Origin of the sequence: Arthrobacter sp. Y81 (genome assembly GCF_002929335.1) — a bacterium.
Classification (GTDB): domain Bacteria; phylum Actinomycetota; class Actinomycetes; order Actinomycetales; family Micrococcaceae; genus Arthrobacter.
Genome location: NZ_PJIL01000001.1, coordinates 454,639 through 511,083 on the forward strand (window position 1 = coordinate 454,639; position 56,445 = coordinate 511,083).

Genomic DNA, 56,445 nt, shown 5'->3' on the forward strand with positions numbered 1-56,445 from the left:
CGGCGACATGTCCGGCGATGTCTTTGGCAACGGCATGCTGCTTTCCAAGCACATCCGGCTGCTCGCGGCGTTTGACCACCGCCACATCTTCCTGGATCCGAATCCCGACGAGGCCGTGTCCTACGCCGAGCGGCAGCGGCTCTTCAACCTGCCCCGGTCCTCCTGGGACGACTACGACAAGTCCCTTATCAGCGAAGGCGGCGGCGTCTTCGTGCGGCAGGCAAAGTCCATTCCTGTTTCCGACCAGGTCAGGGCGGCCCTGGGACTGCCGGACGGCACCTCGGAGCTGAGTCCGCCGGAGCTCCTTCGCGCGATTCTGCTGGCGCCCGCGGACCTGCTGTACAACGGCGGTATCGGAACCTACGTCAAGGCAAGCACCGAAACGCATGCGGAGGTAGGGGACAAGGCCAACGATGCGATCCGCGTTGACGGCCGCGACCTTCGCGTCAAGGTTGTCGGAGAAGGCGGAAACCTCGGTATGACCCAGCGCGGCCGCATCGAGGCCGCACTCCAGGGAGTCATCCTGAACACGGATGCCATCGACAATTCAGCCGGCGTCGACTGCTCGGACCATGAAGTCAACATCAAGATCTTTGTTGACCGGATGGTCGCAGCCGGCAAGCTCGAGTCCGCCGAGCGGGCGGACTTCCTGGCATCCATGACGGATGAAGTCGGGCGGCTTGTGCTCGAAGACAACATCGACCAGAACATCCTCCTCCTCAACGACCGCATCCGTGTTGCGGAGTGGAGCCCCAGCTACGAGCGGCTCATGGACTGGCTGGAGAAATCCGCAGACCTCAAGCGCAAACTCGAAGCCCTGCCAACAACGGCGACGCTCCGGGAACGCCTGGAACAGGGACAGGGGCTAACTTCGCCGGAGCTCTCCGTGCTGGCGGCCTACGCGAAGATCGAACTTGCGACGGCGCTGCGTGAGAGCGACCTCGCCGACGATCCGTGGTTCAGGCAAACCCTCCGGTCCTACTTCCCCAAACAGCTTCGGGAGAGGTTCGACGCCGAACTGGACACCCATCCGCTGCGGCGCGAGATCATCGCTACCGTCGTGGCGAACGACATGATCAACCTGGGCGGCATCACGTTTGCGTTCCGCACCATTGAAGAGACCTCAGCCAACGAAGCCGCGGTGGCCAAGGCCTTCGTTGCGCTCCGCGAAATCTACGAGCTTGACGTCATGGTGGGCGAGCTCAACGAACTGCCCGCGTCCTTCCCGACGGAGCACTGGAGCACCGTCCACCTGGACATCCGGCGGCTCCTGGACCGTGCTGTCCGGTGGGTGCTCAGCCAAGGCAGCGGTTCCCGGCCGATCTCCGAGATCGTGGGCGAATTCAAGCCGCTGATGGATCCGATGCGTGCCCGCCTCCTCGACTACCTGCGCGGAGAGGACCGTGCCCGCGTGGCTTCGTGGCTCGAAAAGGCCCGTAGCTGGGAACTTCCGGAGGACCTTGCCCACCGCTGGGCCGAACTGTTCGAAAGCTTTGTGCTGCTGGACATCGCCAAGATCGCCCATGTCAGCGCGGAGCCGGTGGAAAACATCGCGCACGTCTACTACTCGGTGTTCGACCGCTTCCACGCGGATTCCCTCCTGGAGCGGATCACGAAGCTCCCGAGGCGGGACCGCTGGCAGGCGCTGGCCCGCGCTGCCCTGCGTGATGACCTCTACTCCACCATTTCGGACATCACGACGTCGGTCCTTGACTCGACGCCGTCCGGGACCCCCGCGGCGGACCGCGTACTGGACTGGGAAGGCCTGAATGCCGAACAGCTCGGCCGTGCCAGGAGCATGTTTGACGAGGTCAACTCGCTCGAAGCGGACGATATGGCGTCACTGTCGGTAGCATTGAGGCTCTTGAGGTCAATCGTCCGACGCTAGGGACCCGTCCCAAGCGTCGAATCTGGAGGTGTAGTGGCAATCTTTACGGACCCCATCAGGGAACACGCTGATTTTGGGCCGGGGGATGCCGAGTGGCTGCACCTCCTGGTTGGCGACTGGCAGATGGTCGCCGACCTTGCCTTCGCTGACCTGGCATTGTGGTTTCCGCATCCTGAGTTCGGGTACGTGGCGCTGGCCCACGTCCGCCCCTCCACCACGCACACGGTGTTCCACGCCGACTTCGTGGGGGAGGGGATCAGGTCGGACCTGCAGCCGCTGGTGGACAAGGCCTGGGGTAGCCGCACGATTGAGCGCTCCAGCGAAACCAACTGGAGCAGCGACATGGCCCTCAGGGTCGAAGCTGTGCCCATGGTCAGGAACGGCCGGACCCTGGCCGTTGTGACCACCCACATGGATCTGTCCAGTTCACGGATGCCTTCCAGGCTCGAACTGACCTACCGCCAGTGTGCCTACGATCTGCTCCGGATGGGAACGCTCGGCCTCTGGCCCGACTTTGCGTCGCCCACCGGATCCCGCCGCGGCGCTCCACGTGTGGGTGACGGCCTCATCCGGCTGGATGCAGACGGCATCGTGCAGTACGCCAGTCCGAACGGCGTCTCCGCATTCCGGCGCCTGGGTGATGGGGAGTCCCTCGAAGGCAGGTCGCTTGCCGAAGTCACAGCGGGACTGCTGCGGGACCGTCGCATGGTGGACGAAACGCTCCCGCTTGTGGTGACAGGCCGGATGCCGTGGCGCAGCGAAATCGAATCCCGTGGGGTCAGCCTTTCCCTTCGGGCCATCCCGCTGCGCGACGAACAGCAGCGGTTCGGGGCCCTGGTGCTCTGCCGTGACGTCTCCGAGCTGCGGCGCCGCGAAATGGAACTGGTGACCAAGGACGCCACCATCCGGGAGATCCATCACCGGGTGAAGAACAACCTCCAGACGGTGGCTGCCCTGCTGAGGATGCAGTCGCGCCGGATGGTCAGCGATGAGGCCAAACAGGGCCTCGAGCAGGCCATGCGGAGAGTCGCCACGATTGCCCTCGTCCACGAGACCCTGTCCCAGGGACTGACGCAAAGCGTTGACTTTGATGAACTGATCGGCCGCCAGTTCCGTCTCTCTGCCGAAGTCGCTTCGCCCTCTCAGCAGGTCAAGACGGCCAGGTCCGGGCTCTTCGGAGAGCTGCCCAGCGATTTCGCCACCCCGCTTGCTCTGGTGATCAACGAACTTGTGACGAACGCCGTCGAGCACGGTCTGGAGGGGAGGACCGGAACTGTCTGGCTTCTGGCCGACCGTTCCGAAGGCGATGACGGGGACGAGCTCCTGACTGTGACTGTGGCAGACGATGGAGTCGGGCTGCCGGAAACGCCCCATGTGGAGGGCCTGGGACTACAGATCGTCCGGACGCTTGTGACCAGTGAACTCGGCGGCAGCATCCAGTGGAAGCCCCGCGAGGGCGGCGGAACCGCCGTGCAGATCGTCCTGAGCCTGCAAAAGCGGTAGCAGGGTCTTAAACAGGAAAGCGGCCGCGGACTGTAAAGTCCGCGGCCGCTTTCCTATTTGCCTAAATTAGGCCAATGCAGTGTCTGTCCGGTCAGGAGGCGCGACGTGCGCGTGCAGCACGGCGCTTGAGTGCGCGGCGCTCGTCTTCGCTCATCCCGCCCCAAACACCGGCGTCCTGTCCCGATTCGAGGGCCCACTGAAGGCAGGTGTCCACCACCGGACAACGGCGGCACACACTTTTGGCTTCCTCGATCTGCAGGAGAGCTGGCCCGGTGTTTCCTACTGGGAAGAACAGCTCCGGGTCCTTGTCGAGGCACGCTGCGCGGTTACGCCAATCCATGCTGATCAGTCACTCCATTCCTGGGAACTCGTTGAAAGCCACTTGTGAAAATATTCACTAGAGGCTACATAAGAAAGGGACCCTGCCGGGTCCCCTTGGTCATCTGAATTAAGCGTGTCATGTTAACGCTGTGTAAACAAGGGGTAATCGTCTAAGAAGTGCCTCTTAAGCGTGAGCGATACGTCACATAGGTCGCCGGCGCCCTCCCCGCTAGTCGACTATGTCCGGTATGGTGCCAGTGTGTCAAGACCCCCAGAGAACCCCTCCGACTTCAGTTCTGAGCCCAGCGGGGCAGGCCCCGCAGACGGTTCGGATGCTTCCCCGCACTCCGTTTCCCGGGGAGTTCCGGCCTCCCGGCCGCGGGAAGTCAGCGCGCTGAGCCTGATTGTCGCCGCTGAAGCGGCGGCCCTCCTTGTGGCCGCGGGCTGGTACGCCGTGCAACTGACCACCGGGGCGCCGGTACTTTCATTTTGGGGTGCCGTGTTTACGTTGGCGCTCCTCCTTTCCTTTTCTGCCTGGCTTTTTGCCGTTGCCTATTTCCTTTTCCGTGGATTCCGCTGGCCGCGGGCGGGGGCGCTGGTGGCCCAGTTGTTTGTGCTGACGATCGGATTTCCGACTCTCACGGGCGGTTACATTGTGGCGGGGCTTGCCATGCTGATTCCGGCCGCCGTCGCGGTGGTGCTGCTGTTCCGCAAGAGCGTGATCAGCTTCGCCTCGCGTGCCGGTGGGGCGCCCCCCGCCCTGTGACGCCGGGGCTGGATCCCGCCGCCAGATGTACGGGGGTGGCCCGACCCTCGGAAATGAGGACCGCCCTCCCGGGCGGCGGGTTGGGGTCCACTTCGAAACGAACACCGAAGAAATCGCCGTCCATGATGTTCCGGGGCGCGATCAGGATTCCGTTGCCGTGCCCGCGGGCGTGTGCAGCCAGCGGTACCCGCTGAACGAGCGTCGGGCTGAACCCGGCGGTGAGCAGTACTGTCCACCCCAGGCTGTGCAGGTCCATCAGATGCCGGGTGGCCTCCGGAGTCAGCATGTCCGCATCATCCACCAGAAGGACCGCGTCCCTGCTCAATGCGCCGGCATCAGCGCTCAGCCTGAGGCTTGCCCAGTAGTTGTCGGCGGCATCGTCAGTACCGGGGAAGAGCCACCCTGGGACGTGCGGGTTTAGCTGGGGGATGGCTGCAAGGAGTGAGCTTTTGCCGGAGGCCGGACCGCCCAGAACGGGCAGGACACATCCGGACGGAAGCCGGACAGTTGCCGGAAGGAGTTCGTCACCGCCGATGCCGATGACAATTGTGCGGTGTTTGGTTGCGCTTCCGGTGGCGGCACCTGCGGACAACGGTGACGCTGCCAGGCGTGCGGTGCGTTCCTGGACATCGGACACGCTCAGGCGCGTGGGCAGGGCTTCAACCCTGAAGGGCCGGGCGGCAGGTTCCTTTACTGTCGCTGTCTTCGCCGCCGTCCCTGCGGCCGGTGCATAAAACTGGGCCACCGACCCCGGGCTCCCCGTGAGCGGGCCGAACACCACCGCCCGTCCGCGGATCCGGGGAACGTCAGGGATCCGTGGCCACGCCAGGCGGCTCTCCTCGGTGGAGCCATTGGGGAAGAAAGCCCGGTTGGGGACGGCGGCGAAGTAGCGGGCGGTCACAACGTCCCGGTCCCCGGAAATGAGGACCGTGACACCTGCCCTGGTGCCGTCCCGGACGATGTCCTGGACCAGGTCTTCAGCCCAGGCCAGGGGGCCGGCCCGGAACGCGGAGACCCACGAACCCCAGCCGGCCAGGACCAGGACGAGCGGTGTCGCCTGTGCTTCTGCCCGCCGGCTGAGCCGCAGGGACATTTCGAGGGCAATACGTTCCAGGATGCGAACAGCCCGGCGCAGTTCATGCAGTCCAGCCACCGCGCCCACCCGGGGCTCTGCCCGTGACGCGCTGAACGAATTGCCGGCGTCGAGTATATAAAGGTGCGATTCCTCGACGTGTTCGATCAGCTGCTGCAGGGCAAGGCCCACTGCGTCGTCCGCCCCGCTGCCCGGTCCGCCGACCAGGGCAAGATGGCCATGGCCTGATGGCTGCCACGTCAGCCGGGAGATGCGCTGCCGCTGCGGCTCGTCCGCCAAGCCGAGCTGGACGGACCAGAGGCAGGGTGACGGGTCGCCTTCCGTACTCACGACCAAGGGTTCGGATGTCGGGTGAACCGCTGTCCGGTCATCTGCAGGCGTTCCGGGGCGGGAGACCGCCCGGGGCAGCGGGCCGGCCACAGGGCGGTGCGGCGGAGTTCCTCCCATGCCGTTCCAAAGCTCTACGAGGGATTCAATCAGGGGGGCTGCGGCCTGCGCCGGCGAAGGCTGCAGGTCGGGGTTCGGTTGCCCGCCAGGTCCTTCCGGGGCTTTCCTCAGTGCCTCGGCGGCGAGGCACACCCTGACGCCGGACGCGGTCGCGTCAGCTGCGGCACCGGCCAGCGACGCCGTCTGGAACTCGACCGGATCCTCGGAGCCGCGGGCGAGATAGGCGCGCCCGGGAGTGGCCACGTCGATTCCTGCGGCGACCCTGGAGTTGATGATGTCGAACGATTCCATCTCAGACTGGACGCGCAGCGCAATGCTGGTGGTGACGTTCGCACGGATGTCCGCCGTGAGGGCGCCCTGGGGCCGCTGCGTGGCCATGATGAGGTGTGTGCCCAGCGATCGTCCGATGGCTGCGATCCGCATTAGTTCCGTCAGCGCTTCGGGGGCGTCTTCGACGAGCATGCGAAACTCGTCGATGATCAGAACCAGGTGGGGGAGCGGACCGGCGGCGGCACCTGCCGCCCGGTAGCCCGCCAGGTCCGGAGCCTGGACGGCGGAAAGCAATTCCTCCCGGCGCCGGATTTCGGCGCGCAGGGAAATCAGCGAACGGTCCAGTTCATCCCGGGTGAGGTCCGTGAGCATACCCACACAATGAGGCAGGCCCGTCAGCGGTCCCAGTCCCGAACCGCCCTTGAAATCAAAAAAGAGAAGGTTGACCACATCCGGCGGGAAGCTCAGAGCCAGCCCGGCCGCCAGGCTCCGGAGGAGTTCGGATTTTCCGGAACCGGTGGTTCCCGCCACCAGCAGATGCGGACCGTCCGACTCAAGGTCGAGCATGCGGGGTCCTTGTGCCGACTTTCCGATGGGCACGGCCAGTCCGGGCGCCCCGCGCCCGCCAAGCCAACGGACCGACGTGTCCGCTGCCGACGCAGGCAGGACATCGGCCAGTGAACAATTCAGCGGCACCACTGATGGCGTAGCCGGGCTGCGCTCAAGGGCCGGTGCCATATCCCGGCAGTACCGGTCGAACACCCGCTCCGGAACAAGGTCAGGTACGAAGTCATGCGTGGAGTCCCCGCCACAGAGCCGGGCCATGTTTCCGCCAAGTTCGATGACTGTGCCCGCCTCCGCGGAGACATCCCGGGTGCAGTCAAGAACGTGCCAGCCGCGGTTGATCGCGGTGGCAGACATGCCGGAAATTCCGGGCGCGCCATCGACGTCATCGATCAGTATCAGCACGCCCCGTTCCCGGCTCCGGTCGATGCCGCGCTCCAGCAGGTCCGATGTCTTCCGGGCGTTCGACGAAAGCGACACCGGCGTGAGATACCGGGAGGTCAAAGGCAGGGACTCGGGCCGACCCTGCAGCAGGATGCGCGTCCGTGCCGCATTCCGGTAGCTTGTGAGCTGCATAACCATGAACCTGATCAGGCCGGCGACGTCCTGCCGGGGCCCACGGACAAAAGTCCGATCTGGAAGGTGCAGGATGACCGGCATGCGGCCGGCTGCCGGTGCGTCGAAATCCGGGTCGGCGGGATCCAGGCTGACGTTGGCCTGCTGATCCGCGAGTCCCAGGCGCAACCCAAGATCGTCCGGTGCCACTGTTCCTCCGGTCCCGACCGCGGGTTCCGCTTGCCCCCTGAGGACTAGCGCAGCGGCGGACGGTGCGGACCGGCGTCGTCGTTCCTTGTCTTCTTCAACGGCGGCAGCCACCGACGCCTTCAGGCGGCATCGCTGGCGGCGGCCCGCCAGTATGGGAACGAGCACGGAAACGGCAGAAACCGCCGTGAAGGCGAGGAACATCCACATTCCGGTGATCACAGCGAGGCCCATGCCGATGAGCAGCGGCAGTGCCGCGGTGAGGAATAGAATGCCCCGGTTGCCGCCTTCGGCCCTGTGCGGGACTCTCAAAGGCTCCATGACGCTGGACCCGGCAGCTTCGCACTCGGCGAGCAGTCCTGCCGGCGTGGGGCCAAAGGTGATGGATAGCGTTGAATTTCCACAGCTGATCAGCGAATTTGCCGAAACCGCGGAGTGGCTGACTCTCTTCCCGTCCACGATGGTTCCATTGGCGCTGCCAAGGTCCGTGATGGTGATGGCGGTGTCCGTCACGTCCAGCCGGGCATGCTCACGGGAGAGGGCGGCATCCGGAAGGGCGATTTCAGTTCCGCTCCGGCCGATCCGGTAGGTGCCGCGCCGCAGGGGCAGTACAGTCCCGGCCGCAGGTCCGCTGTGGACGGCGATCAGCAGGCCAGCATCCGTTGCGTTGCCGGTGTCCGCCGGGTGGCCTCCCGCACCGTCCACTATGACCGCCCCGGTAACAAGCGGAGGAACTCCGACAGCCAGGCCGGCTAAAGGCAGTCCCCGTACGGTCAGTTCCCCTGCGCCGTACTGCTCCGCAAGAGCTTGCTGCACGAGGTGGCCGTCGGCGCCATGCCCGGCCTCAATGGTGAGTTCGAGTGGTGGGCCAGGGCGGCCGGCATCGGGTCCGCGGACCAGCGTGCAGTGGAGCGTCATCGGGGGCTTTCCCTTGGGAAGGAGACGGTTTCTGCCCAAGCTACCGGCGGGCGCTGCCCCCGGTCATCGCCCTCATCCGACTATGTGGACAAGCCCGGCCCGTGCCGGCGATTCACTGGTGGCCGTACAGCCTCGGGTAGGCTAGAGCAGCAGCCAATGCACAACATTGGGCTGCCCGCATTCGAATCAGGAGATTTTGTGACCGCTGACCTCGTCATCGTAGGGTCGGGCTTTTTCGGCCTGACAATCGCAGAACAGGCCGCCACTGAGCTGGGCTTGAAGGTCGTTGTCCTCGACCGCCGCCACCATATCGGCGGCAATGCCTACAGCGAAAAGGAAGAGCAGACCGGCATCGAGGTGCACCGATACGGCGCCCACCTGTTCCACACGTCCAACGAGCGCGTGTGGGAGTATGTCAACCGATTCACGACGTTCACCAACTACGTGCACAAGGTCTACGGCGTCCACAAGGGCGAGGTGTACTCCCTGCCGATCAACCTCGCCACGATCAACCAGTTCTTCCGTGCCAACCTGACTCCGGGGCAGGCCCAGGCCCTCATCCAGGAGCAGGCCGGCGAGCTCGCGGGCACTGATCCCCAGAACCTGAACGACAAGGGCATCCAGCTCATCGGCCGGCCGCTGTACGAGGCGTTCATCAAGCACTACACCGGCAAGCAGTGGCAGACGGATCCCAAGGACCTGCCCGCAGGAATCATTTCCCGGCTGCCGGTGCGCTACAACTACGACAACCGCTACTTCAACGACAAGTACGAGGGGCTGCCGACCAACGGCTACACCGCGTGGATCGAGAAGATGGCGGAGAACCCGAACATCGAAGTCCGGCTCAACACCGACTTCTTCGATGAGTCGCACGAATACAGCAAGAACAAGGTCGTCGGCAACATCCCGGTGATCTACACGGGGCCGGTGGACCGGTACTTCGACTTCTCGGAAGGCGATCTGTCCTGGCGGACCATTGACTTCGAAGAGGAAGTTCTCGACGTCGGCGATTTCCAGGGAACGTCGGTCGTGAACTACAACGACGACGATGTCCCCTTCACGCGCATCATCGAACCGCGCCACTTCCACCCGGAACGCGACTACCAGAGTGAGCAGACCATCATCATGCGGGAGTTCTCGCGGGCGGCGGAGAAGGGCGACGAGCCTTACTACCCGATCAACACCGCGGCCGATCGCGAACGCCTGCTCAAGTACCGCGACCTCGCGGCTGCCGAGAGGGATGTGCTGTTCGGCGGCCGGCTTGGAACGTACAAGTACCTCGATATGCACATGGCAATCGGCTCAGCCCTGACCATGTTTGACAACCAAATCCGTCCGCACTTCGAGAGTGGAACAACCCTTGAAAGCGGAGGGGTAGACGCATGAGCGCTGAGCTACTGGCTGCTCCCGACAAGGGCGGCGGCCTCCTCGACGTGTTCCGGCGCCGCGAACTGCTCCGGCTTATTGTGCGGAAGGAACTCAAGGTCCGCTACCGCGGCTCGGTGCTGGGCCTGCTCTGGAGCTACGTAAAGCCGGGCGTGCAGTTCATCGTTTTCTATTTCGCCCTCGGAGTGTTCCTGGGCCTGAACAAGCAGCCCAACTTCGTCATCTACATGTTCTCGGGCATCATCCTGGTGAACTTCTTTTCGGAAGCCTTCAGCAACGCAACGCGGTCCATTGTCGCGAATGGGGCCCTGGTCAAGAAAATCTTCCTCCCCCGTGAGCTCTTTCCGGTGGCGTCCGTCTGGGTGGCCATGGTCCACTTCCTGCCGCAGTTCCTGATCCTCCTCACGGCATGCTTTTTCTTTGGCTGGACTCCGAGCATCGTGCAGATCCTTGGTGCCGTTGGTGCGTTCATCATTGTGGCCATGCTGTCCCTTGGACTCGGCCTGCTATTTGCTGCCGCAAACGTGATGTTCCGGGACTCCGAAAATATCGTTGACCTGATGCTCATGATGGCCACCTGGCTTTCGCCTGTTCTTTACGCCTGGTACCTGGTCCGGGACGCGCTGGGAGAGACGTTCTACTTCTTCTACCAACTCAACCCGATGACTATTGCCGTCGAACTGTTCCACTTTGCATTCTGGGCACCGACGGGCGCCGTGCGGAATGCCGCCGAAGGCGCCAGAATGCCGGAGAACCTCATTTCGCTGTGGTTGCCGGTCGGGTTGCTGATTTCCTTGGCGCTCCTCGCAATTGGCCAGACCGTATTCCGACGCCTTGAGGGCAGATTTGCGCAGGAGTTGTGATGGCTGCAGAAGCAATCATTGTTGAAAAGGTATCGAAACGCTTTAACCTTCGGCACACACGGTCCCTCAAGGAGACGGTTGTGTGGCTGTTCAAGGGACGACGCGGGGATCTTTCCTCGACGTTTATGGCGCTGGATGGTGTGGACGTTTCTGTTGGCGTCGGGGAGTCGGTTGCGCTGCTCGGCTTCAACGGGTCGGGAAAATCGACCCTGCTCAAACTCATTTCCGGTGTTATGAGTACGGACAGCGGAAGCATCAGGACCCGTGGCAAGGTCGCCGGCCTCATTGAGGTGGGCGCCGGTTTCCACCCCGACCTGACAGGCCGCGAGAACGTGTTCCTTAACGGCGTGCTTCTTGGAATGACCGAGAAGGAAACAGAAGCGCGTTTTGACGAAATCGTCGAGTTCTCCGAAATCGGAAAGTTCATCGACACCGAGGTCAAGTTCTACTCATCCGGTATGTTCCTGCGCCTGGCCTTTTCGGTCGCTGTGCACACGAACCCGGATGTCTTCCTGATCGACGAAATCCTCTCGGTGGGCGACGAGCCCTTCCAGAAGAAGTGCCTGGCGCGCATCCAGGAACTCCGGGAGTCGGGCTGCACTCTCGTCGTGGTCAGCCACGACCTGGACATGGTGAGCAAGGTCTGTGACAGGGGCGTTGTGCTGCGGCAGGGCAAGAAGGTTGCAGACGGGCCAATCGGGGAAGCAGTCCGCCTTCTCCGGGAAAGCTGATACGAGGCTGACATGAACACGAATGCAGTAGGGAGTGCAGATGAGTAGGGCCCGTAAGCTCTTCGAAGTTTTGGACGACGGCGGTTCAGGCCTGGCCGGCGGAGAGGCCCGGCTCTCCGATCGGGAAATTGGCCTGCTTGTTGGCGGGTTGAACTATCACTCACTGATCCAGCCCGGCCGGGAATTCAAGGTCATAGTCCTCCGAGCACCGGACGGCGAGTTTCCCCAGCTGACCGGCTACGCCTGCCACCGGCACGAGTGGGAACCGAACCGTACCGTCGTTTGCACGGTTGGCGTAAAAAGCACGGTTCCGACGACGGCGTCTGCCGATTCGCCGGTCGTTCCCCTCGTCATCGATTTGGGCGGGGAACGCGCCGAAGGGGGAGCAACCTTCTACGACCGCCCGGGCCGAAAAGCCAAAGTGCTTCGTCTTGCCCGGTTTGGAGCGCCGATCGCCTTCGACGCCCTGCGCCAGGGACTGACCGACTACCACGAAAAACGCCTCACACCGAACCGCCGGCCGCATCGGATGGCTCCGATCGAATCCACCGCGCCGCTGCGCAGCCCGTCCGAAGACGGCGAGCCGGCAATCATCTTCGGGCTGCACTGGCTGGAAATGGGAGGGGCGGAACGATGGGCCATTGAAACCATCGCGCTGGCCCGCGAGGCCGGCTTCCTGCCCATCGTGTTGACTGACCGTGAGTCGGCCCACCCCTGGATTGTGCGCCCCGAACTGGACGGCGCGCTGGTCCTGCCGGTGAACCTTCCCATTTCAGACGAGGAAGAATCCGAACTGCTGTTGGCACTGCTGACGAAGTTCTCGGTTCGCGGTATCCACGTCCACCACAACGGGTGGCTGTACCATCGTCTCCCATGGTTCAAGGCCATGGATCCCGGGATCCGGACGGTCGACTCGCTGCATGTCATCGAGTGGCGGACCGGCGGCTTCGTCGAATTGGCCGTCAAGCTGTCCAATGCCATTGACATGCACCACGTCATTTCGCCGCAGCTGAGGGACTACATGGTCCTGCAGCGGGACGTCCCGAAGGAACGGGTTTCCCTCGCGCCGCTGTACGGACTCAGCGAGGTGTCGGCTGCCCCGAAGGCGGTAAAGGACCCGGAGCGGCCCTTTACGGTGTCCTTCGTGGGCCGGCTCAGCCAGCAGAAACGCCCTTATCTCTTCCTCCGTTATGCCGCGCAGCTCCGGCGCTCCACCGATCAGGACGTGCGCTTCATCCTGCACGGATCAGGGGCCCTGGCTGAAGAGACCTCGCGGCTTGTCGCGAAGTACGGTCTTTCAGACTGTCTTGAGCTGCGTCAGCCGCCGCGTTCCGTGGACGACACCCTGGCCGACTCGGACCTGCTGGTGATTTCCTCGGACAATGAGGGGCTGACACTCACGACCTTTGAAGCGACAGCCCAGGACGTGGCGGTACTGTCGACCGACGTCGGCTCACAGGCTTCCCTTGTGTCCGACAAAGTCCTGGTACCGAGGCAGCCCCTCGCGTTCATCAGGGAAGCTGTCCAGCGCACCAAGGCGATCATGGCCTCGGAGGAGTTGCGTGAACAGATCGTGGAAGAACAACGGCAGAAAATCGCCGCGCTCAAGGAACTCCCGGAAGCACGGGAATGGACCACAGGACTTTACGAAGGATGGAAAGCATGACCGACCAGGTCGCAGCCGTAGTCGTCACCTACAACCGTGTTGACAAGCTCGGAAGGGTTCTCGACTCGATCCTCGCCCAGAGCCGGCCCGTTGACCGGCTGATTGTCATCGACAACGCCAGTACGGACTCCACACCACAGCTGCTCGCTGTCTACGATGACGATCCGCGGGTCGAGATCGTCCGCCTGGATTCCAACACGGGCGGTGCCGGCGGTTTTGCTGCCGGTATGGAGCGTGCCTACGAGCGCGGCGCCGACTGGGTATGGATCATGGACGATGACTGCTACACCGAGGAAAGCGCCCTGGAGAAGCTTCTGGCCGGGCACGCGGAAGCTGAGAAGGGGCTCGGAAGGAACGTACCGTACAGCTGCTCGCTGGTCCGCTACACCGACGGTTCCATCTGCGAAATGAACAACGCAGGCCCCACCTGGGACTGGGGTCGTCTGATCGCACAGGGCCAACGGGCGGTCCTCATCACCAACTGTTCCTTCGTCTCAGTCCTGATTCCCCGCCGGTCCATCGCCAAGTACGGACTGCCCTTGGTAGAGTACTTCATCTGGTTTGACGACATGGAATACACTCTCCGGATCAGCGCAGAAGGACCCGGTGTACAGATTATCGACAGCGTGGTAACCCACGACATGCCCGAAAACCGCGGCGTGAACTTCGGCGACCTGAACCCCGGGAATGCCTGGAAGTTCCTCTACGGAGCGCGCAACGAGTCGTCGTACCGCTGGCACCACGATGACAAGCTCGCCTGGCTGCAGTTTGTGGTCACAACGTACGCCTGGATGGTCAAGGGCGGCGTCGGGCGTCGACTCCAGCTTCGAGTTGCAAAAAAGATCCTGGCCGGCATCAAGTTCGATCCGAAGCCGAAAATGGCCCGCAGCGTCCGCTGAACCATTGACCGCATAACCGCATAACAAAAGGGGGCCCTGCAGGGCCCCCTTTTGTTATGTCCAGGCCTTAGCGGACCGGATACAAAGCCAGCGCTTCGGTTCTCTTGCTGCCCGCCAACCGGGTGGCAGTTGCTTCAAACTCGGGCGAACCGGTCGGTTCCGGAAGTTCGGCGTCGCTGCTTGCGGCGGCGTACGTCCAGCCGGAACCTAGATCCAGCAGCGAGCGATGCTTGATGTCGTAGTAGTCGTCAAGAATGCCGATGGCCACGCCCTGAGCGCCCGCGGCCGCCGCAACCATGTGCGGATGGAACCTGGACGTGTACCACTGCTGGCCCCGGCGGACTGGCAATCCGTCACTCCAGACCTGTGTGAACGGGACGAAGTTCTCTTCCGGGATGAGGCCTTCAAGGGCGTCGAACATTCGACGGTCCGACCCCGGGATCGCCTCCACGTAGCCGACCGAGAGGCCGTTTGCGAGGGCGTTTTCGACAACAACCCGCAGTTTGTCCCTGAGCCGCGAGAACGTGGGTTCATCGGTCATGTCGCTTTGGATGCACAACATGACATCCTTCGCGCGGGACTGGACGCGTGGCGATTCAGTACTCCGGCGCAGCTCATGGAGAAGGCCCAGGAAGACATCGTCCAGTCCCGTTTCGAGGCCGAGGAAGGCCGCGCTGGCGTCGTCGCGAACGCTGACCGCCGAGAAGTCCGCGAACGTCTTCGCCAGCAGTTCCGCGTTTTCAGGCGGGGGCATCAGGCCGAGCCCGGAACCCACCAGCCTGCAGCCGTTCAGGTTTCGTGCTGCGGCCATTCCCGCTACCAGCCCTACATGGTCCGGCCAGACACCATTGACATAGCCGCCGCCCAGGAGGTGGATCGAGTCCGCCTGGCCCAACGTCATGAGCCCGATGTCGTACATGGGCGTACCGCCGCGGGTGACGACGTTGACCACGTGATCCCACACGGCCTGGGCAGACTGATCCGGAGCCTCGGCGCAGGAACGCCACAGCGTATTCGTGGCATGGAAACCAGGGTGGATTCCGGCAAAGAGTGCACTTGCGGTACCGGGCTGGGGGCAGTCAAGCCATACGGATGCGTCGGGCCGGACGCGGGCCAGGAACCGCAGCCACGCAGCTACGATCAGCTCATCGCCATAGTTCGGGTTCCCACCGGAGGCAACGAGATAGATGTTCTCAGTCATCGGCCAAGGTTAACACTTTCCTTTGGCGTCAACCCAATTAGGGCAGCGCGAAAACCGGCGACCCGCCAGCCTCCAACTTGGGCGCGTAGCGGACCATGGCATAAGCTACCTTGGGCCCGGCTATACGCGACCCACTACTGTGAAGTCTGAGGAGTTGGGTGGGTTTGTCGACAAGTCGAACTGTGCCATTGGGGCAAGGGGCGGAGTTCCACCAGCGAGAACGCCGCCCGCGACCCGCGTCCCGACCGAAAAGCGGCTTCCGTGCGGACATTCAGGCTTTGCGTGCGATTGCCGTTGGGATGGTTGTTCTGGGCCATGTGTGGCCCAACAAGCTAACCGGCGGCTACGTGGGCGTTGACGTGTTCTTCGTCATTTCAGGCTTCCTCATCACGTCCCACCTGTCGAAAGAGATTTTCGCGACGGGAAAACTACGCTTGGCCGCCTTCTATTCCAGGCGTATCCGCCGGCTGTTGCCGGCGGCCTTCGTGGTACTCGTTGTATCCCTCATCGCGGCAGTGATGATCCTTCCGTTTTCCAGATGGACCGACACCGCCCAGCAGGTTTTGGCAAGCGCACTCTATGCCGAGAACTGGGTTTTGGCGGCCAACGCCGTTGACTATTCGGCATCCACCGAATCCGCCACAGTTGCACAGCACTACTGGTCACTGTCCGTGGAAGAACAGTTCTACCTGCTCTGGCCCCTGCTGATGGTGGGTCTGGCGACGGCGGCGGTCCGTTTGAGGGCCCGGCCCCGGGTCATCGTCGCGGCGGGAATCGCCGTGGCTGCCGCCGGCTCATTCGCCTTGTCCGCCTACCTTGCCGACGCGGGCCGCCATGAGGCCTATTTCTACACCCAGGTGCGGCTGTGGGAATTCGGTGTGGGTGCCGGGCTGGCCCTGATGGTCAACAGGCTCAAATTCCCGCCCGTCGCCGCAAATGTTCTCGCGCTCCTGGGATTTGGCGGTCTGATCGCCGGTGCTGTCCTGTATAACGCGGGTACGCCCTTTCCGGGCACGGCCGCGCTCCTGCCGGTCGTAGCCACCGCAATGGTCATTGCGGGCGGAACCCCGGGCCATTTCATGTGGCACAGCCGGGTGACCTCCCTGCCGCCAGTGCAGTTCCTGGGGAACATCTCCTACTCGCTCTACCTCTGGCACTGGCCCCTGATCGTTGTGGGCCCGTTCCTCATTGACGCGGAACTCCACACACCAGAGAAGCTCATTCTGTTGGCGATAGCGATTCCCCTGGCGTGGGCCACCAAAGTCTGGGTTGAGGACAAGGGACTGCAGTTCCGGCCGAAGTCCAGGCCCGCCGTGAAGACCGTGGTGGCCATGGTGCTGGGAATGGCTGTGATAGCAGCCGGCTGCGCCGGTGTGTCCCTGGGACAGCAATCCCGGGTGGCAGAAGCAGAACAGATCATGCTCAACCAAAAGACGTCCATCTGCTACGGCCCCCGGGCAATGGACCACCCTGCCAAATGCGGGGACCGGTTCGGGCCCGCCTTCGTGTCGACGATGAGCGAAGCAAACGCTTACCACAAGACGGCCTCCGAATGCACGGACAACCTGGACATCCTCATGGCAGGTGACAAGAGGACCACAAGGTTTTGCGACTTCAGCGGCGGTGCCCCGGACGCCCCGACCGTCTGGCTGGTCGGGGACTCCCACGCCCAGCAATGGCAGGCCCCTTTGTTCGACATGGCCAAAAAGAACAAATGGTTGCTTAAGATCAGTTTCCTGGGCGGCTGCCCACCGGCAGCGGTGACGTATGCAGGCTTCTATGCGTCGGTGGCCGACCAGGGCAGCGTCAACAACTGCAGGTCGTGGGGGCGGGCCGTCTCCGAGGCCGTGGCCGCTGACAAGCCCGCCTACGTCTTCACGTCCGCCTTTGCCCGCAGGGAACGTGTCGACGACGGTTCAGGACGGTCCCAGAACGAACAGTACGCAGAAGGCTTCGGCAAATACTGGAAGGCGTGGACGTCCGCCGGCAGCACAGTGGTAGTCCTGGCAGATCCGCCCTACAACGTCGATGTCCGGCCTGCAGACTGTCCTCTGCTCAACGTAGAGGATCCCGCGCGTTGCGCTGTGGACAGGGCCGCGGCAGCTCCCCTGGATCCCATGGTCTACGCGGCGCACGCCAATAAGGACCCGCGACTGAAGCTCGTTGACCTCACCGACTACTTTTGCGACAGCGGCCGGTGTTACAGCGTTGTGGGGGGCGTGGTGGTCTATTTCGACGTCAACCACCTGAACGTGGAGTTCAGCAGGCTCCTGGGCCCGATGATCGAAGCCCGGCTCTAGGGGAGCGGCAACGCTTCAAGCTCCAGGTGACTCAGGCCGCAGGTGACTTCGGCCCCAGGAGACATCAACCGCAGGCCCTTAGCCGCAGGAGACAACTTTCAGCAGCCTGGCGTGGCCTTGGCTGTCCACAACCTTCACTGACGGTGAATCCTTGACATCCACAACACCTCCAAAGCCCTTGGCGGCCGCTGCGTTGGCCAGGTACTTGGAACCGAAGTCCAGGATGTAGTCGACGTTCCGCGCCTTGGCGATCGAGCACACGTCGGAGCCGGGCAGTGCCTCGCCGATGTCCTGGTTGATGGCCGTGAGCGCGGGGTCGTCAGTGGAGAACATGTGGTACGTACTGACTTTGCGGCCCGTAAGGGCGTACGCCAACGAGCCTCCGTTCCAAGGGTTCACCGCGATGGTCGCGTTTTCGGGAACTGTCTCCGGCAGGCGGTTGATCACCGCCAGCTCGTCTGAGTCGACGATCGGCGACGCGGCGTCCATAACATACGCCCGTGACGCCTCCTCGGTAATTCCCCGCATGGTTCCCGTCTGCGTAGTAACCGTGGCGGCCAAAATGAAGATTGCCGCCAGCGCCACAGGGGCCCCAGCGGGGTACTTGCGGCTCAGCGCCCCGTTCACCCTGGTGGCGGCCTTCGCCATCGGAGCCTTGAGGGCATCCCACAGGAACAAGCTGCCGATCGCGGCGAGGACCACGGTGAAGATTGGCAGGAGGGCCGCAAGCCGGTAGCTGTCCTGATACCAGCCGCCCGTCAGCAACATCCGCCAAAAGCCCTTGGGCGCGGACGCGGTGGTGATGTAAAGGAATACCGGCACGAGCCAGCACAGGACGATCCAGAGGTCCCGGGAGTGCCGTAGCACCCGCTGAAGGCCAATGAGGGCCAGGATGGAGACGGCCCATGCGACGGGACGCCCGATGGGTGCATTCAAAATGACCTCGCCCACCGCGCCGGTCAGGCTCGTGAACGGTGCCCACCCGTCGTATTCGACGAGCGGACGCAAAACCCGCCAAACCAGGGCAAACACCAGCAGCCCCGCAAAGGCTGCCCCGATGATGATCAGTGGCTGCAGCGGACGGAACGTGCGGTCACGGAGGCCCAACAGCTCGCGGCCTGCGACCCACAGGCCGAGGGGGAGTGAGAACGCGACCAGGGACAGGAGCCCGTTCGTCTGTGACAGGGCCAGCGCGGGGACAGCCACTGCAAGCGCCATCCACAACATTGTCCGGTCTTCACGCTTGTCGAAACCAAGCCTGCACAGTCCAATGACGAGTGCCACGGCCGCCGGCAGCAGGGCGTAGGACAGGATGTTGGGGTACAGCGGTCCGAAGTCCATGATCGAGATCGGGAATGCCGTGAACCCTGCGGCGAAGACGCCCGTGAGGGCCAGGGCCACGGGCCGTGGCCCGACGATCTGGTGCACCAGGAAGATCAGCGCCGCCGGCCAGAACACCGCACCAATGATGATGTTGAATACATTCTCCGCCACAACCACGTCCGAGGCGGAAAGCTGAGCGATCAGGGCCGCTGTGGAGTGCCACGCGGAGGGATAGATGGCGCCGCCGCCTTCGCCGCCCGCCATGCCTCCGAGGGTCAGTGAGGATGCGCTGCCGGTCTCGAGAATGTAGCGGATGGCGTTGAGGTGGAACACATTGTCAAAGCGCTGCGCGAAGTTCTCCGGGCTGCCAATGACTTCCGCGAGTCGCCGTGCGGTCAGGAATGCACCAACGGCCATGCCGGTGGCGGCACCCGCCCAGGCACGGAAAGGTGTCGGCTCCTGAACTGCAACCTTGGCCTTAAGCACAAAGCGTCGCAGGGCCCATGCGGCGGCGGAGGCACCCGCCGTGGTCAACAGCAGCGGCAGGACGTTCCATCGCAGGCCCACAGCGCCGGCAGCGATTCCGGCCACGCCGATGATGCCGACAGTGAGCAGGGGCGCAAGGCACAGGAGCGGCAGCCGCCGGGCCCCCATGAAGTAGGCGAGCACTCCGCCGGGGCCGAAAGTGATGAGAAGAGCGACGGCAAATGCGGGCAGGGCGTTCCACCAGGACATGTAGGGCTATACCTGTTCTTAGTTGTTTGCGCTGCGGAGAAGTTCCAGCAGGTAAGCTCCGTAGCCGCTCTTCACCAGGGGTTCGGCGCGTACGCGGAGTTCCTCGTCGCTCAGGAAGCCGAGCCGCCACGCGATTTCTTCGGGTGCGCCGATTTTCAGGCCCTGGCGGTGCTCTACGGTGCGAATGAAGTTGGACGCATCGTTGAGCGAGTCGAACGTGCCGGTGTCCAGCCACGCCGTGCCGCGGGGAAGGATTTCAACCTTCAGCTGGCCGCGTTCCAGATAAGTGCGGTTGACGTCCGTGATCTCGAGTTCGCCGCGGGGGGAAGGCTTGAGGTCCTTGGCGATGGCAATGACTTCGTTGTCATAGAAATACAGTCCGGGAACGGCGTAGTGGCTGCGCGGCTTCTCCGGCTTCTCTTCCAGGGAGATCGCTTGTCCGCTGCCGTCGAACTCCACCACACCGTAGGCTGTCGGGTCCGAGACCCAGTACCCGAATACAGCACCGCCCTCGATGTCCTTGAAGCGGCGAAGCTGGGTGCCCATGCCCTGGCCATAGAAGATGTTGTCGCCCAGTACCAGGGCCACCGGCTCATTGCCGATGTGCTCTTCGCCGAGAACGAATGCCTGCGCGAGTCCGTCAGGACTCGGCTGCTGCTTGTACGTAATATTGACGCCAAATTGCCAACCATCGCCGAGCAGGCGCTGGAATTGTTCGGCGTCGTGGGGCGTAGTGATAATCAGGATGTCCCGAATGCCGGCCAGGATGAGGGTGGAGAGCGGGTAGTAGATCATGGGCTTGTCGTAGACAGGCACCAGTTGCTTGCTTGAGCCAAGAGTGATCGGGTGCAGCCGCGAGCCTGTGCCGCCAGCCAAGATGATTCCACGCATGCGCTCTATCATTGCGTGCATTGTCACGGCCAGCAAACCAGTAAGACCTGTTGTGGAGGGCCCGTCGCTGAAAGTCCCGGCTGCAGGCGCGCGCTAAGCTGGCTGAATGCAGAAACTCCTTGTCACCGGCGGTGCCGGCTTCATCGGTTCCAATTTTGTCCACTACGTTCTCGAGAACACCGAGGATCACGTCACGGTCCTGGACAAGCTGACGTACGCAGGCAACCTGGAATCCCTGAGGGGCCTTCCGGAGGAGCGCTTCCGCTTCGTGCAGGGCGACATCTGCGACGCCGCCCTGGTCGACGGGCTCGTGGCCGGCGCCGACGTGGTGGTCCACTACGCGGCCGAGTCGCACAACGACAACTCCCTGCATGACCCCCGCCCGTTCCTGGACACGAACATCATCGGCACCTACACGCTGATCGAAGCCGCACGGAAGCACAACAGGCGCTTCCACCACATCTCCACCGACGAGGTCTACGGGGACCTGGAACTCGATGACCCGGAACGGTTCAGCGAGTCCACCCCGTATAACCCCTCCAGCCCGTACTCCTCCACGAAGGCCGGCTCGGACCTGCTGGTCCGCGCCTGGGTGCGGTCCTTCGGGCTGCAGGCGACCATCAGCAACTGCTCGAACAACTACGGCCCGTACCAGCACGTGGAGAAGTTCATCCCGCGCCAGATCACCAACGTGATCGACGGGATCCGCCCCAAGCTCTACGGCAAGGGCGAGAACGTCCGCGACTGGATCCACGCCAACGACCACTCCTCGGCCGTGCTCGCGATCATCGACAAAGGCATCATCGGGGAGACCTACCTCATCGGCGCGGACGGTGAGAAGAACAACAAGGACGTCGTGGAGCTGATCCTTGAGCACATGGGCCAGCCCCGCGACGCGTACGACCACGTCGTGGACCGGCCCGGCCACGACCTGCGCTACGCGATCGACTCCGCCAAACTCCGCGACGAGCTCGGTTGGGCACCGAAGTTCTCCAACTTCGACGCCGGCATCGAAGACACCATCGCCTGGTACCGCGAGAACGAAAACTGGTGGCGGCCGCAAAAAGCCCAGACCGAAGCCAAGTACAAGGAACAGGGCCAGTAGACGATGCCGATCGAGTTCTCCAAAAAGCTGACCGCGCACAAAACGCCGATCCCCGGCGTCGTCCTCTACGACCTGCCCGTCCACGGTGACAACCGTGGCTGGTTCAAGGAAAACTGGCAGCGGGAGAAAATGGTGGCCCTGGGGCTGCCGGACTTCCGCCCCGTGCAGAACAACATCTCGTTCAACGAAAAGGCCGGCACCACCCGCGGCATCCACGCCGAGCCGTGGGACAAGTTCATCTCGGTCGCCACGGGCAGAATCTTCGGCGCCTGGGTGGACCTGCGCGAGGGCCCGTCCTTCGGCGCCGTCTTCACCGCCGAACTGGACCCGAGCCAGGCCATTTTCATTCCCCGCGGCGTGGGCAACGCCTTCCAGACCCTGGAAGACAACACCGCTTACACCTATCTCGTCAACGACCACTGGTCCGCAGACGCCCAGGGGCAGTACACGTTCCTGAACCTCGCGGACGAGACGGCCGGCATCTCATGGCCGGTTCCGCTGGAAGAGGCCGAGCTTTCGGACAAGGACAAGGCGCACCCCCGCCTCGCGGACGTCGTACCGATGCCGGCCAAAAAGATCCTCGTTGTCGGTGCCGACGGACAGCTGGGCAAAGCGCTGCGGGAACTGTACGACGGCGACGCGACCGTTGAATTCGCCGGCCGCGCCGGCTTCGACCTCGGCAGTGAAGCAGCCTTCGCGGAGCGGAACTGGAAGAACTATTCGACAGTCATCAACGCCGCCGCCTACACCGCCGTCGACACGGCGGAAACCGCGGAGGGCCGCGCCGCGGCCTGGGCCGTCAACGTTGCCGCCGTGTCACGCCTGGCCCGGACCGCCGTCGAACATGACCTCACCCTTGTCCATGTCTCCTCGGACTACGTCTTCGACGGCGTCCGCGAGAACCACGACGAGGCTGAACCTTTCACTCCGCTGGGGGTGTACGGCCAGACCAAAGCAGCCGGCGACGCCGTCGTCAGCGTTGTTCCCCGCCACTACATCGTCCGGACCAGCTGGGTCATCGGTGAAGGCAACAACTTCGTCCGCACCATGGCGTCCCTCGCCGGCCGCGGCATTGAACCGTCCGTGGTCAACGACCAGATCGGCCGGCTCAGTTTCACCGCAGACATCGCGGCGGGCATCCAGCACCTGCTGGCATCCGGCGCCGCCTACGGCACCTACAACCTGAGCAACGACGGCGAACCGCAGTCATGGGCGGACATCGCCGCAGACGTGTACGAGCTGTCAGGCCAGCCCCGGACCGCCGTTACCGGCGTCAGCACCGAAGAATACTTCAAAGGCAAGGACGCAGCGCCCCGGCCGCTGAACAGCGTGCTGGACCTGGCAAAAATCCAGTCCACAGGCTTTCATCCGGCCAGCGTCGCCAGCAGGCTGAAAGAGTACTTGAGCTAGCCGAAGGGCGCCGGCGCGCCCTGAACCGGGCATGAATTGCCGGATTCACGGCCTTGGCAGCGGCATCGGGCTCCGGTGCCGCTGCCAAGCCGGAGGCGTGCCATATGCAACAATTGATCTGTGAGTCGCACCTGGATCGTAATCCCCATGTACAACGAGGCTACTGTCGTAGGTTCGGTCATCGAGGGGCTGCGGAAGCAGTTCCCCCACGTCGTTTGCGTTGATGACGGCAGCACGGATGGATCACAGGAGAAGGCGCGGGCGGCTGGCGCCGTCGTTGTTCAGCACCCCATCAACCTGGGCCAGGGTGCCGCGTTGCAGACCGGCATCGAGTTCGCCCTGCAGGATCCGGAACTGGAGTGCATCGTAACGTTCGACGCCGACGGCCAGCACCGGGTTGACGACGCCATGGCCATGGCGGAGCGGGTGAAATCGGGGGAGGCCGAAATCATCCTCGGCTCGCGCTTCCTGGACGACCGCACAAAGCTCTCGGCCGCGAAACGGCTCGTGCTCAAGACGGCAGCCATTCAGTCCAGGCTTGCCACAGGTATGAACCTGACGGATGCACACAACGGGCTGCGCGCCTTTAACCCCCGTGTCGCCTCCAATATCCACCTGACCCAGAACCGGATGGCCCATGCTTCCGAGTTGGTGAACCAGCTGGCCAGGCTCAAGCCGAAATACGCTGAGCACCCCGTGGAGATCATCTACACGGACTATTCCAAGTCCAAGGGACAGTCCCTGCTGAACTCGGTCAACATCGTGGCCGAACTGTTCTTCAAATAGCCCCCAGTTCTTCAACAAGCCAAGGTGTCGGATTGCTAATCATTGTCCAAATTATCCTCGTTGCTGCCGTCATGGTGGTCTCGCTCGCCTTGATGCGCGGCGGTTCCAACGCCCGGCACCTGGCCGTACGCCGCATCCTGCTGATGATCTTCGCAGTCGTCGCGGCGCTGTCGGTGTTCTTTCCCGAGGCGCTCACCCGGGTTGCGGGCTTCCTTGGCATCGGACGAGGAACCGACCTGGTGCTCTACGGCGCGGTAGTTTCCCTCTTCGTTTTCATGGCTACCACCTACCAGCGCTTCCGCCACGCTGAAAACGCCCTCACTAAGCTCTCGCGCCGCATCGCGATCGATGAAGCCGAGAAACCCGGGCAGCTGAGCTAGTGGAGGAGACCTCCGCCACATCCCAAATCACGCGAAAGCCGATGGCCGCTTCGGCTGCCTCGAGCCGGGTTGAGCTGCGGGGTTCCGGAGCGCGCTGGGGCAGGGCGCTGGATCCGCGCAACAACAGCATGAACATGATCAGGCTGGGCCTGGCTGCCATGGTGCTCTTTGCCCACAGCTTTTATCTGGCTGGTGCGGGGGAGGGGCCCCATCTTCGCGGTGAGAACCTTGGCGGCTGGGCTGTTGCGGGCTTCTTCGCCCTCAGCGGATACCTGATCACCGGGAGCCGCTTCACCAACGGCCTCGGCGAGTACCTCGTACACCGCGTCGCCAGGATCTATCCCGCGTTCCTGGCGTGCCTCGCGGTCACGGTCCTGGTGTTTGCCCCGCTCGGATTCCTCCGCCAGAACGGCACTTTGGCGGGCTACTGGACCACGGAAACGACGCCGCTCCGGTTCGTCTTTTCCAACCTGTTCCTTGAGATGAAGAACTACGATGTGGCCTTCACTCCGGCGACTGTGCCGTTTGCCGGCTCGTGGAACGGGTCACTCTGGAGCCTCTACTACGAGTTCCTCTGCTATCTGATCATTGCGGCCATCGGAGGCCTGGCGTGGGTCCGGCGCTCACCGGTGCCGCTCGCGCTGGCTTTCGGCGCAAGCGTCGCGGTCTACGCGAACCTGCCGGCCATCATGCCCCTGCTGCAGGACACTGACTTCTCCCTGCTGGCGAAATTGGTGCCGTTCTTCCTCGGCGGAGCCCTTGTCCAGTCGATCTCCAAATGGGTTGGGCTTCACTGGGCCACCGGCCTCGGGTCCATCGCGGCGGCCGTGCTCTGCATTTTCGCTTTTCCTGTATGGGGAGGCCAGCTGGCCGGCCCGTTTATTGCCTACGGCCTGTTGTGGGTCTCGTCAGTGCTGCCCTCACCGAAGCTGATCCGGATCCACGATGTCTCCTACGGGTTTTACATCTACGCCTGGCCAGTTCAGCAGCTGTTGGCGCTCTATGGTGTGCATAACCGGGGCATGGCCATCTACATCCTTTCCTCCGCTGCCGGCACACTGGTCCTGGCCACGCTCAGCTGGCTGCTGGTGGAGCGGCCTGTCATGCGTGCGGTCCGGCGGCGGCGCAAGGCATCGGTGCCGGCTGCAGTTCCGGCAGCGGCGCCTCCCGAAGCCGCGAACGAAAGCCTATCTGTGCCTGCCGACTCCCCGGCGGAAGCCGGAGTCACCACGGCAGGAAGACGCTAGCACGACGGCATCGTGACCGCGGGTGTGTGTATGGTCCGCGCAATCGACGCAAAAAATGAGGGCCTCCGGTAATCGATTGAGTGCAATCACCCAATCGATACCGGAGGCCCTCGTTTTTGTTTGCCCAAGCAAACGTTAGCGGGCAGTAAACCTAGAGCTTTGCCTCTGCCGGCAAGCGCCCGTCGATCCATTCAGCGAGGCGTGCAATGCCGGCCTCCAGGTCGTAGCGGGGTTCCCACGGCAGCGCGGCCTTGGCCGGCTCCACATCGGCCCATGCATGCCTGACGTCGCCCTGGCGGAACTGGCCCGTGACGTGCGGCTCCGGTGCGCCGTAGTGGCGGCTGATGATCTCGGCGGCCGTCCGGATGGTCTGGAATTCACCCGATCCGATGTCGAGGGCACCATCATGTGCCTCGTCAGCGACAGCGGCTGCAACCACAGCTGCGGCGACGTCGTCGATCAGCACGAAGTCGCGGCGCACCTCGCCGTCCTCGTAAAGCGGGATGGACTTCCCGGCTTTTGCCATCCGGCAGAAGAGGGACATGATCCCCGTGTACGGGTTGATGAGGGACTGGCCGGGGCCGTAGACGTTCTGGAGGCGCAGCACGGCGGCTTCGACCCCGTAGGACTTGGCCCACGACTCCAGGATGTTCTCCTGGGCGAGCTTCGTGGAGCCGTACACGCTGACCGGAGCCGGGGCAACGACGGAAGCAGACATGGCCACGGGCTGGGCCGCGGGGAAATCCCACTGCGAACGTGACAGGATTTCGTTCGATCGCTGGCCGGGATAGAACAGGGTCCCGTCCGCGTCTGACTTCCAGGCGCCTTCTCCATATACAGCGCGGCTGCTCGTCAGGACGATGCGGCGCGGCAGCTTACCGCTGCGGTTCAGGCCATCCAGCATCTGCGTGGTGCCCACCACGTTGGCGATTGCGTGTCGCGTGGATTCCTCCAGCGACTGTCCGGTTCCAGTCTCGGCGGCAAGGTGAATCACGACGTCGGGCGCGACGTCCGGGAGCACCTCGTCCCAGGTCTGAGCCTCAGTGATGTCACGAACGATCAGCTCGACGGCAGGATCGAGTTCCTCCGGCCGCGACTGGCTGGCGTGGATCTGCGGGTGCAGGCTGTCCACAGCTACCACTCGGTCGAACGCCGCAACCAGGGCCGGGGAAATGGCGCATCCGATAAACCCGGCGCCTCCCGTCACGAGGACAGTACCCCGTTTGGCAGTGGACGTTGTTGATGACGTTGAGGGGGTCACTAGTGAGGCCTTTCTGGGGCGGACATCTGCAAGGTCCAGTTTCTCATAGGACTGGCGCGGCTCAGTGACCGAAAGCGTGCCTGAATGTGGCCTTGACCGCTTTCGGATTGCGGGAGAGCAGGGCTCCGGGCATGAGGGTGACGGCGTGCAGACGCGAGGTCCAGCGCACACGGGCTGCCACCGCGGCCTTCTTCCAGCCCTTTGCCCGGCAAAGGTCCTCGGCAATGCGGGCGTACTCCCGGTCGCCGGCGAAACGCGTTCCGTCGGTCAGCGTCGCCGCCGAGGCGCTTGCGGAGTGGCGGCGGTAGGAGAACGCCAGGGTCGGGACGTGAACCAGCGATCCGCCCTGCAGAACGATGTCCATTACCAGCGCCAGATCCTGGACGATGGGGAGGCCGTCGCGGAAGCTGACCTTGCGGATCGCGTCGGTCCGGAAGGCGAGGGAAGGCCAGTACAGCCAGTTGCCGCCCAGGAGACTGACTGCGAGGGATTCCCCGGCCAGGACGGTTGTGGCGTTGGTTTTGGGTCCAACGAACTTCCGCTTAACCGAATCGCCGAGGGACCGGACAACCTGTCCGGTTTCATCGATGACTTGGACTCCCGGCTGGATAACGGAAGCGTCGGGAAAATCGCGGTGGGCCTGCAGGACGACGTCCACGTAATTCGGTAGCAGCACATCATCGCAGCCAAGGATCACCATGAGGTCCTGGGTGGCCTGGGAAACACACGTGCGGTAATTCTCGGTAATGCCCTTATTGGATTCGTTCCGCTGGTAGGAGACCCGTTCATCGTCGATCGTCGCGAAGTACTCCTTTACGGAGGGATCGGGGTAGCAATCGTCGATGACTGTCAGCAACCAGTCCTCGTTGGTTTGTGCAAAGACGCTCGCGACTGTTTCCTTGAGCAGCGAAGGATCGCCCCAGTACGGTACAAAAATATCGAGCGGCATTTTCCAACTTCCACGGGTTGTCGTAGCTCATCTGAGCTCGTTCACGGGTGCCGGGACGGCGGCTTCAATTGAGCGCCCGTCCGTGTCCGACACTAATATGTTGCCATGACCTCCCACGTTATCCGGCCATTGACCCCTGCTGCCCCGGTCCTTAACGGATGACGCACACTGAAGGGAAGGCACCGCAGAAGTCGACCATTGCTGCACGCCAGGCCGCTTCGGTCGGTTTGGCGTCGATTGCTTCTGCTGCCGCCGGGTACCTGGTCATCTGGTTTGTGCCGCGGGTACTGAGCAAGGCAGACAACGCCGAGTTCCTGGCGTTCTGGTCCGCGCTCTTCCTGTTGTTCGGTATCCTCGGCGGCCTCCAAACGGAGATCATCCGGTACGTGACCGCCTTGGGCACGGCCCCTTCCGCCACGCCCGGCGGCACGGAGCAGCCCCGAACGGTTCCCCTCTTCGCAGTGGTCTTCGGCATCGCCGCCGGCGTCGCACTCGTATTGGTGATGACGTCACTGCTGTGGGGCCGCGCAGTGCTGGGACCCCACTGGGTGGTGCTGGTTCTCGTCCTCGCCGGTGCCTGCGTGGCCTTTTCCGTCCACGCCGCGTTGGCGGGCGTCCTCAGCGGACGGCACCTCTGGGGCAATTTCTCGGTCCTCGTCGCTTCCGAGTCCTCGTTCCGGCTGGTCCTTGTTCTCATCGTCGGGTTGCTGGCGGGATCCACTGCCGGGCTGGCGGCCGCGGCGGCTGCCGGGGCCCTCGCGTGGGTGCTGGTAGCCGTCTTCAGCCCTCAACTACGGTCGGCGTTCAGTATGCCGTTGGCCGTTCCCGTCAGGGACTTTGCCCGAAAAGTGGGCCACGCAAGCATCTCGACGGCCGCCAGTGCGTCACTTGTTGTCGGATTCCCGATCCTGTATCGGATCACGACACCGGCCGATGTGTACCTCGCTTCGGCTCCTCTGCTGCTTGCCATCCTCCTGACCAGGGCACCGCTGATGGTTCCGCTGGGAACCTTCCAGAGCGTCGCCATCGCCCATTTCGTCCGGCACCGCGACCGCGGCCTTGGGGCACTGCGGCCGATCGCCCTCGCCATTACCGGCGTCGCGGTAGTGGGCGCCCTGGCGGCGTACTTCGTGGGACCCTGGCTCATGGTCCTGCTGTTCGGCCCGGACTACCACGTCGCGCCGTGGATCCTCGCTGGGCTGACCGCCGCCGCCGCAGTGCTGGCGCTGCTCACCCTCACCGGCGGTATGTGTGTAGCCCTCAACCGGCACCGGGTATCTTCTGTCGGCTGGGTGAGCGCAGGCGTCCTCACCCTGATGGTCCTGCTGCTGCCCTTGGACGCGGACCTCAGGGCCGTCGTGTCCCTGCTGCTGGGTCCGCTGCTGGGCGTCTCCATCCACACGGTGGCACTGTCACGCCGCACTGCCGTCCCGTCGGCGTAGGACCCCGCGGGGCCTTACTCTCCGGAGCCATACGCTTGGGGCGGCAGTGGGGCCGCTAACTCAGTAGCGGGTAATGGTGAAGCCCGCCGTTGCACTCCATTTGATCGAGCCGCCCTTGAAGTACTGCACGCAAACATCCGCGGTGCAGGTTTCGGTGCTGGTGGGGAATCCAAAGAAGCCCTCCTGGGCCCCGTTGGTCCGCCATACGCCGCCAATGCCGCTGTTGTAGACGGCGCCCATGCCCACGCCGGATGCCCACAGGATCTCGCCGCCGGCGAACGACTGGGTGCACGATGTTGCTGCGCAGGTTTCCGTCGTCGTGGGGAAACCGAGCCGGCCCGATTCGGAGCCGAGTGAGCGCCACAAGGATCCGATGCCACCGGAGTACACCGCAGCAGTGCCGGTTGTGGAGGACCACAGGATGTCGCCGCCGGCGAAACTCTGGCGGCAGGAGCTGACGAGGCACGTCTCGTTGCTGACGGGGTAGCCCAGGCGCGCGTTCTCTGCTCCGAGGGTCCGCCAGAGTCCGCCGATGCTGCCGTTGTATACAGCCCACTGTCCGGTGGCGGGGGTCCAGTAAATGGTTCCGCCGCTGAAGGACTGCTTGCAGGTGCTGCCGGCGCAGGTTTCATCGGTCGCAGGGTAACTCAGGCGGGCGTTCTCGCTTCCCATGGCCGCCCACAATGACCCGATGCCCGTACCGCGGAGCACCCCAAACGCAGGGGCCGCGGCGGTGGGGTCCTTGAGGATCCGGCCACCCTCGAAGTCCTGGAAGCACTCTTTTCCGTCACAGAAGTTGGTATCGCTGATGGGACTGCCGAAGCGGCCCTTCTCGGCCTGGAGCGCGGTCCACTTCTTGGAAATTTCGCCGTTGACGATGGTCCGTGTCCCGGATGCCGGGGTCCAGAATATTTGGCCGCTGACGAAAACCTGGCGGCAAACTGATCCCTCACAGCTTTCGGCTGACCGGGGTGCCCCGAGCTGGCCGGAGAGTCCGCCGTCGGCCTGCCACTTGCTTCCAATGGAGGTACGCCAGACCGGGACCGCCCCCGTGGCACCGGTCCACACCATGGTTCCGCCCTGGAAGCTCTGGACGCACGAGGTGTCGGTGCACGATTTGTTGTTGGTGGGATAGCCGAGCCGGCTGGTTTCGCCGCCCAGCGCCTCCCACGCCGTTGCGATGTCCCCGGACGTGACGGCCCAGGAACCGGTGGCGGCTGTCCACAGGATCTTGCCGCCTTGGAACGTCTGGCCGCAGGCGGAGGCGGAACACGATTCGGAGGCCGTGGGGTAGCCAAGGGTCCCGGAGGTGCCACCCATGGCCCGCCAGCGCGCGCCGATTCCGCCGTTGAAGACGGCTGCAGCGTTCGTTGACGTGGACCAGTACACCTCACCGCCAACGAAAGTCTGGGAACAGGCGGTGGCAGAACAGGTTTCATCCGTTTTCGGGTACCCGAGGCGGCCGTCCACGCCGCCCCAGCCGCGCCAGGTACCGCCGATGGAGCTGAAATAGACGGCCTTGGCACCGGTGTTGGCATGCCAGATGATCTGGCCGCCTGCGTACTGCCGGTAGCATCCGCCGGCTGGCAGGCCGCAGTAGAGCGGGTGTGTCTGGGCGCCGAGCCGGCTGGAGGCGCCGCCCATCGAGTTGTACTTGTTAAGGACAGGATCGAAGCCGGTTGCCAATGCCTGGAGTTCGGCATAGCTGCCGCTGAAGACGTTCGAATCGCCGGCGAACGGGCCCTGGCTGCTGTACTGCCAGATGTCGTATTTGGTCCAACCGGCCGGCAACACGCCCGGTGAGACGGTGCGGTATGACGCGATATGGAGCGGCTGGTTTTTGAACGCCGGGCTGTTGCCCGTGCACTGTGTCCACCAGTCTGTGGTGGTGTAGATCGCGGGATAGCGGCCTGTGCGGGTGTACATCGTGTTGGAGAAGTCCGCAATCCAGAGGACCATCTGGGTCTGGGACATGTTGTAGCAGGTGTTGCCCAGCTCCGGGTATGGGTTGTATTCGATGTCCAGCAGGGGAGGCAGGGTGGTTCCGTCGCCGCTCCAGGCACCGCCGTTGGCAGCGAAGTAGTTCGCCTGCGAGGCGCCGGAAGAAACGTTCGGGATTGCGAAGTGGTAAGCGCCCCGGATCATGCCGACGCTGCGGGAACCGTTGTACTGACTGGAAAAGTAGGGGTTGAGGTAGCTGAGGGCTTCTGTCGCCTTCACATAGGCGAACAGCCCGCCCATGTTGCGCTGTTCCTGCCAATTCACCGCTCCCTGGTGGCTACTGACATCGAGCCCCTGGATGCCGGGCGGCATGTATGTGGCCTGTGTAGAAGCCCCGGTTGATTCGGTGGTTGCCCTGATCCCGAGCTTTTGCTGCAGCCCCTGGCCCATGTGCGCGCCATCCGCCCCTTGGGCGGCCTTGAGCTTGGCCAGCGTCTCTGCGTCGACCGTTGATCCCGGCGGAACGGACTCGGTGGCGGTCGGCGCCGGGCTGGGCGCTGTTCCGTCGCCCGACGACGGGGCCGGAGCGGGCGCCGTCGGGCTTTCTGTTGCAGTGGCCGTAGTCGGCGCCGCGGGGGAGCCGGGCGCCGGTGTGGCGCTGTCCGTCGGTGCGGGTGTCGACGACGGTGACGGCGCAACCTGTTCGGCGGCAGATGCCGGCAAGGCCGGCACAAAGGAACTGCACACCAGGGCTGAGGTCAGAAGGGCCGCGGCCAGTACCCGTCCGCCCAAGGAAGTTGCTGCGCCCGCACGTGCGCTTGTGACTTTGCTGAGACTCATGTTCTGCTCCGGCCGGCAACGCGCAGATCCCCACACATCGCGAAATTAGAAACCTATTGGTTTTGTCATTTCGGACGGTGGGGACAGCTGGGCCGTTTCCAGATCATCTTCATGACCCGGCCAATGTAGCACCAATGTTACGGGTGTAACCAGAGTGCAAGTTGTTACCAAAGTGAACTTAGCGGGAGCCTATTTGTCTGCGAGGAGTGCCTGGTCGTGCCGAACCATGGCAGTAACGAGGGCGTCGAAATCCACGGACGGACGCCAGCCCAGCCGGGACGAAATCTTGGAGATGTCGCCCCTCATCTCTGCGGCGTCGGTAGGACGGGCCAAGGATTCGTCAACGTCCACCACCGCGCGCCAGTCGTCAATGCCAACAGCCTTGAAGGCCGCCTCCACGAAGTCCTGGACGGAGTGCGAGACGCCGGTCGCGACGACAAAGTCGTCAGGCTCGGATGCGTGGATGATCCTGTCCATGGCGTCGACGAAGTCCGGAGCCCAGCCCCAGTCCCGGATAGCGTTCAGGTTTCCCAGCGAAAGTTTGTCCAGCTTGCCCGCCGCGATGGCCGCAGCTCCCGATGTGATCTTGCGCGTGACGAATTTTGCCGGCCGCCGCACCGACTCGTGGTTGTAGAGAATCGCAGAGGAAGCAAACATGCCGCGGCTCCGGTAGACGCTGACGGCGTGGTGCGCCAGCGCCTTCGCGGCACCGTAGGGCGAGATGGGCCTGATCGGGGTGGACTCGCTCTGCGGTGCCGACTCCGCTTCACCGAACAGCTCGGCACTCGAAGCCTGGAGAAAGCGGATCTCCTTGCCGGTGGCCTGCTGCAGCTGCCAGATGGTTTCCAGCATTGAGACGACCGAGGCACCTGAGATCAGCGCCGTGTCGTAGGGGTGCTGCCACGACTGGTACACCGAACTGATGCCGCCGAGGTTGAAGACCAGGTCAGGTTTGACCGATTCCAGAATGGAGCCCACATCGTCCGGGCGGGAAAGATCGCCGAGGTGGTACTCCACCCCTTCCACGGTTGTTTCCCCTTCGTGCGCTCCCGGCTGGAGTGCATGGCGGACGAGGCCATGGACTTCCCAGCCGCGGGAGAGCAGGGATTCGGCCAGGTAGGACCCGTCCTGGCCCGTTACCCCGGTTAGGAAGGCCGTGCCGACGGGAACGGGTCCCGCCTCGCTGAGCGGGTTCACCGCATCAAGGCAGTCTGCTCGGCAATGTCGTTCTCAACCATCATCTTGACGAGTTCGTTGAAGGAGACCTTCGGCTTCCAGCCAAGCTTCTCCTGTGCCTTGGACGCGTCACCGATCAGCAGGTCGACTTCGGCGGGGCGCATGAACTTGGGGTCCTGCCGGACATACTGCCGCCAGTTGTCCAGGCCCGCTGCGTCAAAGGCAGCCTGGAGGAGTTCTTCGATGGAGTGCGTGGCACCGGTAGAGATGACGTAGTCGTCAGCTTCGGGCTGCTGCAGCATCAGCCACATGGCTTCCACGTAGTCCCCTGCGAAGCCCCAGTCGCGCTTGGCGTCCAGGTTGCCAAGGACGATTTCGTCCTGGAGCCCGAGCTTGATCCGTGCGACCGCCATGGACACCTTGCGGGTGACAAATTCCGGACCCCGGCGCGGTGACTCGTGGTTGAAGAGGATGCCGCTTGATGCGTGCATGCCATAGGACTCGCGGTAGTTGATTGTCATGTAGTGGCCGAAGACCTTGGCTACACCGTAGGGGGACCGGGGCCAAAGGAGGGTTTCCTCGGTCTGGGGCACCTGCTGAACCTTGCCGAACATCTCGGACGAGGACGCCTGGTAGAAGCGCACTCTGGAGATGTCGTCCCCGGCATAGAGACGGGTTGCCTCGAGCATGTTCAGGACGCCCTTTCCGGTGACGTCTGTGGTCAGTGACGCGTTCTCCCAGGAGTAAGCCACGAAGGAAATCGCCCCGAGGTTGTAGACCTCGTCCGGCTGGGCAACGCCGAGCACCCGGACCAGTGAGGAGACATCGGTGAGGTCGCCGGTGAGCAGCTTCACGCCCGGAACGGTCTGGCGGACCAGATCGTGCTTGGGGTTATTCTGTCCTCGGATGAGGCCGAATACCTCGTAGCCTTTCGAGAGAAGGAGCTCTGCGAGATACAGGCCGTCCTGGCCAGTGATTCCGGTGATTAGCGCACGGGGCATGGGAAGAGGTCCTTACAGATTGTTTGCGGGGCTACAGCAACTATATATGGCGGCGGGCTTTGGCTCAGAGGTGGCGTGTACAGGGTGATCAAACGGTGCTCGCTGCTGTGGCGCGCTGACTGAGTGCATAGCGGTACGCCTGTTCGTGCACATCGGCGCAGTGTTTCCACGTGAACTTACGCACCTGCTCCAGGCCAAGCCGCTGCAGCTCGTCGGTTCTGCCGATGGCGTTCCGGATCGCCGTGGCGATGGCCTCAGGGTCCTGCGGATCGAACAGTTCGGCGGCGTCTCCAACAATTTCCGGAAGTGAGCCTGCGGTTGAGCTTGCCACGGGGCAGCCCGAAGCCATGGCCTCCAGCGGCGGGAGGCCGAATCCCTCGTAAAGGCTGGGGAACACCATGCAGGCGGCGCTCCGGTACAGTTCCCTGAGCTCGGCGAGCGGGACCAGGCCGCGGACCTCCACGTTCGCGGGAATGTCCGTCAGCGTGTCCAGGGCCCCGCCGGTCAGGATGAGGCGCAGCTCGGGGTTGGTGACTTCAAGCAACCGCATGGCTTCGAAAAGCTTGGCGTGGTTCTTGTGCTTCCACCCCCGGGCCGGGTACATGATGAAACTTTCGCGCGGTCCGAAATTCGGTACGAATTCTTCGGCGTTGACGCCCAGGTGCGCGGTGAAGATCTTGTCCGGTGCGATGCCGAGGTGCTTGACGATGCTCTCTTTGGCAAAGTCGCTGATGGTCACGATGGCGTCCGCGTCGCGTGCGGCTTTCTCATAGAAGACCTTGCGGTAGAGCTTGTCGGCGGTGCCGAACAGTTCCGGAAGGTCGAGATGCTGAACGTCCAGAAGTGTCTGAACAAACGGCGTGCCCTTCGGCGGCTTCGGCAGCGGAACGGTGAAGGGGACATGGAAAACGTCCATCGGGCGCATCCTGCGCAGAATGGAGCTCCTCATGACGAGACCCTTGGCCAGGGTGGCCAGACGAGCGATGGTTGAGGCGCCGCCGGCCAGCCCGGGAATCACGACTTCATCCGCGCCCTCGCTGAACCCGCGCCCGGATTCGTTGACGTAGCAGGTGGGATTCACCGCCTGGGAGGCACCGAGTTTGCGGACCAGTTCGCGTGCATAGGTTTCGCTGCCTCCCATCCCGCCCGGGACCAGCGTGAGCATGGAAACCCCCACCTTCAACGCGTCTGAGTGGCCGGTTTGGTTGGCAGGCGAAGTGCCGGGCTCGGAGGTCGTCATGCTGAACATACTAACGTTCGAGCCGGATCCAAGGACTTCTGCCGTGTGGATCACAGCAGCCGGAGACGCTCGTTTCGGTTCGTTCACACAACGTCAGGCAGCGGTGTGACTGTGACCAGTCCTTGAGGCCGTCCTAGACTAGAGCCCATGAAGGTATTGGTCACCGGCGGCGCCGGCTACATCGGATCGCACACGACGCTCTGTCTGCTGGAAGAAGGACATGAGGTCGTTGTTCTCGACAATCTGATGAATTCGAACCGTGAGTCGCTGCGCAGGGTGGAGCAGCTCAGCGGAAAGAAAATCGACTTCCGCGAGGTCGATCTGCTCGACGCGGCCTCCGTGGACCGCCTCTTCGCTGAGGACAGCTTCGATGCCGTGATCCACTTCGCCGGCCTCAAGGCCGTTGGGGAGTCGGTCGCCAAGCCCCTCTGGTACTACCAGAACAACGTGGTCGGCACCCTGAATCTCTTGCACAGCATGGACCGGGCCGGTGTTCGCCGCCTCGTCTTCAGCTCCTCCGCCACGGTGTACGGGGCGTCCGAGGAAGTACCCCTGATCGAGAAGGCGCCGCTGGACGCCACCAATCCCTACGGCCGAACCAAGGAACAGATCGAGGACATCCTCTCGGACCTTGGTGCGGCCGACCCCAGCTGGAGCATAGCCCTGCTGCGCTACTTCAATCCCGTCGGTGCCCACGAGTCGGGCCTGATCGGCGAGGACCCGGTCGGCGTACCCAACAACCTGCTGCCTTTCGTGGCCCAGGTTGCGGTGGGGCGACGGGAAAAGGTCATGGTTTTCGGGGATGACTATCCGACCGCGGACGGCACCGGTGTCCGGGACTATATCCACGTCATGGACCTTGCAGCCGGTCACCTTGCCGCGCTGGGCTACCTGCAGAACAAGGCCGGTGTTTACCGCTGGAACCTTGGAACGGGCCGTGGATCGTCCGTCCTTGAAGTCATTGAGGCCTTCAGCCAGGCGGCCGGAGTGCCCGTACCCTACGAGATCGCTCCGCGGCGGCCCGGCGACGCTGCCGTCAGCTATTCGGATCCTTCCGCGGCTCTGGCGGACCTGGGCTGGTCAGCCCGGCGGAACTTGGCCACAATGTGCGAAGACCACTGGCGCTGGCAAAGCAGGAACCCCTCAGGGTACGAAGAGTCAGTGTGATTTAGCGCCCGGTTCCAGGGGACCCTGACCAGGGTTATCCACAGCAATGAAGATGTGACTTGGCCTACATGTGTATGCTCCCTTAGCTTTAACCCAGTTGTACTGCCTCAGTCGGGGGCGGCAGTCGTATTGGGGAACACATGGATGCTGTTCGAATCGTGGAGGACGAGGTCCGCGAGCTGATCCGGCGCCGTGGCCTGGACCCGCTGCGGCAGGCCGGCGAGGTCAGGCGCCTCGTCGAGGCGGCCGTCAGCGACTACGACGAACGCGCACTGATGGGTCCGCTGCCGCCGATCGGCCCGCTGGAGACTGCCCGCCGATATGTTTACGACGCCGTAGCCGGCTTTGGCGCGTTGCAGCCCCTGTTGGATGACCCCACCATCGAGGAAATCTGGCTCAATGCGCCCAACGAGATCTACGTGGCCCGGAACGGCGAGTCTGAGCTCACGTCACTGAGCCTCTCGGACCAGCAGGTACGTGACCTCGTCGAACGCATGCTAAAGAGCTCGGGCCGCCGCCTCGATATGTCCTCGCCGTTCGTTGATGCGGCCCTCCCCGACGGATCCCGGCTCCACGTCGTCATTCCCGATGTGACACGGCGTCACTGGGCCGTCAACATCAGAAAGTTCGTGGTCAAGGCGAGCCGGCTCGAACACCTGGTGGAGCTCGGCACGCTGACTCCCCAGGCGGCGCGCTTCCTGGGTGCCGCCGTGGCCAGCGGGCTGAATATCCTGGTCTCAGGGGCGACGCAGGCCGGTAAGACCACCATGCTGAATTGCCTGGCTGCCAGCATTGGCGCCCGGGAGCGCGTCATCACGGTTGAGGAAATCTTCGAACTGCAGTTTCCATTGCGTGACGTTGTCGGTTTGCAGTGCCGGCAGCCAAACCTTGAAGGCGAAGGTGAGATCCCGCTGCGAAGGCTGGTCAAGGAAGCCCTCAGGATGCGGCCGGACCGCCTCGTGGTCGGAGAGGTCCGTGAAGCCGAAAGCCTGGACATGCTGATCGCCCTTAATTCCGGGCTCCCAGGCATGTGCACCGTCCACGCGAACTCGGCGCACGACGCCGTCACCAAGCTGTGCACGCTGCCGCTCCTTGCCGGTGACAACATCTCTAGCGCGTTTGTCGTGCCGACGGTTGCCTCGTGCATTGACCTGGTGGTCCATTGCAGCCGGCAGTCCAGCGGGCGCCGCCAGGTGACGGAGATCCTGTCGCTGGGCAGACGCGTTGAAAACGGGATTATCGAATCGTCGATGGTGTTCGCAATGGCCGACGGGCAGCTGCACCCCAAGGCCAACTCCATGCCGGCCGCTGAGAAGTTTGCCGCGGCAGGATTCGACGTTGCGGCCCTTCTGGAGGTCCGGTGATGGCACCCGTGCTGGGCGTGATCTTCGGTACCGGGCTGTTCCTGATGTGGTGGTCCGCCTGGGAACAGCCCGAGAAGGCCAAACGACGGCGGCGATCCAGCCGGCTCGAAGACCTGCTGCGTGCAGCCGGGATTGAAAACGTCTCGGGACTGGGCCTGGCATCCACCTGTCTGGGCCTCGCGGCATTTGTCGGACTGATTTTCTTCGCTGTGACCCGGTCCTGGCCCATTTCAGCCTGCTTCGGCCTGTTCGGTGGGTGGCTCCCGATGGCTGTTGTCAGATGGCGGGCCCGCAAACGCACGGCGACGCTGCGCCAGTTGTGGCCCGATGTTGTTGACCATCTCCGCTCCGCGATCAGGGCAGGGCTGTCCCTGCCGGAAGCGCTGATCCAACTGGGTGAAAAGGGCCCCGAGGAGCTGCGGCACGTATTTCGTGACTTCGGCGCCGACTACCGTGCCGGCGGCCAGTTCGATCCCGCCCTCAACAGGCTTAAGGAACGGCTGGCAGATCCCGTCGCTGACCGGATTGTGGAGGCACTCAGGCTCACGCGTGAGGTGGGTGGTTCAGACCTGGGGCGGCTGCTCGGAACGCTTGGCGAATTCCTCCGGGAGAGCGCCAGAACCAGAAGTGAGCTGGAGGCCCGGCAGTCCTGGACGGTGAACGCGGCCCGCCTTGCGGTGGCCGCGCCCTGGATTGTCATGGTGCTACTGGCCACCCGGCCGGAAGCAGTCGCCGCCTACAACACCCCGATGGGGGCGGCCGTGCTCCTCGGCGGGCTGGTTGTGTCCGCCCTCTGCTACTCCGTCATGCTGAGGATCGGTGCCCTCCCCGAAGACGAGCGGGTGCTTAGGTGACGTCGCCGGACGCCGCGGCCGTGGTCTGCGGGATCCTTCTCGGCGCGGGACTCTGGCTTCTGGTGGTGCGGCTGCCGTTCATGCGGCCAATCAGCTTCACGGAACGTATTGAGCCGCAACTGAAGTCGCAAAACCTGGAGTCCAAGCTGCTGTCGGCCGCCAATGACACCCTCACGCCATTTGGTCCGCTGGAGCGCATATTGCGTCCGGTTCTCAAGGACGGACTCTCGTTTCTTAGCCGTTTCAACCTGGGGTCGTCGGCCTTGAGCCGCAGGCTGGCCCAGGCCGGAATCCGGAAGTCAGCCGTCGACTTCAGGGCCGAACAGCTGCTGTGGGCAGTCATGGGATTCACTGCTGCCACCGGCCTGGTAGTAATCGCCGCGGCATCGGGACGGTTCAATCCGTTCCTCGCAGTCGTCGCCATTTTGGGCAGTGCCCTTGGGGGATTCCTTTTCAGGGACTACTGGCTGGGCGCCCAGATCAAGCGGCGGGAGAAGCGGATGATGGCTGAGTTCCCAAGCCTGGCCGAACTGATGGCACTTGCCGTCAGTGCAGGTGAAAGTGCCACAGGTGCACTTGACCGCGTCTGCCGCAGCTCACACGGCGAACTCGCCAAGGAATTTGACCTGGTTCTTGGGGAAACGCGGGCCGGAAAACCACTTGTCGAAGCCCTGCAGCGGTTCTCTTCGCGGACCGATCTGGGACCCCTGGTGCGGTTCGTTGACGGGATCATCGTGGCAGTGGAGCGCGGAACACCCCTTGCAGATGTCCTTCGGGCCCAGGCGCAGGATGTCCGCGACACTGCCAAGCGCGAGTTGATGGAATCCGCCGGAAAGAAGGAAATCGCCATGATGGTGCCGTTGGTCTTTGGTGTCCTTCCGCTGACGGTCATCTTTGCCGTGTTTCCCGGGCTCGCGGCCATCAGCCTCGGACTATGACGTAATCCAGATCGCCCGGACCGCCGGGAACAAACCCAGCCGGAACCACAGAATGGAAGCTCAATGAAACACCACGGAATCCGCGCCTTGGCCCTGATCCACACAATTACCCTGATGGTTTGTACGTCGGCGGCCTCCGGAGTGGGAGCCCGGGCGAGTAGGTCACGGGACGGGGACCATCCCGAACGGGGCGACGTGCCCGGCTGGGTAATGATCACTTTGATGTCCGCGGTGCTGGTCGCCGCCCTGTTGGCCCTGGCCGGACCTGCACTGGAGGGGCTCTTCAACCAGGCCATGGACAAGGTCGGAAACTAGCACATGCCTGCGGCGGTCACGGTGGCGGAAGATGCCTGCTGCCGGACGGCAGGACAGCCGGCCGGGTGCGGTGGCACGTCCCGGCGGGAACGCGGTTCCGCCGTTGTGGACTTTGTCCTGGTCGGCGGCCTGCTCACGATGTTTTTCCTCGCGGTGTTCCAGCTGACGCTGGTCCTGCACGTCCGCAACACCCTGATCGATGCTGCGGCCTCGGGGGCAAGGTACGGCACACTCGCCGACCGGAACGCCGCCGATGCGAGGAACCGCACGGGCGAGCTGATTGGAATGGCCCTGAACGAAGATTTCGCCAAGGACGTGACCACCACGGAAGTCACATTTCAAGGAATCCGTGCGCTCGAAGTGACGGTCCGGGCGCCGCTGCCGGTGATCGGCCTGATCGGTCCACGCGAGGCTCTGGAGGTGAAAGGCCATGCCGCCATCCAGCCGTAGATTTCGATCAAGGCTGACAGTGGAAACTGAGGGCCGCGCCGGGAGCCCCGGGTCCGATCGGGGGACCCAAAGCGCCTGCACACACGAATCCGACCCGGGCACAACGTCCGGAAACGGAACAACACGCCCGGGGGAGCGGGGGAGTGCCGTCGTCGAATTCACGTTCCTCGCCCTCCTCCTCATGGTCCCCCTTGTGTACTTCATCATCACCGTGGGGCAGATCCAGGGTGGGGCCTTCGCCGTTGTCGGTGCGGCGGACCAGGCCGCCAAGGTGTACGTTGCCCAGCCCGACGCGGAAAGCGGCCGTGCAGCTGCCGAGCAGGCGGTCATGCTCGCCCTGGCGGACTACGGGCATCCGGCGGACAACGCGCGGATGGACGCAAGCTGCCAGCCGTCGGACTGCCTCGCCCCGGGGTCGGCCGTCACCATCACCGTCCACCTCACGGTCCCGCTGCCATTTGTGCCGTTCAGCGATTCGTTCCGTCTCAACGCAGGCCAACTGGACGCCTCGGCCACCCAGGTTGTGGGGCGATTCCGATAACCGTGAACAACCCGAGAATTGAACCTGACGCGGAGGACGGACAGATGATGGTCCTCATCATCGGCTACGTTCTCCTTGCGCTCCTGGTCACCACCGCAGTCATGGCGGCATCCGCTCTCTACCTTGAACACAAAAAGCTGCTGTCGGCGGCAGACGGCGCATCCGTGGCAGCGGCGGACAGCTACACGCTCGGCCAGGTCGAGACCGAAGGCGGAAGCCCCACTGCGGTGCTCAGCGGCGCGCGGGTGCGGAGCGTCGCCGCTGACTACCTCATCCGGAATGACGCCCATGCCAGCCTTCACGGCCTCGCTGTCGCGCCCGCCACCGGAAGCCCGGACGGTTCCACCGCCGTCGTTGTACTGACCTCGGAGGTACATCCCCCGATCGTTAACTTCCTGATCCCGGACGGAATCAGGATTGAGGCCACATCCACCGCGCGTTCCCGGCTCGTCCGGTAGCTGTCCGAAGAGGTGAGGGCGGGCTAGGAAGGATAGCGTAGGCTTTAACAACCATGGCTCAAATTGATTTTTCCGCAGAAATCCGCGCTCTGCGCGCCACCTACACCTCCATCGAAAACGTCTCGAATGTTGAGGAGCTGAAGGAAGACATCGCCGAACTGAGCGAACGCGCCGGCGAGCCGAATCTCTGGGACGACCCGGCGGCCGCGCAAAAGATCACTTCCAGGCTCTCGCACCGCCAGAGCGAACTCGAACGGCTCAACACGCTCGTTTCCCGGATCGACGACCTTGAGGTCCTGGTGGAGCTGGGCCAGGACGAGGACGACGCCGATTCCATGGGCGAGGCGGCCGCGGAACTTGAGTCCATCCGCAAGTCGCTCAAGGACCTTGAAGTGGTGACGCTTCTGTCCGGTGAGTTCGACGAGCGTGAAGCCGTTGTCACCATCCGTGCGGGCGCCGGCGGCGTGGACGCGGCGGACTTCGCCGAGATGCTCCTCCGAATGTATCTGCGCTGGGCTGAACGCCACGGCTACCCGACCACCATCATGGACACCTCCTACGCCGAAGAAGCCGGGCTCAAGTCCGCCACTTTCGAAGTCAAGGCCCCCTATGCCTACGGCACGCTCAGCGTCGAGGCCGGCACGCACCGCCTGGTCCGGATCAGCCCCTTCGACAACCAGGGCCGGCGTCAGACGTCCTTCGCTGCCGTGGAAGTGATTCCGCTGATCGAGCAGACGGACTCGATCGACATTCCGGACAACGAAATCCGCGTGGACGTTTTCCGCTCATCCGGCCCCGGTGGCCAGTCCGTGAACACCACCGACTCGGCCGTTCGCCTGACGCACATCCCCACCGGGACCGTGGTGTCCATGCAGAACGAAAAGTCCCAACTTCAGAACCGGGCCGCCGCCCTGCGGGTCCTTCAGTCCCGGCTCCTGCTTCTCAAGAAGGAGCAGGAGGACGCGGAAAAGAAGGCCTTCGCCGGGGATGTCAAGGCGTCGTGGGGCGACCAGATGCGCTCCTACGTGCTGAACCCCTACCAGATGGTCAAGGACCTCCGGACCGAGCACGAAGTCGGTAACACCTCGGCCGTGTTCGATGGCGAAATCGACGATTTCATTGACGCCGGCATCCGCTGGCGCACCGACAACCGCAACGCCGCCAACTAGGACCACACGGTGACGGGGCATTCCATTCGGTGGCGGAAAACCTGCGACACGCGCCGGAACTCAAGCTTTTCTGCAGGTACCCGTGCGTATAGTCGAGGGGCCGGAGCTCTACTTCCCCCAAAAGAAAGCCCGTGCGCCGGCTGCAGTACGGGGCTCCATCAGCCGTGTCCTGCAGGGTACTTAGGGCAATGATCCGTTTCGAAAATGTCACCAAGGTCTACGACCAGACGGCCCGGCCGGCGCTGGACTCTGTCAACCTTGAAATTGACCGTGGCGAGTTCGCGTTCCTCGTGGGCGCTTCCGGTTCCGGCAAATCCACCTTCCTGCGCCTGGTGCTCAAGGAAGACCGGGCCACCTCCGGGGCCGTCTATGTGGCCGGCCAGAACGTAGCGAACATTTCAAGCTGGCGCGTGCCGCGGCTGCGCCGGGGGATCGGCGTCGTATTCCAGGACTTCCGGCTCCTCCCGCAGAAGAATGTCTTCGCGAACGTCGCCTTCGCCATGCAGGTTATTGGCAAGAGCCGCAGCATCATCCGGGACACGGTCCCCGAGGTCCTCAAGACGGTGGGCCTGGAGGGCAAGGAACACCGGATGCCGCACGAGCTCTCCGGCGGCGAGCAGCAGCGCGTGGCGATCGCCCGCGCCGTGGTCAACCGTCCGGGGATCCTCCTGGCCGACGAACCCACCGGAAACCTCGATCCCACCACTTCCATGGGCATCATGGGCGTCTTGGACAAGATTAACCAGAACGGCACCACTGTGGTGATGGCAACGCACGACGACGATATCGTCAACGAGATGCGCAAACGTGTGGTGGAGCTCCGGAACGGCGTTGTCATCCGCGACGAGGCCCGGGCCCTGTACACCTCGATGATTCCGGTCGTGGGGCAGTCCCGGCGCCTCAAGGATGCCAGCGGACGCCCGGATGAGTCCGCAACTGGACCCGGTGACGGATCCGTCCCTTCGTCCGCAGGGGAGTCCAAGTGAGGCTCGCATTCATCCTCGGCGAAATTGGCAGCGGGCTAAGGCGCAACCTGTCCATGGTGGTGTCGGTGATCCTGGTGACCTTCGTGTCGCTGACGTTCGTTGGCGCGGCGGGTATGCTCCAGCTGCAGATCAACCAGATGAAGGGCTACTGGTACGACAAGGTCCAGGTGGCAATCTTCCTTTGCGGTGACGGCTCGACGGCGGCTGGCTGCGCCACCGGGACGGCCACCCCGGAACAGCAAGAGAACCTGCGCACGCTCCTGGAATCGCCCGCCGTGTCCCAGTACATCAACGACTTCCAGTTCGAATCCAAGGACGACGCGTACAAGCACTTCAAGGAGCAGTTCTCCAATTCACCCATCGTTGACTCGGTGACCCCGGACCAGCTGCCCGCCTCCTTCCGGATCAACATGAAGGATCCGGAAAAGTACCAGATCATCAGTGAGACGTTTGCGTCACAGCCCGGAGTTGAAACCGTGATCGACCAGCGCCAGGTCCTGGAACGGCTCTTTTCGGTGATGAACGCCGCCTCGCTGGTGGCTGTCATCATCGCCGGCGTGATGATCGTCTGCGCAATCCTGCTGATTGCCACCACCATCCGGTTGTCCGCGTTCAGCAGGCGACGGGAGACCGGAATCATGCGGCTGGTCGGCGCCTCCAAGATCGTCATCCAGCTGCCGTTCATTCTCGAAGGCGTCATCGCCGCCGTGATTGGAGCGGCGCTGGCTTCCGGCACCCTCTGGGCCGTGGCCCACTTCTTCCTTGGCGAGTACATGTCCAAGCAGTATCCGGACACGGCATTCATCTCGCCGGCGCAGACGCTGCTCCTGGCCCCGGCGCTGCTCGCCCTTGGCGCAACCTTGGCTGGAATTTCGTCTCTCTTGACCTTACGTAGATATTTGCGGGTCTAGGCTGTGGCTACCAACGAAGGAATGATGATGACAGCTATGGACCGCAAGGCCCGCCGGTTCCGGACCGCGGGACGGGGCAGCCGCATGATCAGTGCCGTCCTGGCGCTAATTCTGGCCGCGAGCCTGGGTGCCTCGACACCCGTGGCCTTCGCGGACGAGCTTGAGGACAAGCAGGCCGCCCTCGAAGCCGAGGCGGCCCGCGTGCAGCAGTCCCTTGAGTTCGTGGACGCGAAGATTGCGAAAGCTGCGGGCGACCTGGTGATCTACCAAGGGCAGCTCCCGGCCGCACAGCAGGCGCTGCTCGAGGCGCAGGGCCGGGTTGCGAGTGCAGTCAAGGAAGTCGAGGCCCTCGCCGCCCGTGTGGATCTGGCACAGCAGAACAAAGCCAAGATCACCCAGCAGCTTGAAACCGACAAGCAGAAGATCGCCGACACCAAGAAACTCATCGGGCAGATTGCCACCCAGGCCTACAAATCCGGCGGCGTTCCTTCGAACCTCACGCTCTTCTTTGGATCCAAGAGCGGCGGAAGCCTGACGGACACCATCGACCTCGCGGACCAGGCCATGCGCAGCCAGAACTCCGCCATGGACAAGCTGTCGCAGCAGAACGCCACCAACGTCAATTCGCAGGCCCGCCTGCAAGCGGTTGAAGCGGAGATCAAGGACCTCAAGGCCAAGGCGGACGCCGCCCTGGCCCGGGAGAAGGCAGCCCGCGACGAGGCTGCCGCCAAGAAGGAACAGGTGGACAAGCTCATCGCTGACACCACCCGCCTCAACAACGAGCTACAGGCAGCCAAGCCCGGTATCCAGAGCCAGCTCTCCAAGGTCCAGGCGGCGCAGGATGCAGTAGCCTCCGAGATCGTGGAGCGCGACCGTAAACTCCGGGAAGCATGGGAAGCGGAACAGCGCCGAATTGCCGAGGCTGCCGCCGCCGCGGCAAGGGCAGCCGGCCAGGCAGCCCAGCCGTACGTCCCGCAGATCGGGCCGCCCTCAGCCTTCGGACTGCGGCACCCGTTCTCGGCCGACGTCCCCATCACCTCGGGGTTCGGCTGGCGCGCGACGCCCCCCGGTACCGTGGACTTCTACGGCTCCGGCGGATACATGCACACCGGAATCGACTTCGGCGCCAGCTGTGGCACCCCTGTCTACGCCCCGGCGGCCGGCACCATCGTCTCAGCGGGGTGGAGCAACGACGGCGGCGGCAACAACGTCAAGATTTCGCATGGCGTTGTCCAGGGCAACTCGTTGACTACCATCTACTACCACAACAGCAGCGTGGTGGTCTCGATGGGCCAGCAGGTCAGCCAGGGCCAGCTCATTGCCTATTCAGGAACGACCGGCAACTCGACGGGCTGCCATTCGCACTTCGAGACCTGGCTTAACGGCAAGGCCGTAGATCCCATGATCCTGCTCTGACAGACCCTGAGCGCCGGGCCCTGACTACAGGGCGGTGACCGGTACAAACGGCATGCCCCGCGCCTGCCGTAGAATTAAGTAGCTTCGAGCCACCGCGGCCGGGGCATCCATCGAGACCAAGAGCTGAGGAGTTCCACCGTGCCGAAAGAAAGTGGCCGTAAGGTAGTGGCCACCAACCGGAAGGCCCGGCATGACTACCATGTCCTTGACACCTATGAGGCCGGCATCGCCCTGATGGGGACGGAAGTCAAGTCCCTCCGCGAGGGCCACGCCTCCATGGTGGACGGGTTCTGCACGTTCTACAATGACGAGCTGTGGATGGAGGGCATCCACATCCCCGAATACAACCAGGGAAGCTGGACGAACCACTCCGCCCGCCGGCGGCGCAAACTGCTGCTCCACCGCGAGGAACTGACCAAGATCTCGCACAAGATCCGTGAATCCGGCTTCACCATCGTCCCCCTCCAGCTGTATTTCCTGGACGGGCGGGCGAAGGTGGAGATCGGCGTCGCACGCGGTAAGAAGGAATACGACAAGCGGCAGACGCTCCGCGAACAGCAGGACAAGCGCGAGGCGCTGCGGATCATGCGCGAACGCAACCGCGGCTGACCTTCCGGCCAGCGGCGCGAAAGCAGCTGCCGTCCGCAACACGCGGGTTGCTGCCGGGAATGATTCCGCGCGGCAGTGCGTTATGATTGGTAGTCCGGGAAGGAACGGCGCGGAACCCATGAACGGTTCTGCAAGGGTCCTGACCGGTTTGATAACAAAATACGGGGATGATCGGTTTCGACGATGTTAGTCGCGACAGGTGAAGCGGGCCGAGGATGCAGAATTATCTCGTAAACGCTGTCTGCAAAACAATAAGTGCCAAACAAACGCGCACTGACTTCGCTCTCGCTGCCTAAGCAGTAAGACAGTCCGTCAGCCCGGGAATGCTATCGTCCCGGATCCTGGCGTCATTAAGATAGCCACTGCTGTTTACCTTCGTCATTGGGGTGAACGGGACTCTTAAATGACTGGGCCCGGATCAGCTACCTGTTTGCAGGATAGCTGGGGCCGAGAAAATCCGACGCGAACTGCGCCCGGAGAAGCCCTGACAACACGACATCGGACGGGGGTTCAATTCCCCCCATCTCCACCATCGGGACGGCGGCAACGCCGTTCCACCCCGTGCAAAAGGCCGGAAGCGAAAGCTTCCGGCCTTTTGTGTTTTCAGCACCGTTCCTGCATCCGCCAGCGGCCAGCCGTGGCCGCCGCGAGTCAGCGCTTCTTGATGTGCGCTACAGGGTCCACGTGGGCGTCCACCTCATGCTTGGACTTCTTTTCGGCCCTTTTTTGCTTGATGGTCTTGTCCGACTTCTTGGTGACCTGCCGGTGCGGCGATTTGTCAGGCATGTCGCCCTCCCTAACGTAGGGGCCCTGAATAGGCCCCGTGTTTGTAAGGTACGCCTGTTTTCTCGTGAATGTAACTGGGACCAACGCCGGCTTCGGGCACCGCCCCTCATTCACGCGTCGCAGCGGACCCCGCCCGGGCGCCGGCCGTCAGGAACCGGGTACTTCAACGTCAACAATGCCGACGAACCGGCTGCCGATACCCTCATACTCGCTGCGAACCAGGCCCGGCAGGACCGGCGGGAGGTCGTCGAGGGCGTGATGGGCGCAGCACACGTACGTGAACGGCGGCCACCATTTCTTGGGCCGGGCGGCTTCCGAGAAGCCGCAGACGGCACAGGTCAGCTGGACCCAGACAGGGCGCTTGCCGGTCCGGTTGGCCTTGGACTGGACGAGCCAGGCCGGGGGATTGTCCAGGAGCTCGGACAGCTCGGCGTCCGACAGCCTGGCAGGGATACCGTGACGGTGTGCCATTTCCAGTGGGATATCAAGGATCTGAGCTGCTTCACGTCGCGTAACCATCGTTTAACGATACGGGATGCAGGACCCCTCGAGATTCACATATTCAGACCGCGGGGCGCTGGCGTGCGTCGGTTGGAAAGCCGCGGGCCTGTCAGCCTGCGAGGACTATGCCTGCCGCCGCCGCGGAGAGCCCTGCGACGAGATTGACAGCCACGTTCAGCGCCGCCGCCGGGTACCGCCCTTCACTGACAAGCCGGATGGTTGCAGTGGTCCAGGAACTGAACGTCGTCAGGCCGCCCGCGAGACCCGTGGCGACCGCGGCATGCCATTCCTCGCCGAGCCCCAGCCGTCCGCTGAAGCCCACGGAAAGGCCGATGATGAGTGACCCGGTGACATTTACCAGCAACGTTGCCCAGGGCCAGTGCCGGCGCGTGCCGGTGCGGTGCGGTGCGCGAACCAGGTGTCGATGGAAAACCTGAGCAAGCCCCCGGCAACGCCAAAAATACCCCAGCACAGCTGTCATGAGGTTCCTCCGGTCCTGTCGCTCAAGGCCTTGCCGGCCTTCCAGCCCGCGGCGGCCGCACCAAGCCCCAGGACCAGCGAGAGCCCGAGATAGATCAGCCATGTCACGTGTCGGCCCGAACGTGCCTGCTGGTCAACGGAGAAGACCACCGCCGAGAAGGTGGTGAAGGATCCCAGAAGCTCCGGTCCGATTCCGGCCCTCAGCCAGAACGCCGTCGTCGGCCGTGCCATCCAGAGCGTGGTGAGGGCCGCGTGGACGAAGCGTCACCGTTATAGGCAGTACCGATACAGGTGGCATCCATTCGGGCGGCACGCGTTCAGGCGTCCGCAAGCCGGCATCCGGCATGGCCCGTGTCGCTGTGTACCCACAGCGCTGACGAAACCTCATCGGCGAGGTCGAATTCGCGGTCGGCGCCCGCCGGGCCGATCCGCACCACGAGGGCGCCGCCGAAGGGTTTCCGGCCGAGCACTTCGATGTCTGCATCGAGGTCGATCTTCTCGGCGGACAGATAGCGCAGGAGATCGGGGTTTTCGTCGCTGATCCTGGTGATCCGGCCCGTGTGGCCCTCGTCGAGCTCGCTCATACGGTGGGCGCGGGGCATGCGGACGGTGCCGTCCGCTGCGGGGATGGGATCGCCGTGCGGGTCGCGGAGCGGATTGCCGAGCTTGCCGGCCATCCGCTCGATGAAGGTGTCTGAGACGGCGTGTTCCAGGAGCTCTGCTTCGTCGTGGACCTCGTCCCAGCTGTAGCCGAGTTCCTGGACGAGGTAGGTCTCAATGAGCCTGTGACGCCGAACCATAGACAGCGCCAGCCGGATGCCGTCGGCTGTGAGCGTGATGGCGCTGTAGGGCTTGTGGTCAACCAGGCCCTGGTCCTTGAGCTTGCGGACCATTTCCGAGACCGAGGAGTTCGCGACCCCGAGCCGTTGTGCCAGCTGCGACGAGGTGATGGGTTTGTCCTGCCACTCCGTGAAGGAGTAGATGACCTTGACGTAGTCCTCGATGGAGGAGGAGGGCGCGCTGGTCTTCACGGGTCCTAGCCTACCGCTTTGTCTGCAGGACTCATGCTTTGAACGCCCGCCAGGTCTGGGTCAGGTAGGGGAGTCCGACGACGTCCCCGCGCGAGTGGGCCAGATGCTCGTGGAGGTACCAGTCCAGGTTGTCCCGGACTTTGGCCCGGGTGCTCTCACCGGCGGCAAGGTAATAGCTGCGGGACTTCGCCAATTCCACAATGTCCTCGGTGGTCACCGGATCTTCCCAGCGTGTCAGGTGGCTCTCAAGCCCGGTGAACTCCGGCCCGATCGCGGGACGGAAGTCCGGCTTGTGCACATCGCCGGCATGCATGATCCGGGAGAGCCGGTGAACCCACGGGACCGACGTATCCAACTGATTCCAGACCAGCCCCAGCACGCCGCCGGGGCGGAGGATGCGGGAAAGTTCCGTGCTCGCAAGGAGGGGGTCGCACCAGTGCCACGCCTGGGCAACGCTGACGACGTCGAACGCGCTGTCCGCGAGTCCGGTCGCCTCTGCGGTGCCCTCCGCCGCGGGAACTCCCGGCAGGGCAAGCCGCAGTTGGGCGAGCATATCCGGCGAGGGGTCCACTGCGGAGACCGCGAGACCACGCTGCACCAGCAAGGCGGTGAATTTGCCCGTCCCGGCTCCAACGTCAGCGGCATTGGCGGCCCCGGCTGTCCCGCCGGCGCTTCGGATCAGCCAGTCCGCCGAATCGGCAGGATAACCCGGACGGACACGGTCATAATGCTCACCGCCGTCCTGGAAGCTCCGTCCGAGTTCATACCGGCGCTGGTGGTGCAGTTTGGGGCCTCCCCGTGCCACGTGCAGTCTCCTTCGGGCAGACTGGATTACTTACCCCTCGAATTTACCGCAAACGCCGGGGCCTTAGTCTTCGGTGCAGGGCGCCGCTCCCGCGGTGCCGGGGGTGTTGGGTGCCCAGTCCGGGTAGCTGCGGGTGTCGTTGGCCGGCACCCAGCGGCCGGAGTCCACCACGTAGTCCCAGCCGAGACCGGTCCGGCGGAGTTCCTCGATGCCGGCCAGCAGGCGCTGGGCGTCCTCCAGCCTGGACCCGACGCCGAAGCTTGCACGCAGCGAACCGGAAGGAAGTCCCAAGCGCTTGAGCAGCGGGTGGGCGCAGAAGCGGCCGTCGCGGAGGCCAACACCGTGTTCCGCGGAAAGGTAGGCGGCCACTAGGCCTGCGTCGTAGCCCTCGACCGAGAAGTTGACCACGCCGATGGTGTCCGTTGCCTGGTCGGTGTCGCTGAAGATCTGGTGGACCGTAACGCCGTCGATCTTCCGCAGGCCTTCAACGAGGAAGGACCTGATGGCGGTCTCGTGGGCGTGCCACAGCTCCTGGTCCAGCGCACCGATGACCTGCGTGGCGCGGGCCAGCGTGGCTGCTCCAAGAACGTTGGGCGACCCGCCCTCATGCCGCGCCGGTCCGGTAGCCCAGCTGACGGAGTCCAGCCGGGCCTCACGGACGGCTCCGCCGCCTGCAAGGTGGGGAGTGCCGGCGTCGAGCCAGTCCGGCCGGCCCACGAGGACACCCGAGCCGAACGGCGCGTACAGCTTGTGGCCCGAGAAGGCGAGGTAGTCGACGTCGTCCGCCGCGATGTCGATGCGGCGGTGCGGGGCCAGCTGTGCCGCGTCCACAACGATCCTTGCGCCGTGTTCGTGGGCCAGCGCGGCCAACTCGCGGATGGGGAGGATTTCACCTGTGACGTTGGAGGCGCCCGTTACGGCCAGCAGGCTGATGTCGCCCTGGCTGAGCTCGGAGCGCAGGTTTTCGAGCGTGGCGCTCAGCGTGGGAGCGGCAACAACGCTGCGGTGCGGCACACCCTGCCAGGGGAGCAGGTTGGCGTGGTGTTCGATGTCGAGATACAGCACGTCACCGGTGTGGCGGCCGTCCGCCACGGGCAGGCAGCCCGCCAGCAGGTTCAGGGAGTCCGTGGTGTTCCTGGTGAAGATGACGGAATCGTCAGTCCTGCCGCCGACGAATGCGCGGACGATGTTCCGGGAGTTTTCGTACACCGAGGTGCTGATCTGCGAGGCGTAGCCGGCGCCGCGGTGAACGCTGGCGTAGTACGGCAGGATTTCGTTCAGGTAGGCCGACACGACGGACAGGGCCGGAGCGGACGCTCCATAGTCCAGGTTCGCGTAGCGGACGTGGCCACCCTGGATCAGCGGAGCCTGGATCTCGGCGCCGGTGACGGCCGAGAGCGGCCGCTTGGCAATGGTGAAGCGTTCGTCCAGGAGGCCTGCGGCCGTCGCGGACGTGGTTCCGGGGTTTGCGGGGAAGGTGGCAGTAGTCATGGGGACCTCACTGTAAAGGACCCCTCACTCCGGGGATCCGCGCTTGCCGGGTCCGTTCCGGACCGGCCTGGTCGTCACCCGGGGCACCCCACCGCGAATGGAGGGTTGCCGGCCAGCAAACCGGGGTTTCGCGCTGGCACTCGTGACCTGTTTCGAGATTAGGACATTCGCGGCGCCGCGGGAAAGCCACGCCAATTATTAAGCCGTTTGTTACGCAAGCCGGGAGAAGCGGGCTCCGGCCGAATAAACGACGGCGGACACCCCCTTGGGAGGGGTGTCCGCCGTCGTTCATTCTGCAGTCCGTCTATGCGTCCGCACCGGGTTCCAGTGCGGTGCACCCGTCAGAGGAGGTCGTCGAGGTCCGGGTTCAGCCGCTTGAGGACTTCGGAGTGGAGGATCGAGTTGGTGGCCAGGGCGTTTCCGCCGAAGGGGCCGTCCACTCCCTCCAAGGACGTGAAGCGGCCGCCCGCTTCGGTGACAATCGGCACCAGCGCGGCCATGTCGTAGAGGTTCAGCTCCGGCTCGCAAGCGATGTCCACGCATCCCTCGGCCACCATGCAATAGGACCAGAAGTCGCCGTAGGCGCGGGTCCGCCAGACCTCCTCGGTGAGGCCGAGGAACTCGTCCAGGTTGCCGCGTTCCTTCCAGCCGCCCAGGCTCGAGTAGGAGAGTGAAGCGTCCGAAAGCTCGGACACGTTCGAGACCTTCAGCCGCGTGGCCGCAGCAAGGGACCGCCCCATGTAGGCGCCGGCGCCCTTCGCGGCCCACCAGCGCTTGCCCAATGCCGGCGCGCTGACCAGGCCAACCACGGGTTCGCCCTCATCCACGAGGGCGATCAGGGTGGCCCAGACAGGCACGCCACGGACGAAGTTTTTGGTGCCGTCGATCGGATCGATGATCCAGCGGCGGGAACCATGCCCGGAACTGCCGAACTCTTCGCCGAGGACGGCGTCGCGCGGGCGGGAGCGCGAGAGCTGTCCGCGGATGGATTCTTCAGCTGCCTTGTCAGCATCCGTGACCGGGGTAAGGTCCGGTTTGGTTTCAATCTGAAGGTCCAGTGCCTTGAAACGGCTCATGGTCTGGGAGTCAACAGAGTCGGCCAGGACATGGGCGAGGCGCAGGTCATCGTTGTAGCTCGAAGCGGGTTGGGTCATGCTTCCAAACTACCGTCTCTGCGGCCGGCCGGCTGGGAGGCCACGTCCTGCACCGTGCTGCCCGTGAACCCGCCCCGTGGCGGGGCCCCGGGCACAGGCGGCGAAACGGCGCTACGAAACAATGCCGAGTTCCTTGGCTTCCTGCGCTTCCATCCGGGGATCGGTGCCGAGCAGACGGCGCAGTGACGCCAGCCGCGCTGCGCCGGACGGCCCTGCGTGCCCTTCGGACACCCAGGCGTCCACTCCGCAGTTAACGGCGGAGGAATCATGCTTGCAGCCACGTTCGCAGGCATCCGTGCCGGGTTCGAGATCGGGAAAGGACCGGAGGATCCGGTCCGGGTCCACGTGCGCGAGGCCGAATGACCGGATGCCCGGTGTGTCGATAATCCAGCTCCCGGCGGGCGCGTCACTGATCCGCAGGGCCAGTGCCGACGACGACGTGTGCCGTCCCCGCCCGGTGACGGCGTTGACGCCTCCGGTAGCGCGCTCTGCGCCGGTCAGGGCGTTGACCATGGTGGACTTGCCCACCCCGGAATGGCCAAGCATGACCGTCACCTTGCCGTCGAGGTGGGCACGCAGCTGCGACACGGCGTCGCTGTCGAGCCGGGCGGACAGCCCGTCATCGGAGCGCGCATCGATTCCCGAGGCGGCCGCATCGGCGGTCTTGCTGATGATCACGGGGAAGTCCAGGTGCCGGTAGTTGGACAGGAGTTCGGTGGGGTCCTTGACGTCCGCCTTGGTGACGAGGAGCAGCGGCTCGATCCCGGCGTCGTACGCCGCCACCAGGGCGCGGTCAATAAAACCGGTGCGCGGTTCGGGATTGGCCGCGGCCACGACCACTACGAGCTGGTCGGCATTCGCGACCACCGCCCGTTCGATCGGGTCGGTGTCATCGGCGCTGCGCCGCAGGAGCGTGTGGCGGTCCTGGATCTTCACGAGCCGGGCAAGGGTGTCCGGCTCGCCGGAGACATCGCCGACGAGGGACACGAAGTCACCGGCCACCACCGGCGAACGGCGCAATTCGCGCGCCCGCGCCGCGATGACAATGCGTTCGTTGCCGGTATCCTCGCCCACCACAGCCGTGTAGCGGCCGCGGTCCACGGTGATGATGCGTCCGGTCACGGCGTCGTCATGGCTGGGCCGGTCCTTGGTCCGGGGACGGGTACCTTTCTTGTTGGGGCGGATCCGGATATCGGACTCGTCCCAGGAACCGGTGCTACGCCCCACTGGCCTGTTCCGTCTGCCGGCCAAGCTGCGTCAGCATGGCTTCCCACAATTGCGGGAAGTCCGGCATGGTCTTGGCTGTGGTGCCGATGTCTTCGACTTCGACTCCGTGGACGGCGAGGCCCAGGATTGCCCCCGCCGTCGCCATGCGGTGGTCAGCGTAACTGTGGACGACGCCGCCGTGGAGCGTCGCGGGCCGGATCACCAGGCCATCGGCTGTTTCCTCGGCATCCCCGCCCAGGCGGTTGATTTCGGTGACGAGGGCGGCAAGCCTGTCCGTCTCATGGCCCCGGAGGTGCGCTATGCCGCTGAGCCGCGAGGGGCCGGTGGCCAGCGCGCACAAGGCGGCCACTGTCGGCGCCAGTTCACTGGTGTCGGCGAAGTCTGCGCCCTTGATTTCGGGCCCGCCTGTGACGGTGAGTGTCCCGTTGTCCAGTGTGACGGTGGCACCCATCTCTGCCAGGATGCTGCGCCAAAGATCGCCCACCTGCGTTGTGGGCGCCGGCCAGTTGGGAATGCGGACCGTGCCACCCGTTGCCAGCGCCGCGGCGAGGAAGGGACCGGCGTTGGACAGGTCCTGTTCAATGCGGCGGTCGAACGCCCGGATGGAGCCAGGTGCCACGATCCAGTGGTTCGGGACGGAATCGTCGACGGACACGCCGACTTCGCGCAGAACGGCCACGGTCATGTTGATGTGGTCCAGGCTCGGCACGGGCTTGCCGACGTGTTCCAGGTGCAGGCCCTCGGTGAAACGCGCGCCCACAAGGAGAAGTGCCGACACGAACTGCGATGATGCGCTCGCGTCAATCACCAGGTGGCCGCCGCGCACTTCGCCCGTGCCTTCCACTACGAAGGGAAGCGACGTCGGCCTCGTCCCGTCGGCGGCAGTGACCTCAACGCCGAGGGCAGCCAGTGCCTCGATGATGGTGTTCATGGGCCGCTTGCGGGCGTGCGGATCGCCGTCGAATACGGTGGCTCCGTTGCGGAGCGCAGCCACCGGGGGGACAAAGCGCATCACGGTTCCGGCGAGGCCACAGTCGATGGCGGTACCGGCCGCCGCCGCGTCCGGGCTGAGCGGCGTGATCTCGAGGTCAGGCCCGAACGAGCCGTCGCCCGGGACCTCACGGATACCGGCTCCCAGCTGGCGCAGGGCCTGGATCATCAGCGCGGAGTCGCGCGAATGCAGGGGTGCGCGGAGGCGGGACGGGCCGTCGGCCAGGGCGGCAAGGACCAGGTACCTGTTGGTCAGCGACTTGGAGCCCGGGACGGTAACCGTCGCGTTGACCGGTGTTTCGGCGAACGGTGCGGGCCAGTGGATTCCGTCCGCAGGTGTTGAGGGAGCCGGGGTGGTGGGGGCGGTGCCTGTCATTCGTGCCTATGCTTTCACTGCGTGGTCCACGGCTTTGCGGACGGCCTTGTCGGCCTTCTTAAGCTGCTTGCCGGTGGTCTTGCGGACGTCCGAAGTCAGGTGGCTGGCACCCTTGCGGGCATCAGCGGCCAGGTGCTCGGCCCGCCAGGCCAGGCTCGGCTTGCCGGCGGTGTCCACGGAGGCCAGCAGCACGCCGCCGGTGAGCGTGACGTTCTTGAGGAGCTGGGTGCGGCGGGCGTCCCGTGCTTCCTTGGACGTGATATCCGCGCTGCGCCACTCGACGTAGGCATTCAGAACTGAAATAACCGCGAGCACGGAGGCGGCGAGCCGGGCCGATTTGCCCAGGGCGAACAGCACTCCGGCGCCCACCTGGGTGCCACCGATGACCCGGGCCAGCACCTTTTCGTTCGTGGCGAACGGCAGGGAGTCCGCCGCACGCCGCAGCAGGGGGGACAGCTGCGTCGCAGTGTCATCCGCGTTCTTTAGCTTGTCCAGGCCGGCGAGGACGAAACTGGAAGCCAGCATGGGCCGGGCGAGAAAACGGACTAAGGACATGAATTTCCTCCTGGGTGGACGAGCCGCGGAACTTCTGCGGGGGAACCGGTTCTAGTCTTGCACTTTTGCGGAATATTTGCCCGCCGGACGTGGTTGTGAAAAGCAGGTCCCAAATGAGTCAGGGGCCGTGCATGGGCGCGGCCTTGGGACGTTTGCGGACGCCGGGCGGTTGCACGCCCAGAGCGTCAGCGCGGGGCGTCAACAGCAAGGGCCCCCACAGTAAGGACACAGAGCGGAGATGGAGCTTGACATTGGTTAGGGACAGCGTGAAACTCGTCGCCCCGTTGGAGTTCCCCGGACGCGACGGCGAAGCCGGCGGACTACCGCCGGAAACTGCCGCGCGCGTCACAGTAGACTTGAAGGCAATGAGCACCATTGATCCGGCCGTTGCGGCCATATATGAGGCTGCCGGAAACGACGCCAAGACCATCAGCGAGTCCCCGAAGGACGCTGCGGCCCGCCCTGGCGGCGAGCCGCAAGCTGTGGAGACGGGCGCTGCGGAGGCGGAAGTCGACGTGGTGTCCGAGACCCCGGAGCAGCGCAGGCAGCGGTTTGAACGCGACGCC

General features: G+C 64.1%; 51 protein-coding genes, 1 other RNA gene and 1 riboswitch (2 of these 53 cut by a window edge). Of the genes, 30 read left to right on the top strand and 22 right to left on the bottom strand.

Going from position 1 to position 56,445, the window contains the following annotated elements:
- Positions 1 to 1,888, top strand: partial view of an NAD-glutamate dehydrogenase gene (locus CXQ91_RS02135; protein ID WP_104172260.1) — the 3' portion only. It extends 2,966 nt beyond the left edge of the window; 1,888 of the gene's 4,854 nt are visible here — the last part of the coding sequence; its start codon lies beyond the left edge, outside the window; the stop codon is at positions 1,886 to 1,888.
- A 33-nt stretch (positions 1,889 to 1,921) separates the two neighbouring features.
- The gene (locus CXQ91_RS02140; RefSeq protein WP_104172261.1) at positions 1,922 to 3,391 is read left to right on the top strand and encodes a sensor histidine kinase; all 1,470 of its coding nucleotides are present in this window, start codon (positions 1,922 to 1,924) and stop codon (positions 3,389 to 3,391) included.
- 91 nt (positions 3,392 to 3,482) lie between these two features.
- Here the strand turns inward: CXQ91_RS02140 and CXQ91_RS02145 are convergent, their stop codons facing one another.
- Complete coding sequence (locus tag CXQ91_RS02145; RefSeq protein ID WP_003804966.1) at positions 3,483 to 3,731, bottom strand: WhiB family transcriptional regulator; 249 nt, start codon at positions 3,729 to 3,731, stop codon at positions 3,483 to 3,485.
- 240 nt (positions 3,732 to 3,971) lie between these two features.
- Here CXQ91_RS02145 and CXQ91_RS02150 point away from each other — a divergent pair, with 240 nt between their 5' ends.
- Positions 3,972 to 4,478, top strand: coding sequence for a hypothetical protein (locus tag CXQ91_RS02150; protein ID WP_104172262.1), 507 nt, complete (start codon positions 3,972 to 3,974; stop codon positions 4,476 to 4,478).
- Here the strand turns inward: CXQ91_RS02150 and CXQ91_RS02155 are convergent.
- On the bottom strand, positions 4,435 to 8,532 hold the full coding sequence (locus CXQ91_RS02155; RefSeq protein ID WP_104172263.1) for an FtsK/SpoIIIE domain-containing protein: 4,098 nt from the start codon (positions 8,530 to 8,532) through the stop codon (positions 4,435 to 4,437). The two genes, CXQ91_RS02150 and CXQ91_RS02155, sit on opposite strands and share 44 nt — an antisense overlap.
- Before the next feature lie 198 nt (positions 8,533 to 8,730).
- Here CXQ91_RS02155 and glf point away from each other — a divergent pair, with 198 nt between their 5' ends.
- The 5 genes from glf to CXQ91_RS02180 are packed head-to-tail and all read left to right on the top strand — an operon-like array spanning position 8,731 to position 14,077.
- Positions 8,731 to 9,918, top strand: coding sequence for a UDP-galactopyranose mutase (gene glf / locus CXQ91_RS02160; protein WP_104172264.1), 1,188 nt, complete (start codon positions 8,731 to 8,733; stop codon positions 9,916 to 9,918).
- Positions 9,915 to 10,781 carry an ABC transporter permease gene (locus CXQ91_RS02165; RefSeq protein WP_104172265.1) on the top strand — a complete coding sequence of 289 codons (867 nt, stop codon included), beginning with the start codon at positions 9,915 to 9,917 and terminating at the stop codon, positions 10,779 to 10,781. The genes glf and CXQ91_RS02165 overlap by 4 nt, the downstream gene beginning before the upstream one ends.
- Entirely contained in the window at positions 10,781 to 11,512 is a 732-nt protein-coding gene (locus tag CXQ91_RS02170) for an ABC transporter ATP-binding protein (RefSeq protein ID WP_104172266.1), read from the top strand. The genes CXQ91_RS02165 and CXQ91_RS02170 overlap by 1 nt, the downstream gene beginning before the upstream one ends.
- Before the next feature lie 40 nt (positions 11,513 to 11,552).
- Positions 11,553 to 13,178 carry a glycosyltransferase gene (locus CXQ91_RS02175; RefSeq protein WP_104172267.1) on the top strand — a complete coding sequence of 542 codons (1,626 nt, stop codon included), beginning with the start codon at positions 11,553 to 11,555 and terminating at the stop codon, positions 13,176 to 13,178.
- Positions 13,175 to 14,077, top strand: coding sequence for a glycosyltransferase family 2 protein (locus CXQ91_RS02180; RefSeq protein WP_219816486.1), 903 nt, complete (start codon positions 13,175 to 13,177; stop codon positions 14,075 to 14,077). Before CXQ91_RS02175 ends, CXQ91_RS02180 begins: the two co-directional genes overlap by 4 nt.
- A gap of 67 nt (positions 14,078 to 14,144) precedes the next feature.
- Here CXQ91_RS02180 and CXQ91_RS02185 read toward each other — a convergent pair whose 3' ends face one another.
- Positions 14,145 to 15,278, bottom strand: coding sequence for a polysaccharide pyruvyl transferase family protein (locus CXQ91_RS02185; protein WP_104172269.1), 1,134 nt, complete (start codon positions 15,276 to 15,278; stop codon positions 14,145 to 14,147).
- 182 nt (positions 15,279 to 15,460) lie between these two features.
- On the opposite strand from CXQ91_RS02185, the gene CXQ91_RS02190 reads away from it, so the two are divergent.
- The gene (locus CXQ91_RS02190) at positions 15,461 to 17,578 is read left to right on the top strand and encodes an acyltransferase family protein (protein WP_258073792.1); all 2,118 of its coding nucleotides are present in this window, start codon (positions 15,461 to 15,463) and stop codon (positions 17,576 to 17,578) included.
- A gap of 78 nt (positions 17,579 to 17,656) precedes the next feature.
- Here CXQ91_RS02190 and CXQ91_RS02195 read toward each other — a convergent pair whose 3' ends face one another.
- Together CXQ91_RS02195 and rfbA are read right to left on the bottom strand one after the other, a co-directional pair.
- Entirely contained in the window at positions 17,657 to 19,636 is a 1,980-nt protein-coding gene (locus tag CXQ91_RS02195) for a DUF6541 family protein (RefSeq protein WP_104172271.1), read from the bottom strand.
- A gap of 18 nt (positions 19,637 to 19,654) precedes the next feature.
- Positions 19,655 to 20,527 (bottom strand): glucose-1-phosphate thymidylyltransferase RfbA, encoded by an 873-nt coding sequence (gene rfbA / locus CXQ91_RS02200; protein ID WP_104172272.1) that lies wholly within the window; start codon positions 20,525 to 20,527, stop codon positions 19,655 to 19,657.
- Between the two features lie 106 nt (positions 20,528 to 20,633).
- Here rfbA and rfbB point away from each other — a divergent pair, with 106 nt between their 5' ends.
- From rfbB to CXQ91_RS02225, 5 genes are all read left to right on the top strand, one after another.
- On the top strand, positions 20,634 to 21,632 hold the full coding sequence (gene rfbB, locus CXQ91_RS02205) for a dTDP-glucose 4,6-dehydratase (RefSeq protein WP_104172273.1): 999 nt from the start codon (positions 20,634 to 20,636) through the stop codon (positions 21,630 to 21,632).
- 3 nt (positions 21,633 to 21,635) lie between these two features.
- The gene (locus CXQ91_RS02210) at positions 21,636 to 23,042 is read left to right on the top strand and encodes a bifunctional dTDP-4-dehydrorhamnose 3,5-epimerase family protein/NAD(P)-dependent oxidoreductase (protein ID WP_104172274.1); all 1,407 of its coding nucleotides are present in this window, start codon (positions 21,636 to 21,638) and stop codon (positions 23,040 to 23,042) included.
- A gap of 120 nt (positions 23,043 to 23,162) precedes the next feature.
- A complete protein-coding gene (locus CXQ91_RS02215; RefSeq protein WP_258073793.1) occupies positions 23,163 to 23,828 on the top strand; it encodes a glycosyltransferase family 2 protein in 666 nt (221 codons plus the stop codon).
- A gap of 32 nt (positions 23,829 to 23,860) precedes the next feature.
- A complete protein-coding gene (locus CXQ91_RS02220) occupies positions 23,861 to 24,208 on the top strand; it encodes a DUF2304 domain-containing protein (RefSeq protein ID WP_104172276.1) in 348 nt (115 codons plus the stop codon).
- 41 nt (positions 24,209 to 24,249) lie between these two features.
- Positions 24,250 to 25,455 carry an acyltransferase gene (locus tag CXQ91_RS02225; protein WP_104172277.1) on the top strand — a complete coding sequence of 402 codons (1,206 nt, stop codon included), beginning with the start codon at positions 24,250 to 24,252 and terminating at the stop codon, positions 25,453 to 25,455.
- A gap of 151 nt (positions 25,456 to 25,606) precedes the next feature.
- Here the strand turns inward: CXQ91_RS02225 and CXQ91_RS02230 are convergent, their stop codons facing one another.
- On the bottom strand, positions 25,607 to 26,716 hold the full coding sequence (locus CXQ91_RS02230) for an NAD(P)-dependent oxidoreductase (RefSeq protein ID WP_104172278.1): 1,110 nt from the start codon (positions 26,714 to 26,716) through the stop codon (positions 25,607 to 25,609).
- 61 nt (positions 26,717 to 26,777) lie between these two features.
- Positions 26,778 to 27,665 carry a glycosyltransferase gene (locus CXQ91_RS02235; RefSeq protein WP_104172279.1) on the bottom strand — a complete coding sequence of 296 codons (888 nt, stop codon included), beginning with the start codon at positions 27,663 to 27,665 and terminating at the stop codon, positions 26,778 to 26,780.
- Positions 27,666 to 27,823: 158 nt separating this feature from the next.
- On the opposite strand from CXQ91_RS02235, the gene CXQ91_RS02240 reads away from it, so the two are divergent.
- Positions 27,824 to 29,107, top strand: coding sequence for a hypothetical protein (locus tag CXQ91_RS02240; protein ID WP_104172280.1), 1,284 nt, complete (start codon positions 27,824 to 27,826; stop codon positions 29,105 to 29,107).
- 60 nt (positions 29,108 to 29,167) lie between these two features.
- Here the strand turns inward: CXQ91_RS02240 and CXQ91_RS02245 are convergent, their stop codons facing one another.
- The 4 genes from CXQ91_RS02245 to CXQ91_RS02260 all read right to left on the bottom strand — a co-directional run bounded on the left by CXQ91_RS02245 (position 29,168) and on the right by CXQ91_RS02260 (position 35,305).
- On the bottom strand, positions 29,168 to 31,888 hold the full coding sequence (locus tag CXQ91_RS02245; protein WP_104172281.1) for a GH25 family lysozyme: 2,721 nt from the start codon (positions 31,886 to 31,888) through the stop codon (positions 29,168 to 29,170).
- 189 nt (positions 31,889 to 32,077) lie between these two features.
- Complete coding sequence (locus CXQ91_RS02250; RefSeq protein ID WP_104172282.1) at positions 32,078 to 33,085, bottom strand: GDP-mannose 4,6-dehydratase; 1,008 nt, start codon at positions 33,083 to 33,085, stop codon at positions 32,078 to 32,080.
- The gene (locus CXQ91_RS02255) at positions 33,082 to 34,065 is read right to left on the bottom strand and encodes a GDP-mannose 4,6-dehydratase (RefSeq protein WP_104172283.1); all 984 of its coding nucleotides are present in this window, start codon (positions 34,063 to 34,065) and stop codon (positions 33,082 to 33,084) included. The genes CXQ91_RS02250 and CXQ91_RS02255 overlap by 4 nt, the downstream gene beginning before the upstream one ends.
- An 88-nt stretch (positions 34,066 to 34,153) precedes the next feature.
- Complete coding sequence (locus tag CXQ91_RS02260) at positions 34,154 to 35,305, bottom strand: glycosyltransferase family 1 protein (protein ID WP_181038740.1); 1,152 nt, start codon at positions 35,303 to 35,305, stop codon at positions 34,154 to 34,156.
- 147 nt (positions 35,306 to 35,452) lie between these two features.
- Here CXQ91_RS02260 and galE point away from each other — a divergent pair, with 147 nt between their 5' ends.
- From galE to ssrA, 14 genes are all read left to right on the top strand, one after another.
- Complete coding sequence (gene galE / locus CXQ91_RS02265; protein ID WP_104172285.1) at positions 35,453 to 36,472, top strand: UDP-glucose 4-epimerase GalE; 1,020 nt, start codon at positions 35,453 to 35,455, stop codon at positions 36,470 to 36,472.
- 140 nt (positions 36,473 to 36,612) lie between these two features.
- Positions 36,613 to 37,836 (top strand): CpaF family protein, encoded by a 1,224-nt coding sequence (locus tag CXQ91_RS02270; protein WP_104172286.1) that lies wholly within the window; start codon positions 36,613 to 36,615, stop codon positions 37,834 to 37,836.
- A complete protein-coding gene (locus CXQ91_RS02275; RefSeq protein ID WP_104172287.1) occupies positions 37,836 to 38,690 on the top strand; it encodes a type II secretion system F family protein in 855 nt (284 codons plus the stop codon). The genes CXQ91_RS02270 and CXQ91_RS02275 overlap by 1 nt, the downstream gene beginning before the upstream one ends.
- Positions 38,687 to 39,628, top strand: coding sequence for a type II secretion system F family protein (locus tag CXQ91_RS02280; protein ID WP_104172288.1), 942 nt, complete (start codon positions 38,687 to 38,689; stop codon positions 39,626 to 39,628). Before CXQ91_RS02275 ends, CXQ91_RS02280 begins: the two co-directional genes overlap by 4 nt.
- Positions 39,629 to 39,742: 114 nt before the next feature.
- Positions 39,743 to 39,943, top strand: coding sequence for a hypothetical protein (locus CXQ91_RS02285; protein WP_258073803.1), 201 nt, complete (start codon positions 39,743 to 39,745; stop codon positions 39,941 to 39,943).
- Positions 39,944 to 39,946: 3 nt separating this feature from the next.
- Entirely contained in the window at positions 39,947 to 40,393 is a 447-nt protein-coding gene (locus CXQ91_RS02290; RefSeq protein WP_374953608.1) for a TadE family protein, read from the top strand.
- A complete protein-coding gene (locus CXQ91_RS02295) occupies positions 40,374 to 40,934 on the top strand; it encodes a hypothetical protein (protein WP_104172290.1) in 561 nt (186 codons plus the stop codon). Before CXQ91_RS02290 ends, CXQ91_RS02295 begins: the two co-directional genes overlap by 20 nt.
- Positions 40,935 to 40,936: 2 nt before the next feature.
- Complete coding sequence (locus CXQ91_RS02300; protein ID WP_308471371.1) at positions 40,937 to 41,392, top strand: pilus assembly protein TadG-related protein; 456 nt, start codon at positions 40,937 to 40,939, stop codon at positions 41,390 to 41,392.
- Between the two features lie 53 nt (positions 41,393 to 41,445).
- Positions 41,446 to 42,561 carry a peptide chain release factor 2 gene (gene prfB, locus CXQ91_RS02305; RefSeq protein WP_104172292.1) on the top strand — a complete coding sequence of 372 codons (1,116 nt, stop codon included), beginning with the start codon at positions 41,446 to 41,448 and terminating at the stop codon, positions 42,559 to 42,561.
- A 188-nt stretch (positions 42,562 to 42,749) separates the two neighbouring features.
- Positions 42,750 to 43,547, top strand: coding sequence for a cell division ATP-binding protein FtsE (gene ftsE / locus CXQ91_RS02310; RefSeq protein WP_104172293.1), 798 nt, complete (start codon positions 42,750 to 42,752; stop codon positions 43,545 to 43,547).
- Complete coding sequence (gene ftsX / locus CXQ91_RS02315; protein ID WP_104172294.1) at positions 43,544 to 44,458, top strand: permease-like cell division protein FtsX; 915 nt, start codon at positions 43,544 to 43,546, stop codon at positions 44,456 to 44,458. The genes ftsE and ftsX overlap by 4 nt, the downstream gene beginning before the upstream one ends.
- Positions 44,459 to 44,485: 27 nt before the next feature.
- Positions 44,486 to 45,874, top strand: coding sequence for a peptidoglycan DD-metalloendopeptidase family protein (locus CXQ91_RS02320; protein WP_104172295.1), 1,389 nt, complete (start codon positions 44,486 to 44,488; stop codon positions 45,872 to 45,874).
- A gap of 138 nt (positions 45,875 to 46,012) precedes the next feature.
- Entirely contained in the window at positions 46,013 to 46,483 is a 471-nt protein-coding gene (gene smpB, locus CXQ91_RS02325) for an SsrA-binding protein SmpB (protein WP_104172296.1), read from the top strand.
- A 163-nt stretch (positions 46,484 to 46,646) separates the two neighbouring features.
- Positions 46,647 to 47,015, top strand: a transfer-messenger RNA (tmRNA) gene (gene ssrA, locus CXQ91_RS02330).
- A gap of 119 nt (positions 47,016 to 47,134) precedes the next feature.
- Here the strand turns inward: ssrA and CXQ91_RS25190 are convergent.
- The 11 genes from CXQ91_RS25190 to CXQ91_RS02380 all read right to left on the bottom strand — a co-directional run bounded on the left by CXQ91_RS25190 (position 47,135) and on the right by CXQ91_RS02380 (position 55,879).
- A complete protein-coding gene (locus CXQ91_RS25190) occupies positions 47,135 to 47,269 on the bottom strand; it encodes a hypothetical protein (protein WP_258073794.1) in 135 nt (44 codons plus the stop codon).
- A 147-nt stretch (positions 47,270 to 47,416) separates the two neighbouring features.
- Positions 47,417 to 47,788, bottom strand: a complete 372-nt coding sequence (locus CXQ91_RS02335; RefSeq protein ID WP_104172297.1) for a hypothetical protein — start codon at positions 47,786 to 47,788, stop codon at positions 47,417 to 47,419.
- A 91-nt stretch (positions 47,789 to 47,879) separates the two neighbouring features.
- The gene (locus CXQ91_RS02340; RefSeq protein WP_308471372.1) at positions 47,880 to 48,251 is read right to left on the bottom strand and encodes a CrcB family protein; all 372 of its coding nucleotides are present in this window, start codon (positions 48,249 to 48,251) and stop codon (positions 47,880 to 47,882) included.
- A complete protein-coding gene (locus CXQ91_RS02345) occupies positions 48,248 to 48,481 on the bottom strand; it encodes a CrcB family protein (RefSeq protein WP_308471373.1) in 234 nt (77 codons plus the stop codon). The genes CXQ91_RS02340 and CXQ91_RS02345 overlap by 4 nt, the downstream gene beginning before the upstream one ends.
- A gap of 86 nt (positions 48,482 to 48,567) precedes the next feature.
- On the bottom strand, positions 48,568 to 49,281 hold the full coding sequence (locus CXQ91_RS02350; RefSeq protein ID WP_104172298.1) for a metal-dependent transcriptional regulator: 714 nt from the start codon (positions 49,279 to 49,281) through the stop codon (positions 48,568 to 48,570).
- A 31-nt stretch (positions 49,282 to 49,312) separates the two neighbouring features.
- Complete coding sequence (locus CXQ91_RS02355) at positions 49,313 to 50,086, bottom strand: class I SAM-dependent methyltransferase (protein WP_104172299.1); 774 nt, start codon at positions 50,084 to 50,086, stop codon at positions 49,313 to 49,315.
- 63 nt (positions 50,087 to 50,149) lie between these two features.
- Entirely contained in the window at positions 50,150 to 51,577 is a 1,428-nt protein-coding gene (locus CXQ91_RS02360; protein WP_104172300.1) for an aminotransferase class V-fold PLP-dependent enzyme, read from the bottom strand.
- 34 nt (positions 51,578 to 51,611) lie between these two features.
- A riboswitch (SAM riboswitch) is annotated at positions 51,612 to 51,725 on the bottom strand.
- 193 nt (positions 51,726 to 51,918) lie between these two features.
- Positions 51,919 to 52,731: a histidinol-phosphatase gene (gene hisN / locus CXQ91_RS02365; RefSeq protein ID WP_104172301.1), complete on the bottom strand. Its 813-nt coding sequence runs from the start codon at positions 52,729 to 52,731 to the stop codon at positions 51,919 to 51,921.
- A gap of 111 nt (positions 52,732 to 52,842) precedes the next feature.
- On the bottom strand, positions 52,843 to 53,958 hold the full coding sequence (locus CXQ91_RS02370; protein ID WP_104172302.1) for a ribosome small subunit-dependent GTPase A: 1,116 nt from the start codon (positions 53,956 to 53,958) through the stop codon (positions 52,843 to 52,845).
- Positions 53,948 to 55,324, bottom strand: coding sequence for a 3-phosphoshikimate 1-carboxyvinyltransferase (aroA, locus tag CXQ91_RS02375; protein WP_104172303.1), 1,377 nt, complete (start codon positions 55,322 to 55,324; stop codon positions 53,948 to 53,950). The genes CXQ91_RS02370 and aroA overlap by 11 nt, the downstream gene beginning before the upstream one ends.
- A gap of 6 nt (positions 55,325 to 55,330) precedes the next feature.
- Positions 55,331 to 55,879 carry a DoxX family protein gene (locus tag CXQ91_RS02380; RefSeq protein WP_104172304.1) on the bottom strand — a complete coding sequence of 183 codons (549 nt, stop codon included), beginning with the start codon at positions 55,877 to 55,879 and terminating at the stop codon, positions 55,331 to 55,333.
- Positions 55,880 to 56,244: 365 nt separating this feature from the next.
- Here CXQ91_RS02380 and CXQ91_RS02385 point away from each other — a divergent pair, with 365 nt between their 5' ends.
- Positions 56,245 to 56,445, top strand: partial view of a sigma-70 family RNA polymerase sigma factor gene (locus CXQ91_RS02385; RefSeq protein WP_258073796.1) — the 5' portion only. 573 nt of this gene lie beyond the right edge of the window; only the first 201 of its 774 coding nucleotides appear in the window; its start codon is at positions 56,245 to 56,247; its stop codon lies off the right edge, out of view.

What these genes read in the sequence shown, in the direction of transcription:
- CXQ91_RS02165 (WP_104172265.1), top strand. Translation starts at nt 9,915, where the DNA reads ATGAGCGCTGAGCTACTGGCTGCTCCCGACAAGGGCGGCGGCCTCCTC.
- CXQ91_RS02285 (WP_258073803.1), top strand. Translation starts at nt 39,743, where the DNA reads ATGGTTTGTACGTCGGCGGCCTCCGGAGTGGGAGCCCGGGCGAGTAGG.
- CXQ91_RS02335 (WP_104172297.1), bottom strand. Translation starts at nt 47,788, where the DNA reads ATGGTTACGCGACGTGAAGCAGCTCAGATCCTTGATATCCCACTGGAA.
- rfbB (WP_104172273.1), top strand. Translation starts at nt 20,634, where the DNA reads ATGCAGAAACTCCTTGTCACCGGCGGTGCCGGCTTCATCGGTTCCAAT.
- prfB (WP_104172292.1), top strand. Translation starts at nt 41,446, where the DNA reads ATGGCTCAAATTGATTTTTCCGCAGAAATCCGCGCTCTGCGCGCCACC.
- CXQ91_RS25190 (WP_258073794.1), bottom strand. Translation starts at nt 47,269, where the DNA reads ATGCCTGACAAATCGCCGCACCGGCAGGTCACCAAGAAGTCGGACAAG.
- CXQ91_RS02260 (WP_181038740.1), bottom strand. Translation starts at nt 35,305, where the DNA reads ATGACGACCTCCGAGCCCGGCACTTCGCCTGCCAACCAAACCGGCCAC.
- CXQ91_RS02245 (WP_104172281.1), bottom strand. Translation starts at nt 31,888, where the DNA reads ATGAGTCTCAGCAAAGTCACAAGCGCACGTGCGGGCGCAGCAACTTCC.
- CXQ91_RS02275 (WP_104172287.1), top strand. Translation starts at nt 37,836, where the DNA reads ATGGCACCCGTGCTGGGCGTGATCTTCGGTACCGGGCTGTTCCTGATG.
- CXQ91_RS02180 (WP_219816486.1), top strand. Translation starts at nt 13,175, where the DNA reads ATGACCGACCAGGTCGCAGCCGTAGTCGTCACCTACAACCGTGTTGAC.
- CXQ91_RS02145 (WP_003804966.1), bottom strand. Translation starts at nt 3,731, where the DNA reads ATGGATTGGCGTAACCGCGCAGCGTGCCTCGACAAGGACCCGGAGCTG.
- CXQ91_RS02210 (WP_104172274.1), top strand. Translation starts at nt 21,636, where the DNA reads ATGCCGATCGAGTTCTCCAAAAAGCTGACCGCGCACAAAACGCCGATC.
- CXQ91_RS02320 (WP_104172295.1), top strand. Translation starts at nt 44,486, where the DNA reads ATGACAGCTATGGACCGCAAGGCCCGCCGGTTCCGGACCGCGGGACGG.
- rfbA (WP_104172272.1), bottom strand. Translation starts at nt 20,527, where the DNA reads ATGCGTGGAATCATCTTGGCTGGCGGCACAGGCTCGCGGCTGCACCCG.
- CXQ91_RS02255 (WP_104172283.1), bottom strand. Translation starts at nt 34,065, where the DNA reads ATGCCCCGTGCGCTAATCACCGGAATCACTGGCCAGGACGGCCTGTAT.
- CXQ91_RS02235 (WP_104172279.1), bottom strand. Translation starts at nt 27,665, where the DNA reads ATGCCGCTCGATATTTTTGTACCGTACTGGGGCGATCCTTCGCTGCTC.
- CXQ91_RS02185 (WP_104172269.1), bottom strand. Translation starts at nt 15,278, where the DNA reads ATGACTGAGAACATCTATCTCGTTGCCTCCGGTGGGAACCCGAACTAT.
- CXQ91_RS02225 (WP_104172277.1), top strand. Translation starts at nt 24,250, where the DNA reads ATGGCCGCTTCGGCTGCCTCGAGCCGGGTTGAGCTGCGGGGTTCCGGA.
- CXQ91_RS02295 (WP_104172290.1), top strand. Translation starts at nt 40,374, where the DNA reads ATGCCGCCATCCAGCCGTAGATTTCGATCAAGGCTGACAGTGGAAACT.
- CXQ91_RS02340 (WP_308471372.1), bottom strand. Translation starts at nt 48,251, where the DNA reads ATGACAGCTGTGCTGGGGTATTTTTGGCGTTGCCGGGGGCTTGCTCAG.
- CXQ91_RS02345 (WP_308471373.1), bottom strand. Translation starts at nt 48,481, where the DNA reads ATGGCACGGCCGACGACGGCGTTCTGGCTGAGGGCCGGAATCGGACCG.
- CXQ91_RS02240 (WP_104172280.1), top strand. Translation starts at nt 27,824, where the DNA reads ATGACGCACACTGAAGGGAAGGCACCGCAGAAGTCGACCATTGCTGCA.
- CXQ91_RS02290 (WP_374953608.1), top strand. Translation starts at nt 39,947, where the DNA reads ATGCCTGCGGCGGTCACGGTGGCGGAAGATGCCTGCTGCCGGACGGCA.
- CXQ91_RS02195 (WP_104172271.1), bottom strand. Translation starts at nt 19,636, where the DNA reads ATGTCCTGGTGGAACGCCCTGCCCGCATTTGCCGTCGCTCTTCTCATC.
- CXQ91_RS02170 (WP_104172266.1), top strand. Translation starts at nt 10,781, where the DNA reads ATGGCTGCAGAAGCAATCATTGTTGAAAAGGTATCGAAACGCTTTAAC.
- ftsE (WP_104172293.1), top strand. Translation starts at nt 42,750, where the DNA reads ATGATCCGTTTCGAAAATGTCACCAAGGTCTACGACCAGACGGCCCGG.
- hisN (WP_104172301.1), bottom strand. Translation starts at nt 52,731, where the DNA reads ATGACCCAACCCGCTTCGAGCTACAACGATGACCTGCGCCTCGCCCAT.
- CXQ91_RS02175 (WP_104172267.1), top strand. Translation starts at nt 11,553, where the DNA reads ATGAGTAGGGCCCGTAAGCTCTTCGAAGTTTTGGACGACGGCGGTTCA.
- galE (WP_104172285.1), top strand. Translation starts at nt 35,453, where the DNA reads ATGAAGGTATTGGTCACCGGCGGCGCCGGCTACATCGGATCGCACACG.
- CXQ91_RS02360 (WP_104172300.1), bottom strand. Translation starts at nt 51,577, where the DNA reads ATGACTACTGCCACCTTCCCCGCAAACCCCGGAACCACGTCCGCGACG.
- CXQ91_RS02380 (WP_104172304.1), bottom strand. Translation starts at nt 55,879, where the DNA reads ATGTCCTTAGTCCGTTTTCTCGCCCGGCCCATGCTGGCTTCCAGTTTC.
- CXQ91_RS02270 (WP_104172286.1), top strand. Translation starts at nt 36,613, where the DNA reads ATGGATGCTGTTCGAATCGTGGAGGACGAGGTCCGCGAGCTGATCCGG.
- CXQ91_RS02155 (WP_104172263.1), bottom strand. Translation starts at nt 8,532, where the DNA reads ATGACGCTCCACTGCACGCTGGTCCGCGGACCCGATGCCGGCCGCCCT.
- aroA (WP_104172303.1), bottom strand. Translation starts at nt 55,324, where the DNA reads ATGACAGGCACCGCCCCCACCACCCCGGCTCCCTCAACACCTGCGGAC.